The 57025-nt window shown below is 71.5% G+C and carries 54 protein-coding genes and 2 tRNA genes (2 of these 56 running past the window's edge); 39 read left to right on the forward strand and 17 right to left on the reverse strand.

All coding sequences use genetic code 11. The features are described 5' to 3' along the window. The 4 genes from BMY61_RS00735 to BMY61_RS00750 all read left to right on the forward strand — a co-directional run. A protein-coding gene (locus tag BMY61_RS00735; protein WP_042442054.1) for a QcrA and Rieske domain-containing protein crosses the window boundary here: on the forward strand, positions 1-76 show its 3' end. 560 nt of this gene lie to the left of the window's left edge; only the last 76 of its 636 coding nucleotides appear in the window; its start codon lies off the left edge, out of view; the stop codon is at positions 74-76. A gap of 6 nt (positions 77-82) precedes the next feature. Next, the gene (locus BMY61_RS00740; protein WP_236655825.1) at positions 83-487 is read left to right on the forward strand and encodes a hypothetical protein; all 405 of its coding nucleotides are present in this window, start codon (positions 83-85) and stop codon (positions 485-487) included. A 166-nt stretch (positions 488-653) separates the two neighbouring features. Then, a complete protein-coding gene (locus tag BMY61_RS00745) occupies positions 654-2054 on the forward strand; it encodes a NarK family nitrate/nitrite MFS transporter (RefSeq protein ID WP_042442055.1) in 1401 nt (466 codons plus the stop codon). A gap of 27 nt (positions 2055-2081) precedes the next feature. Next, on the forward strand, positions 2082-2294 hold the full coding sequence (locus BMY61_RS00750) for a hypothetical protein (RefSeq protein ID WP_042442056.1): 213 nt from the start codon (positions 2082-2084) through the stop codon (positions 2292-2294). Between the two features lie 27 nt (positions 2295-2321). Here BMY61_RS00750 and mscL read toward each other — a convergent pair whose 3' ends face one another. From mscL to BMY61_RS00770, 4 genes are all read right to left on the reverse strand, one after another. Continuing rightward, a complete protein-coding gene (gene mscL, locus BMY61_RS00755; protein ID WP_042442058.1) occupies positions 2322-2753 on the reverse strand; it encodes a large conductance mechanosensitive channel protein MscL in 432 nt (143 codons plus the stop codon). Positions 2754-3270: 517 nt separating this feature from the next. Then, positions 3271-4137 carry an S-methyl-5'-thioadenosine phosphorylase gene (locus BMY61_RS00760; protein ID WP_042442059.1) on the reverse strand — a complete coding sequence of 289 codons (867 nt, stop codon included), beginning with the start codon at positions 4135-4137 and terminating at the stop codon, positions 3271-3273. 28 nt (positions 4138-4165) lie between these two features. Continuing rightward, on the reverse strand, positions 4166-4489 hold the full coding sequence (locus BMY61_RS00765) for an FmdB family zinc ribbon protein (protein ID WP_042442060.1): 324 nt from the start codon (positions 4487-4489) through the stop codon (positions 4166-4168). 94 nt (positions 4490-4583) lie between these two features. Then, the gene (locus tag BMY61_RS00770) at positions 4584-6083 is read right to left on the reverse strand and encodes a potassium/proton antiporter (RefSeq protein ID WP_042442061.1); all 1500 of its coding nucleotides are present in this window, start codon (positions 6081-6083) and stop codon (positions 4584-4586) included. Between the two features lie 270 nt (positions 6084-6353). Between BMY61_RS00770 and BMY61_RS00775 the strand changes: the two genes are divergently transcribed. Further along, entirely contained in the window at positions 6354-9194 is a 2841-nt protein-coding gene (locus tag BMY61_RS00775; protein WP_042442062.1) for a penicillin acylase family protein, read from the forward strand. Positions 9195-9341: 147 nt separating this feature from the next. Here BMY61_RS00775 and BMY61_RS00780 read toward each other — a convergent pair whose 3' ends face one another. Beyond that, positions 9342-9926 carry a 5-formyltetrahydrofolate cyclo-ligase gene (locus tag BMY61_RS00780; RefSeq protein WP_042442063.1) on the reverse strand — a complete coding sequence of 195 codons (585 nt, stop codon included), beginning with the start codon at positions 9924-9926 and terminating at the stop codon, positions 9342-9344. A gap of 55 nt (positions 9927-9981) precedes the next feature. Between BMY61_RS00780 and BMY61_RS00785 the strand changes: the two genes are divergently transcribed. The 8 genes from BMY61_RS00785 to BMY61_RS00820 all read left to right on the forward strand — a co-directional run bounded on the left by BMY61_RS00785 (position 9982) and on the right by BMY61_RS00820 (position 16352). Next, on the forward strand, positions 9982-10680 hold the full coding sequence (locus tag BMY61_RS00785; RefSeq protein ID WP_052438272.1) for a GGDEF domain-containing protein: 699 nt from the start codon (positions 9982-9984) through the stop codon (positions 10678-10680). Continuing rightward, positions 10677-11630 (forward strand): UTP--glucose-1-phosphate uridylyltransferase GalU, encoded by a 954-nt coding sequence (gene galU / locus BMY61_RS00790; protein WP_042442064.1) that lies wholly within the window; start codon positions 10677-10679, stop codon positions 11628-11630. Before BMY61_RS00785 ends, galU begins: the two co-directional genes overlap by 4 nt. Before the next feature lie 74 nt (positions 11631-11704). Then, a complete protein-coding gene (gene glp / locus BMY61_RS00795; protein WP_075003702.1) occupies positions 11705-13108 on the forward strand; it encodes a molybdotransferase-like divisome protein Glp in 1404 nt (467 codons plus the stop codon). A 213-nt stretch (positions 13109-13321) separates the two neighbouring features. Continuing rightward, on the forward strand, positions 13322-13831 hold the full coding sequence (gene moaC / locus BMY61_RS00800; protein ID WP_082014718.1) for a cyclic pyranopterin monophosphate synthase MoaC: 510 nt from the start codon (positions 13322-13324) through the stop codon (positions 13829-13831). After that, positions 13831-14352: a MogA/MoaB family molybdenum cofactor biosynthesis protein gene (locus BMY61_RS00805; protein WP_042442065.1), complete on the forward strand. Its 522-nt coding sequence runs from the start codon at positions 13831-13833 to the stop codon at positions 14350-14352. The genes moaC and BMY61_RS00805 overlap by 1 nt, the downstream gene beginning before the upstream one ends. Beyond that, entirely contained in the window at positions 14349-14981 is a 633-nt protein-coding gene (locus BMY61_RS00810; RefSeq protein WP_075003703.1) for a GNAT family N-acetyltransferase, read from the forward strand. The genes BMY61_RS00805 and BMY61_RS00810 overlap by 4 nt, the downstream gene beginning before the upstream one ends. 78 nt (positions 14982-15059) lie before the next feature. After that, positions 15060-16232 (forward strand): divisome protein SepX/GlpR, encoded by a 1173-nt coding sequence (sepX, locus tag BMY61_RS00815; protein ID WP_042442067.1) that lies wholly within the window; start codon positions 15060-15062, stop codon positions 16230-16232. 46 nt (positions 16233-16278) lie between these two features. Continuing rightward, positions 16279-16352, forward strand: a tRNA-Ala gene (locus tag BMY61_RS00820). Positions 16353-16625: 273 nt separating this feature from the next. On the opposite strand, the gene BMY61_RS00825 is transcribed toward BMY61_RS00820, so the two are convergent. From BMY61_RS00825 to BMY61_RS00840, 4 genes are all read right to left on the reverse strand, one after another. Beyond that, on the reverse strand, positions 16626-17246 hold the full coding sequence (locus BMY61_RS00825; RefSeq protein ID WP_042442068.1) for a hypothetical protein: 621 nt from the start codon (positions 17244-17246) through the stop codon (positions 16626-16628). Continuing rightward, positions 17243-18127 carry a sulfurtransferase gene (locus BMY61_RS00830; RefSeq protein ID WP_042442069.1) on the reverse strand — a complete coding sequence of 295 codons (885 nt, stop codon included), beginning with the start codon at positions 18125-18127 and terminating at the stop codon, positions 17243-17245. The genes BMY61_RS00825 and BMY61_RS00830 overlap by 4 nt, the downstream gene beginning before the upstream one ends. 88 nt (positions 18128-18215) lie before the next feature. Continuing rightward, positions 18216-18635 carry a RidA family protein gene (locus BMY61_RS00835; protein ID WP_042442070.1) on the reverse strand — a complete coding sequence of 140 codons (420 nt, stop codon included), beginning with the start codon at positions 18633-18635 and terminating at the stop codon, positions 18216-18218. Between the two features lie 85 nt (positions 18636-18720). Continuing rightward, positions 18721-19608, reverse strand: a complete 888-nt coding sequence (locus tag BMY61_RS00840; protein ID WP_042442071.1) for a maleylpyruvate isomerase family mycothiol-dependent enzyme — start codon at positions 19606-19608, stop codon at positions 18721-18723. 165 nt (positions 19609-19773) lie between these two features. Here BMY61_RS00840 and BMY61_RS00845 point away from each other — a divergent pair, with 165 nt between their 5' ends. From BMY61_RS00845 to BMY61_RS00875, 7 genes are all read left to right on the forward strand, one after another. Next, complete coding sequence (locus BMY61_RS00845; protein WP_042442072.1) at positions 19774-20499, forward strand: response regulator transcription factor; 726 nt, start codon at positions 19774-19776, stop codon at positions 20497-20499. Beyond that, on the forward strand, positions 20496-22013 hold the full coding sequence (locus BMY61_RS00850; RefSeq protein WP_063773160.1) for a sensor histidine kinase: 1518 nt from the start codon (positions 20496-20498) through the stop codon (positions 22011-22013). Before BMY61_RS00845 ends, BMY61_RS00850 begins: the two co-directional genes overlap by 4 nt. A gap of 45 nt (positions 22014-22058) precedes the next feature. Beyond that, a complete protein-coding gene (locus tag BMY61_RS00855; protein WP_042442074.1) occupies positions 22059-22568 on the forward strand; it encodes a DUF1269 domain-containing protein in 510 nt (169 codons plus the stop codon). A 214-nt stretch (positions 22569-22782) separates the two neighbouring features. Further along, positions 22783-24171: an FtsW/RodA/SpoVE family cell cycle protein gene (locus BMY61_RS00860; RefSeq protein WP_425314663.1), complete on the forward strand. Its 1389-nt coding sequence runs from the start codon at positions 22783-22785 to the stop codon at positions 24169-24171. A gap of 80 nt (positions 24172-24251) precedes the next feature. After that, positions 24252-25718, forward strand: a complete 1467-nt coding sequence (locus BMY61_RS00865; RefSeq protein ID WP_042442423.1) for a penicillin-binding transpeptidase domain-containing protein — start codon at positions 24252-24254, stop codon at positions 25716-25718. 99 nt (positions 25719-25817) lie between these two features. Then, positions 25818-26720, forward strand: a complete 903-nt coding sequence (gene rbsK / locus BMY61_RS00870) for a ribokinase (protein WP_042442076.1) — start codon at positions 25818-25820, stop codon at positions 26718-26720. 57 nt (positions 26721-26777) lie between these two features. Then, the gene (locus BMY61_RS00875) at positions 26778-28241 is read left to right on the forward strand and encodes an APC family permease (protein WP_042442077.1); all 1464 of its coding nucleotides are present in this window, start codon (positions 26778-26780) and stop codon (positions 28239-28241) included. Between the two features lie 34 nt (positions 28242-28275). Here the strand turns inward: BMY61_RS00875 and BMY61_RS00880 are convergent, their stop codons facing one another. Continuing rightward, the gene (locus BMY61_RS00880; protein ID WP_042442078.1) at positions 28276-29607 is read right to left on the reverse strand and encodes a glycoside hydrolase family 18 protein; all 1332 of its coding nucleotides are present in this window, start codon (positions 29605-29607) and stop codon (positions 28276-28278) included. Between the two features lie 321 nt (positions 29608-29928). On the opposite strand from BMY61_RS00880, the gene BMY61_RS00885 reads away from it, so the two are divergent. The 4 genes from BMY61_RS00885 to BMY61_RS00900 all read left to right on the forward strand — a co-directional run bounded on the left by BMY61_RS00885 (position 29929) and on the right by BMY61_RS00900 (position 35446). Then, positions 29929-31374, forward strand: a complete 1446-nt coding sequence (locus BMY61_RS00885) for a sensor histidine kinase (RefSeq protein WP_161791191.1) — start codon at positions 29929-29931, stop codon at positions 31372-31374. Next, positions 31371-32078, forward strand: a complete 708-nt coding sequence (locus BMY61_RS00890; RefSeq protein WP_169791827.1) for a response regulator — start codon at positions 31371-31373, stop codon at positions 32076-32078. Before BMY61_RS00885 ends, BMY61_RS00890 begins: the two co-directional genes overlap by 4 nt. 126 nt (positions 32079-32204) lie before the next feature. Further along, positions 32205-33728 carry a glycosyltransferase 87 family protein gene (locus BMY61_RS00895; RefSeq protein WP_075003704.1) on the forward strand — a complete coding sequence of 508 codons (1524 nt, stop codon included), beginning with the start codon at positions 32205-32207 and terminating at the stop codon, positions 33726-33728. Between the two features lie 77 nt (positions 33729-33805). Beyond that, the gene (locus tag BMY61_RS00900; protein ID WP_143094115.1) at positions 33806-35446 is read left to right on the forward strand and encodes a N,N-dimethylformamidase beta subunit family domain-containing protein; all 1641 of its coding nucleotides are present in this window, start codon (positions 33806-33808) and stop codon (positions 35444-35446) included. Between the two features lie 64 nt (positions 35447-35510). On the opposite strand, the gene BMY61_RS00905 is transcribed toward BMY61_RS00900, so the two are convergent. Then, positions 35511-37160: a penicillin-binding transpeptidase domain-containing protein gene (locus BMY61_RS00905; RefSeq protein ID WP_042442079.1), complete on the reverse strand. Its 1650-nt coding sequence runs from the start codon at positions 37158-37160 to the stop codon at positions 35511-35513. Between the two features lie 102 nt (positions 37161-37262). Then, a complete protein-coding gene (locus BMY61_RS00910; protein ID WP_236655826.1) occupies positions 37263-39074 on the reverse strand; it encodes a dolichyl-phosphate-mannose--protein mannosyltransferase in 1812 nt (603 codons plus the stop codon). Positions 39075-39199: 125 nt separating this feature from the next. Here BMY61_RS00910 and rsmI point away from each other — a divergent pair, with 125 nt between their 5' ends. From rsmI to BMY61_RS00955, 9 genes are all read left to right on the forward strand, one after another. Next, on the forward strand, positions 39200-40045 hold the full coding sequence (gene rsmI / locus BMY61_RS00915; protein WP_042442080.1) for a 16S rRNA (cytidine(1402)-2'-O)-methyltransferase: 846 nt from the start codon (positions 39200-39202) through the stop codon (positions 40043-40045). 387 nt (positions 40046-40432) lie between these two features. Further along, positions 40433-40858: a hypothetical protein gene (locus BMY61_RS00920; RefSeq protein WP_042442081.1), complete on the forward strand. Its 426-nt coding sequence runs from the start codon at positions 40433-40435 to the stop codon at positions 40856-40858. Between the two features lie 90 nt (positions 40859-40948). Then, a complete protein-coding gene (gene metG, locus BMY61_RS00925; RefSeq protein ID WP_042442082.1) occupies positions 40949-42550 on the forward strand; it encodes a methionine--tRNA ligase in 1602 nt (533 codons plus the stop codon). Between the two features lie 138 nt (positions 42551-42688). Next, the gene (locus tag BMY61_RS00930) at positions 42689-43567 is read left to right on the forward strand and encodes a TatD family hydrolase (protein ID WP_042442083.1); all 879 of its coding nucleotides are present in this window, start codon (positions 42689-42691) and stop codon (positions 43565-43567) included. A 116-nt stretch (positions 43568-43683) separates the two neighbouring features. Continuing rightward, entirely contained in the window at positions 43684-44337 is a 654-nt protein-coding gene (locus tag BMY61_RS48710) for a transglycosylase family protein (protein WP_042442084.1), read from the forward strand. Between the two features lie 103 nt (positions 44338-44440). Then, the gene (gene rsmA / locus BMY61_RS00940) at positions 44441-45370 is read left to right on the forward strand and encodes a 16S rRNA (adenine(1518)-N(6)/adenine(1519)-N(6))-dimethyltransferase RsmA (RefSeq protein WP_075003705.1); all 930 of its coding nucleotides are present in this window, start codon (positions 44441-44443) and stop codon (positions 45368-45370) included. 144 nt (positions 45371-45514) lie between these two features. Next, positions 45515-46483 (forward strand): 4-(cytidine 5'-diphospho)-2-C-methyl-D-erythritol kinase, encoded by a 969-nt coding sequence (locus BMY61_RS00945; protein WP_042442085.1) that lies wholly within the window; start codon positions 45515-45517, stop codon positions 46481-46483. A gap of 24 nt (positions 46484-46507) precedes the next feature. Then, positions 46508-46705, forward strand: coding sequence for a hypothetical protein (locus BMY61_RS00950; RefSeq protein ID WP_042442086.1), 198 nt, complete (start codon positions 46508-46510; stop codon positions 46703-46705). Between the two features lie 40 nt (positions 46706-46745). Further along, positions 46746-48530: an ABC-F family ATP-binding cassette domain-containing protein gene (locus BMY61_RS00955; RefSeq protein WP_042442087.1), complete on the forward strand. Its 1785-nt coding sequence runs from the start codon at positions 46746-46748 to the stop codon at positions 48528-48530. A gap of 85 nt (positions 48531-48615) precedes the next feature. On the opposite strand, the gene BMY61_RS00960 is transcribed toward BMY61_RS00955, so the two are convergent. Genes BMY61_RS00960 through BMY61_RS00980 form a run of 5 tightly spaced genes read right to left on the reverse strand, consistent with a single transcriptional unit; the run spans position 48616 to position 51562 of the window. Continuing rightward, positions 48616-49137, reverse strand: a complete 522-nt coding sequence (locus BMY61_RS00960; RefSeq protein WP_042442088.1) for a hypothetical protein — start codon at positions 49135-49137, stop codon at positions 48616-48618. Further along, on the reverse strand, positions 49137-49652 hold the full coding sequence (locus BMY61_RS00965) for a hypothetical protein (RefSeq protein WP_042442089.1): 516 nt from the start codon (positions 49650-49652) through the stop codon (positions 49137-49139). Before BMY61_RS00965 ends, BMY61_RS00960 begins: the two co-directional genes overlap by 1 nt. 56 nt (positions 49653-49708) lie before the next feature. Then, positions 49709-50440: a hypothetical protein gene (locus BMY61_RS00970; RefSeq protein ID WP_042442090.1), complete on the reverse strand. Its 732-nt coding sequence runs from the start codon at positions 50438-50440 to the stop codon at positions 49709-49711. 24 nt (positions 50441-50464) lie between these two features. Then, positions 50465-50773: a type VII secretion target gene (locus BMY61_RS00975; RefSeq protein WP_042442092.1), complete on the reverse strand. Its 309-nt coding sequence runs from the start codon at positions 50771-50773 to the stop codon at positions 50465-50467. 39 nt (positions 50774-50812) lie between these two features. Further along, complete coding sequence (locus tag BMY61_RS00980; protein ID WP_143094116.1) at positions 50813-51562, reverse strand: hypothetical protein; 750 nt, start codon at positions 51560-51562, stop codon at positions 50813-50815. Between the two features lie 269 nt (positions 51563-51831). Between BMY61_RS00980 and BMY61_RS00985 the strand changes: the two genes are divergently transcribed. The 6 genes from BMY61_RS00985 to BMY61_RS01010 all read left to right on the forward strand — a co-directional run. Beyond that, a tRNA-Thr gene (locus BMY61_RS00985) sits at positions 51832-51904 on the forward strand. A 160-nt stretch (positions 51905-52064) separates the two neighbouring features. Beyond that, on the forward strand, positions 52065-52739 hold the full coding sequence (locus BMY61_RS00990) for a LuxR C-terminal-related transcriptional regulator (RefSeq protein ID WP_042442094.1): 675 nt from the start codon (positions 52065-52067) through the stop codon (positions 52737-52739). Positions 52740-52935: 196 nt separating this feature from the next. After that, positions 52936-54057 carry a galactose-1-phosphate uridylyltransferase gene (galT, locus tag BMY61_RS00995; protein WP_042442095.1) on the forward strand — a complete coding sequence of 374 codons (1122 nt, stop codon included), beginning with the start codon at positions 52936-52938 and terminating at the stop codon, positions 54055-54057. After that, the gene (gene galE / locus BMY61_RS01000) at positions 54054-55055 is read left to right on the forward strand and encodes a UDP-glucose 4-epimerase GalE (RefSeq protein WP_042442096.1); all 1002 of its coding nucleotides are present in this window, start codon (positions 54054-54056) and stop codon (positions 55053-55055) included. The genes galT and galE overlap by 4 nt, the downstream gene beginning before the upstream one ends. Positions 55056-55144: 89 nt before the next feature. Beyond that, positions 55145-56323 carry a galactokinase gene (galK, locus tag BMY61_RS01005; RefSeq protein WP_042442097.1) on the forward strand — a complete coding sequence of 393 codons (1179 nt, stop codon included), beginning with the start codon at positions 55145-55147 and terminating at the stop codon, positions 56321-56323. Positions 56324-56520: 197 nt separating this feature from the next. After that, positions 56521-57025: the 5' portion of an FAD-dependent oxidoreductase gene (locus BMY61_RS01010; protein ID WP_042442098.1), read on the forward strand. The gene runs 839 nt beyond the window's last position; 505 of the gene's 1344 nt are visible here — the first part of the coding sequence; its start codon is at positions 56521-56523; its stop codon lies off the right edge, out of view.

Genomic DNA, 57025 nt, shown 5'->3' on the forward strand with positions numbered 1-57025 from the left:
CTGCCGCGAGCTGAACGCCAAGGACCTGGGCATCCGCCTCGGCCACGTGGCCTGCCCCAATTCCGCGAGGAGCTGAGCTGCCATGGCACATCCGGCCGACCGTCCCGACGAGTTCAGGACCGAACCCGGCTCCGGAACCGCAGCCGCCTGGAGCTCCCCGGGCAGCGCCGAGCCCCGGCTCAACCGCCCGGTGGCGGAGCGGTATCCGCAGATCCGTCCGACCAGCGGCTACGGCGACTTCCGCATCCGGCACAGCGGCCCGGGCCCCGGGGCGGGCACCGACCACGACCCCGAACGCTCGGCGATGCTCACCGGCCGGCTCGTCGTGGTGCTCAGTGTCGTCGCCGGTCAGCTCTGGGCGCTGGGCGTCGGTGTCGACGCCTGGATGCAGGGCCACACCTCGACCGCCTGGTGGTGCACGGGCTTCGAGGGACTGTCCTTCCTCGTCGCCTTGGCCGCCTGGCGTTTCGGCCCCAGCGACCACTGACCCTGGCACCGCTGCGCCGGCACCACGACCCCGAGGCACCGACTCCGAGGCACTGCCCCCGAGGCACTGACCCCGGGGCAACGACCTCGACACCGCGGGCCTGACACCGCTGACTCCGACGAGACCCGACCGCACCACTACCTGACGAAACCAGGAGCCGACCGAGATGACGGTGACCCAGGACCGAGGCCGGGCCGACACCTACAGACCCGGGACGACCATCAACGAATGGCATCCGGAGGACCCGTCCTTCTGGCGAACCACCGGTTCCAAGGTGGCCTCGCGGAATCTGTGGGTCTCGGTGCCGGCGCTGATGCTGGCCTTCGTGGTCTGGCAGGTCTGGTCGGTGACGGTGGTGCAGCTGAGCAAGGTGGGTTTCACCTTCTCGGAGTCGCAGAAGTTCTGGCTCACCGCCATCCCCGGGCTCACCGGCGGGCTCGGACGCCTCTTCTACACCTTCATCGGCCCGGTCGTCGGCGAGCGGCGCTTCACCGCGTTCAGCACGATCATCCTGGTGGGCCCGCTGCTCTGGCTCGGCTTCGCGGTGCAGCACCCGTCCACGCCCTACGGCGTGATGGTCGTCATCGCGGCCCTGTGCGGTATCGGCGGGGCCAACTTCTCGTCCTCGATGGCCAACATCGGATTCTTCTACCCCAAGCAGAAGAAGGGCAACGCGAACGGCATCAACGGCGGCCTGGGCAATATGGGCGTCAGCGTGGTGCAGTTGCTGGCCCCGTTGGTGATCACGGCGGGCATCCTCGGCGCGCCGGCCGGCAGCCCTCAGCACAAGAAGGGTGGGGGCGACGTCTGGCTGCAGAACAGCGCCTTCCTCTGGATCCCACTCCTGGTGATCATGGCGCTGCTTGCCTGGTTCCTCATGAACGACCTCAAGGTCGCGGCCGCCCCGTTCAGCCAGCAGAAGATCATCTTCAAGCGCAAGCACAACTGGCTGATGACTTTGCTCTACGTGGGCACGTTCGGGTCGTTCATCGGCTTCGCCTCGGCCCTGCCCAACCTGATCAACAACACGTTCACCAGTTACTCGGCCACCACCTACGCCTGGATCGGTCCATTCCTGGGCGCGCTGTTCCGGTGGGTGGGCGGCTGGATCTCCGACAAGGTCGGCGGTGCGCGCTGCACGATCATCTCGTTCGTCGGCATGGCCGCCTCACTGATCGTGGTTGTCAACGCGGTGCCCTCGGGAAGCGACAAGGGCAATTTCTGGGTCTTCTACATCGGCTTCCTGTGCGCGTTCGTCTTCTCGGGAATCGGCAACGGGTCGACGTTCCGGCAGATTCCGGTGATCTTCCTCAATCACCACCGGGCCGCTGCGGCCGGAAAGGGTGAGGCGGCGCTGGCGGAAGCCCAGAAGCAGGCGGAGATGGAATCCGGTGCGGTGATCGGCTTCAGCGCCGCCATCGCGGCTTTCGGGTTCTTCTTCATCCCCGCAATGTTCGCGATCTTCGAGGTCACTGCCTCGCTGTGGGTGTTCGTCGCGTACTACGCCCTCTGTCTGGGCGTGTGCTGGTGGTACTACGCCCGGTCCGGGGCCGAGGCCCCGAGCTGACCGGTCCGGTTCGCCTACCCTGGACGTGTGAGTGGTGGCGAGCAGCGGAGCACGGGGCAGGACGGCGTGCCGGACGAGAAGAGCGACGAGAAGGCCAGGCGCAGGATCGTCTTCGACGATCCGACGAGCGGCCGAAGCCGGGACGATTCAGACGCCGGCTGGGGCCGGGAGCGCGGCGAGGGCTCGCGGGACCGCGACTGGTACCTGAGCGAGACCCCGCCGCACCACGGGGAGAAGTGACGGGGGAGTGGTGCGGTCGAGCCGGCGTCAGCCGCGCTGGGAGACGAGCAGGTCGCGAATCTCGCCGAGGATCTGCACCTCGCTGACCTCGGGCGACTTGGCCTCCTGAGCCGGCACCTCCTTCTTGGCCATGTAGCGCTTCATGAAAGCGTTCATGGGCAGAACGAGGCAGAAGTAGACGACGGCCGCCGTGATCAGGAAGCTGAGTACGGCGCCGAGGACCGAACCCCACTGGATCAGGATGCCGTCGACCTTGCCGGTCGCCTTGTCCACCAGGCAGGTGCCCTTGAGACAGGTCGAGTACGCGTTGAGGTCCTGAGTGCCGAATGCGCCGACCACCGGGTTGATGACGCCGTCGACGATCGAGTTGATGACCTTGGTGAACGCGGCGCCGATGACCACGGCCACCGCCAGGTCCACGACGTTGCCGCGGAGCAGGAATGCCTTGAAGCCCTTCATGGGCACCGGAAACTACGGCAGTTCCGGGGGTTCCTCGGTCCACGGGGAATTCACCCGTGCGGAGCCGTGGCCGCGGGGGCGTGGGGCGCCACCTGAGGAAACGTTCCGGAAGCGGGGTGGGAGCGCGCACCCGCGGCCGCAACCTTTTCACCCGAACCGGGGAACTGTCGCAAGGACCCGACGGCCAGGGTCGTCGCCGCGACGATGAATCCGGCCGTGATCGGACCGGGGCGCCGTCGCACCGGCGTGGGCAGCCGATGCCGGCCCCGGCCGGCGAAGATCGGCGGGAACGAGGCGATGCAGTAGGTGGGTGGGATCGAGAGGGACACGGTGACCTCCGGCGCGGGGGACCCCGGAGCGGGATCCGCTGTGACCACCACGCTGCCCCGGCCCTGTCGCACCGCCAAGCAGGGCCTGCCCAGCCTGTGGACAACTCGCCCCTGTGGAAAACCTATCCACGGTCGAGTGAAGCCGGGCGAAAGGGCTTCCGCGCCGGCTTCCAGGCCTCCTAGGCTGCTCAGCGGGAGATCGGTTCCACTCCCAGGCCGGTGGTCATCCCGTCCAGCGCGTGAACGCAGATGCACTCGCGTTCCTCCGCAGCGGGCAGGCCCGCCACCGTGGCCGCCAGGACCGTGCGCAAGCGGTCGATGTTGCGGCCGAACTCGGCCAGGACCTCTGCGTGTGTCACGCCCTGGCCTGTCTCCACACCCGCGTCGAGGTCCGTGACCAGCGCGAGCGAGGTGTAGCACAGCGACAGCTCGCGAGCGAGCACGGCCTCCGGGTGTCCCGTCATCCCCACCACCGACCAGCCCTGGGAGCTGTACCAGCGCGACTCGGCCCGAGTGGAGAAGCGGGGGCCTTCGATCACCACCATGCTGCCGCCGTCGACGGGCGGCCAGCCCGAGGCACGGGCACCGGCGATGGCCGCCGCCCGGCCGCGCGGGCAGTAGGGATCGGCGGCGGAGACATGGACCACCTCAGGGGTGATCCCGTCGGCTCGGGTCCGGCCGTCGTAGTACGTCTGGACCCGGCCGGAGGTCCGGTCCACCATCTGATCGGGGACGAGCAGCGTGCCGGGGCCGTACTGCGGGCGAAGACCGCCCGTCGCGCAGGGGCCGAGCACCTGCCGTACCCCGAGCGAGCGCAGGGCCCAGAGGTTCGCCCGATAGTTGATCGCGTGCGGCGGGATCCTGTGGGCCCGGCCGTGGCGCGGGAGAAACGCCACACGGCGCCCCGCGAACTCACCTACCAGGAGGGAGTCGCTCGGAGCGCCGTAGGGGGTGTCGACGTCGACCTCGTCGAGGTCGTCCACGAGGGCGTAGAGCCCCGTGCCGCCGATGATGCCGATCTCGGCCGTGGCCGCGGCTGCTGACTGGTCTGCCATGCGCCGCAGCGTAGCCCGGCGGATCGGGTCAGGCGGCGGAACCGGACGAACCGGACGAGGACGTCGAGGAGCTCGAGGACGAGCTCGACGAGCCGGTGGAGCCGGAGGTCGACGGGGTCGTCGACGAGGACGAGCCGCTCGAGGTGGAGTTCGAGGAGATGCTGCTGCTCGACGAGGAGCGGCTGTCGGTCCGGTAGAAGCCGGAGCCCTTGAAGACCACGCCCACGGCGGAGAAGATCTTGCGCAGCTTGCCGCCGCACTCGGGGCACTCGGTCAGCGCGGCGTCCGTGAACTTCTGGACGGCCTCGAGGCCGTTGCCGCACGCGGTGCACTGGTACTGGTACGTCGGCACTTGTTTCCTCCTGGCACTCTAAGGCTGTGAGTGCTAACGATCCTCAATGATGCGGTATTCCTGGTCGATAAGTCCACTGATCCGGATGTGAGGCTCAGTACTCTCCGCGGGTCCCGCTCAGCCAGCCTGCCAGCTTGCCGCCCCGGTCCACGGCCCGCAGCCGCCGTTCGGCCCGGTCGCGGACCTGGTCGGTGGCGACCACGAGAAGGTCGTCGCCGTGCCGCAGCGCGGTCGTCGGGCCGGGCACGAAACTGGACCCCTCCCGCACGACGAGCGTCACCGCCGCGCCCTTCGGCAGACGCAGCTCGCTCGCCTCGACGCCGGCCAGCCGCGACTCCGGGCCGACCGTGACCGAGAGCAGGTGCCCGTGGAGCCGCTCCAGAGGAGCGGACTCGACCGCCAGGTCGTCGGCGTGCGCGGCATCCGAGATCCGCAGGACCTTCGCCACCAGGGGCAGCGTCGGCCCCTGGATCAGGGTGAACACCACGACCAGCAGGAACACGGTGTTGAACAGCTGGCCCGCACCGGGGACCGCGTGCACGACCGGGATGGTCGCCAGCACGATGGGAACCGCCCCGCGCAGCCCCGCCCAGCTCAGCAGGGCCTGCTCACGCCACGCCACCCGGAACGGGGAGAGCGTCAGCAGTACCGAGAGCGGCCGGGCGACCAGCACCAGCACCAGGCCGACGACCAGGGCCGGGACGACGGCGTCCGCCATCGTGTGCGGGTCCACCAGCAGGCCCAGCATCACGAACATGCTGATCTGCGCGATCCACGCGAGCCCCTCGGCGAAGCCCCGGGTGGCCGGGCCGTGCGGCAGCCTGGCGTTGCCCAGGACCAGGGCGCTGATGTACACGGCCAGGAAGCCGGAGCCGTGCAGCAGCGACCCGCCCGCATAGGCGAGGAGGGTGAGCGCGACGACCGCGATCGGATAGAGGCCGGAGGAGGGCAGCGCCACGTGGCGCAGGGCCAAGGCGCCCAGCCTTCCGACCGTGAGCCCTACTGCCGACCCGATGGCCAGCTCCAGCAGCACGGTGCCGACCAGAACCCACCACGAGTCGATCGGGCCGGCCGTCGCGAAGGCCACGGCGAGGATCACCACCGGGGCGTCGTTGAAGCCGGACTCGGCCTCCAGCAGCCCGCTCAGCCGGGCGGGCAGGGGCACGCGGCGCAGCACCGAGAACACCGCGGCGGCGTCCGTCGAGGAGACGACCGCGCCCATCAGCAGCGCGATCCGCCAGTCGCTGCCGGTCAGCAGGTGCGCACCGATGGCCACGACGCCGACGCTGATCGCCGTGCCGACGGTCGCCAGCACGGCCGCTGCGGGGACGGCGGGTCGGATGTCGTGCCAGCGGGTGCCGAGCCCACCCTCGGCCAGGATCACGACCAGCGCCGCATAGCCGAGTACCTGGGCGAGTTGGGCGTCGTTGAAGGTGATGTCGGCGATGCCGTCCTGGCCGAGCAGGACGCCGATCCCCAGGTAGACGAGCAGGCTGGGCAGCCCGCTGCGGGAGGAGAGCCGGACTGCCGCCACGGCCACCAGCAGTACCAGCGAGAACAGCAGGAGCAGCAGGTCGAGCCGGTGGACGGACACGCAGGGGCACCTCGCGCTGCAGAATCGATGCTTCCACTTGTTTGGAGCAAGATTTTACCGTTCCGGCTCTTGGAGCTCCTGGCTCGTCCAAGGGCTGGGCACCCGGGGAGCGGTCCCACGGGCCCCACGGAGTCCCGTCGGCACGGTGCGTCCCGGGCGCCCCGGCCAACGCCCGCGCGCCATGGGTTCCGCTTCGGGTGTTAGCGTCAGCACCGCCGCCTTGCCCGGTGGCCCCTCGCGGTACAGTCACTGCCCCTCACAAGGACCCTGATGCCCCGCTCCAAGAAGTTCCGCCGCCTGCGCCTCATGGTGGTGCTGGTCGTGCTGCTGTTGGTGGCCGGTGTCGCGCTCGGCGGCTGGTACGGCGTGCACCAGGTGCACGCCTCCGAGCCGCAGACCACCGGCAGCATCCACCTCCAGGGCCTCTCCGGCCCGGTCGACGTCGTCCGGGACGACAAGGGCATCCCCCAGGTCTATGCCTCGAGCGCCCAGGACCTGTTCATGGCCCAGGGGTACGTGCAGGCGCAGGACCGGTTCTGGCAGATGGACGTGAACCGCCACATCACCTCCGGCACGCTCGCCTCGATGTTCGGCTCCGGCCAGGTGCAGACGGACGCGTTCATCCGCACCATGAACTGGCGCGGCGTGGCTCAGAAGGAGTGGGACCAACAGCTCTCGGCGTCCACGAAGGCGTATCTGCAGGCCTACAGCGACGGCGTCAACGCCTGGCTGAAGGACCACCCGGGCGGCGCCGGCGCGTCGCTGGAGTACGCCCTGCTCGGCACCGTCTACGGCGGCTACAAGCCCGCGCAGTGGACGCCGGTCGACTCGATCTCCTGGCTCAAGGCGATGGCCTGGGACCTGAGCGGCAACATGCAGCAGGAGATCGACCGCTCCCTGCTGGCGGGGACCCTCTCCACCCAGCAGATCGCCGAGTTGTACCCCGAGTACCCCCTGTCCAACGGCACGATCATCGCCAAGGCCGGGACGGTCAACAAGGCCGGCAACAAGTACACGCCCGGTGACGGGCTGAAGACGCCCACCGGCGGCTCCGCGGGGACCGGCACGACCGGGGCGAACACCGGCTCCGCCACCGTTCCGGCCTCCTACCGGACGGCCGGCGGCAAGCCCGCCGCAGAGGGTGCGCAACAGGCGGCGCAGGCGCTCGCCGACAACGTCGCCGTCCTGCCGACCATGCTCGGCAGGCCCGGCGCGGCCGGCATCGGCTCGAACTCCTGGGTCGTCGACGGCAGCCACACCACCACGGGCAAGCCCCTGCTGGCGAACGACCCGCACCTGGCCCCGGGCATCCCGTCCATCTGGTACCAGATGGGTCTGCACTGCAACACCGTCAGCGCGCAGTGCCCCTTCGACGTCACCGGCTTCACCTTCCCGGGCATGCCGGGCGTGATCATCGGTCACAACCAGAACATCGCCTGGGGCTTCACCAACCTCGGCGCCGACGTCCAGGACCTGTACCTGGAGCAGGTCAACAGCGACGGCACCTACCTGCTCGACGGCAAGAACCAGCCCTTCATCACCCGCCAGGAGACCATCAAGGTGGCGGGCGGCTCGGACCAGACGATCACGGTCCGCAGTACCAAGGACGGCATGCCGATCATCTCCGACCACAGCACGCAGGAGCAGAGCGTCGGGGCTGACGCCCCTGTCGACGGCTCGGCCCCGCCGCGCGGCGGCGGCTACGCCATCGCGCTCAAGTGGACGGCGCTGATTCCGAACAAGACCATGGACGCGGTCTTCGAGCTGGACAAGGCGAGCAATTTCGGTGAGTTCCGCGGTGCGGCCAAGGACTTCTCCGTCCCCGCGCAGAACCTGATCTACGCCGACACCCAGGGGCACATCGGATACCAGATGCCCGGTGACATCCCGATCCGGCCCACGGTCGCCGGGAGCACGTCCGACGGCAGCTACCCGCAGCCCGGTTGGGACTCCCACTACGCGTGGGAGAAGGAATCGCCGACGTCCGACCAGCCGAAGTTCGTCGACTTCGGCGCCCTGCCCTGGGAAGAGGACCCGAGCTCGGGCTACATCGTGACGGCCAACCAGGCGGCCGTGGATCCCGGGAAGTACCCCTACCTGATCACCAAGGACTGGGACTACGGGACCCGCGCCAAGCAGATCAGCACGCTGATCCAGGGCAAGCTGGCCGGCGGCGGCAAGATCTCGCCGGAGGACATGGCGTCGATCCAGCTCGACGACACCAGCGTCTTCGCCAAGACCCTCGTGCCCTACCTGCTCAACATCCCGATGACCGAGCCGTACTACAAGCAGGCGCAGGACCTGCTGCGCGGCTGGAACGACGAGCAGGACTCCGGCTCGGCCGCCGCCGCTTACTACAACGCGGTCTGGTCGAATCTGCTCCACCTGGCCTTCGACCAGAAGTTCCCCGCCGAGGTCCGCAGCACCACCGACTGCATCATGGTGATCCCCGCCGACAAGGCCGGCATCCCGCAGGACGACGTCAACGGCAAGGCCCAGCGTGTGCGCACCTGCGGTCTGCGCGACGACGCGACGGCGCAGCCGGACGGCAGCGACCAGTGGACCACCGTGGTCGGTTCGCTGCTGACCCACCCCACCGACCAGTGGTGGAACTGGACGGACAGCAACGGCAACCAGATGCAGGGCCGCGACAGCCTCCTCAAGGAGGCCATGATCGACGCTCGTAAGCAGCTGACCTCGCTGATGGGCAAGGACATCAGCGGCTGGAGCTGGGGCCGGATCCACACCCTGGAGCTCCAGGAGCGCACGCTGGGCACGGACAACTCCTCGATCGCCTCGGGAGTCGTGCACTGGCTGCTCAACCGCGGCCCGTACCAGCTGAACGGAGGCAGCGCCGCCGTCGACGCGGCCAGCTGGAACGCGGCCAACGGCTACACCGTCGACGAGGCGCCGTCCATGCGGATGGTGGTCGACCTGTCCGACTTCGACTCCTCGCACTGGATCAACATCGGTGGGTCCTCGGGGCACGCGTTCGATGCGCACTACGACGACCAGATGCAGATGTGGGTCGACGGAGAGCTGCTGACCTGGTCGTACACGCGCCAGGCGGTTGCGGCGACGTCCAAGGACAAGCTGACCCTGACGCCGTAGCGACGGTGCCCGGGCGCTTGGGCCCGGCACGACCCCGGCACGCTCCGTGGCGCGGGAACCCGATCGGGTTCCCGCGCCACGGGCGTTCCCGGACACGAACTGGAGGCCTCCCACGGTGGCGGCGGGCCGGCGGCCCGCGCGGCCGTCTCAGTCGAACCGGAGTGTGCGTTGCGGGGTCACCACGGCGTCGACGGGCCGGTCGTGGGGCTCCGCGGGGAGGCCCTCCACCAGCTCACCGTCGAAGAGGAGCGTCACGAGCAGGGCCGGTGAGCCCGCCGCCGCCAACCGGGCCAGGACGCGGTCGTAGCTGCCGCCGCCCCGACCGAGACGCACGCCCGTGGCCGGGTCGACCGCCAGGCCGGGCAGCAGGACGAGATCCGCCGCAGCGACGGCCGCCGGCCCCAGACGCGGACCGGTCGGCTCCAGCAGGCCGAGTCGGGCGGGTGCCAGGAGTTCGGAGCCCTCGTAGGCAGCCCAGTCGAGGTCGTTGTCGGGGAGCAGGACCGGCAGCAGCACGTGCATGCCGGCCGCACGCAGGGCGTCGAGAAGGGGCCGGGTGCCCGGCTCGGACCCCATCGAGACGTAGCAGGCGACCGTCCGTACGTTCCCCGCGGAGGCCAGGGCGAGGGCCTCGCTCGCGAGAGCGTTCGAGGCGGCCTGCCGCTCCTCGGGTGACATCGCCGCTCGTTCGGCGAGCAACCGTGACCGCAGAGCCTTCTTCTCGTTCAGCATCGGATGGGACGGCCTTCCGTCTCGTTAACCGGCCAGCACTGTGCGGAGGGACGACATGCCGCCCGTCCTCGCGGACATCCTCGCTGCTCTCTGTCTGCCCGCGCTGCTCGCCACCGGGGTCCTCGCCCGTGGCCGGGCACGGGTGCGGGTGCGGCTGGCCGCCCAGGCGGCGGAGCTGGCGGAGCTGCGCACGGGGCGGACCGAGCTGGAGCGGACGTCCTGCACGGACGCCCTGACCGGCGTCTGGAACTACCGCTACCTCCAGCTGGCCCTGGACCGGGAGATCGCTCGCTGCAAGCGGCGCCCGGCGGAGCGGGTGCTCGCGGTGCTGCTGCTGGAGATCGAGGGCTTCGCCGAGATTCGTCGCGAGCACGGCTACCAGCGGGCCGGTGCGGTGCTGCGTGACCTGGCCCAGCGGCTGGCGATGGAGGTCCGGGAGGAGGACGTCTTCGGCCGCTACGGCGGCGAGGAGTTCCTGGTGCTGCTGCCGGACACCGACGAGGCGGGCGCCCGGACCGTCGCCGACCGGCTGGCCTGGACGGTCCGCAGGCACCCTCTCGCCCTGCCCTCGGTGCCGGTGCTCCCGGACGAGAGCGGCTCGCTTCCCGGCAACGGACTGACGGCCAAGGTCGGCCTGGGTTTGCTGCCGAAGGACGGTTCGCATGCTGCTCTCCTGCTTCGTGCGGCTGACAAGTCGTTGACAGCAGAGAGACATCCGGTGGACACGCAGGGGAAGCTACAGTCATCGGTATGACCAACGCTCGTTCCCGCCAGATCTCCAAGGCGGTCATTCCCGCTGCCGGACTCGGCACCCGCTTCCTGCCGGCCACCAAGGCGACTCCCAAGGAGATGTTGCCGGTCGTCGACAAGCCGGCCATTCAGTACGTGGTGGAGGAGGCGGCGTCGGCCGGGCTGACCGACGTGCTGATGATCACTGGGCGGAACAAGCGGCCCCTCGAGGACCACTTCGACCGCGCCTACGAGCTCGAGGAGCAGCTCGCCCGTAAGGGCGACCAGGCCAAGCTCGACCGGGTCCGCGAGTCCAGCGAGCTGGCGACGATGCACTACGTCCGGCAGGGCGACCCCAAGGGCCTCGGTCACGCCGTCCTGTGCGCCGAGCCGCACGTCGCCGACCAGCCCTTCGCGGTGCTGCTCGGTGACGACCTGATCGACCCGCGCGACCCGCTGCTGGCCAAGATGATCGAGATCCAGAGCGAGCTCGGCGGCAGCGTTGTCGCGCTGATCGAGGTCGACCCGGCGCTGGCCCATCTCTACGGCTGCGCGTCGGTCCGCCCGGCCGAGTACCACGGTCCGCACGGGGTCGACCAGGACGTGGTCCGGATCACCGACCTGGTCGAGAAGCCCGCCCCCGGCGAGGCCCCGAGCAACTTCGCCGTCATCGGCCGCTACGTCCTCGACCCGAGCGTGTTCGACGTGCTCCGGGAGACGGAACCCGGCAAGAACGGCGAGATCCAGCTGACCGACGCGCTGCGGGTGCTCGCCCAGCGCACCCCGGGCCGCGGTGGCCCCGTCCACGGCGTGATTTTCCGTGGCCGTCGCTACGACACCGGCGACAAGGGCGACTACCTGCGCGCGATCGTCCGTCTCGCGTGCGAGCGTGAGGACCTGGGCCCGGAGTTCCGGGCCTGGCTGAAGGAGTTCGTGGGCAGCGGCGAACTGGACGGTCCGATCGAGCCCTTCTGACCGGCAGGCCACCGGCACCGGGGACTGCGGCGCCTGAGCGGCGTCCGCACCGCACGACCATGGGGGAAGGCACCATGACCGACCTGCAGCAGCACCACGGGCACGACAACGGGCACGACCACGGCGGCAGCCAGGGCCAGGGATCCGGCCACGACCACGGTCACGCCGCGGGGCTCGCGGATCCGTGCGCCGCCCCGACCGGAGCCCAGCGTCAGTGGAGCGTCGACGAGCACCGCGCCGACGTGCTGGCCGCCGTCTCCCCGCTGCCGCCCCTGGAGCTCCAGCTGCTGGAGGCGCAGGGCTGCCTCACCGTGGAGGACATCGTCTCCGCGGTCGCCCTGCCGCCCTTCGACAACAGCTCGATGGACGGCTACGCGGTGCGGGTCGCCGACCTCGCGGGTGCCACCAAGGACTACCCGTCCGTGCTGACGATGGTCGGCGACGTGGCCGCCGGCGCTGCCGCGCTGCCCGTCATCGGCCCCGGCCAGTGCGCCCGGATCATGACGGGGGCCCCGCTGCCGCCCGGCGCCGAGGCCGTCGTCCCCGTCGAGTGGACCGACGCCGGGACCGGAACGGGCGAGGCCGCGACGACCATGGCGCCGCAGGGCGCGGCGCCGGTCGAGTCCGGCGAGGTCCGCATCTTCCAGCCGGTCGAGTCCGGCGCCTTCGTACGGCGTCGCGGCGAGGACATCTCGGTCGGGCAGGCGCTGCTGCCGGCGGGTACCAGGCTCGGGCCGACCCAGATCGGGCTGCTGGCCGCCACCGGCCACGACATGGTGCGGGTGCGCCCGCGTCCCCGGGTGGTCGTGCTGTCCACGGGCAGTGAACTCGTTCCGCCCGGCACTCCCGTCGGTCCCGGCCAGATCTCCGACTCGAACAGCTTCGCGCTCACCGCAGCGGCACGCGACGCCGGTGCGCTGGCCTACCGGGTCGGCGGCGTTCCGGACGAGGCGGACCGTCTGCGCGAGGTCATCGACGACCAGCTGATCCGCGCCGATCTGATCGTCACCAGCGGCGGGGTCAGCGTCGGCGCGTACGACGTGGTCAAGGAGGCGCTCGGCGAGCAGATCTCCTTCCGGAAGCTGCGCATGCAGCCTGGCAAGCCGCAGGGCTTCGGGGTTCTGGAGGGTTCGGACGGGCCGGTGCCGCTGCTGGCCCTGCCCGGGAACCCGGTGAGCGCCTACATCTCCTTCGAGCTCTTCGTCCGCCCCGTGATCCGGGCCATGCTGGGCGCGACCGAGGTCCACCGACGCGAGGTGAGGGGCAGCCTCACCGAGCCGGTCACCTCCTCTCCGGCCGGTCGCCGCCAGTTCCTGCGGGCCGCCTACGACGCCGAGGCCGGCACGGTGACGCCGGTCGGCGGCGCCGGGTCACACCTGCTCGGGGCGCTGGCCCAGGCGAACGCGCTGCTCGTGGTCGAGGAGGACGCCGTCTCGGTGGAGGCCGGCACCGAGGTGCGGGCGATCCTGCTGGACTGACGGTCACCTGCCGCGCCCGGCCCTGATCCGTGGCGCGGCACCGTCGATTCGTGGCGCGGCACCGTCCGGGCCGTCGATGGGACGCTTCGGCCAGGCAGCGATACCCTGGCGCCGCACCCCGCCGTCACGATCGCAGGAGCGCCAGTGCACAGCACCAGCCCCGTTCCGTCCGGGTCCGGGTTGACCCACGTCGACGCCTCGGGCGCCGCCCGGATGGTCGACGTCTCCGAGAAAGCGACGACGACGCGCACCGCCCGCGCGACCGGTCGCGTGCTGGTGTCGCCGCGCGTGGTGGAGTTGCTGCGGGGAGAAGGCGTGCCGAAGGGCGACGCCCTGTCGGTGGCGCGGATCGCCGGGATCATGGGTGCCAAGCGCACGCCGGATCTCATCCCGCTCTGCCACCCGATCGCCGTCTCCGGTGTGACGGTCGACCTCGTCGTGGCCGACGACGCCGTCGAGATCGCCGCGACCGTCCGGACCGCCGACCGTACCGGCGTCGAGATGGAGGCGCTCACCGCCGTCGCGGTCGCCGGCCTCACCGTGATCGACATGGTCAAGGCCGTCGACAAGGGCGCCAGGATCGACGCGGTACAGGTCGAGGAGAAGACCGGCGGCAAGAGCGGCGACTGGCACCGCGCCGACCTCGCCGACCAGGTGCGGGAGCCTGCGGCGGGGCCGGAGCAGGGGCAGCAGGCGAAGCCGGAGCCGGGAGCGCTGCGATGATGCGCGCGTTCGTGCTCACCGTCTCGAACCGGGCCCATGCGGGTGTCTACGAGGACCGCGGCGGTCCGATCCTGGCCGCCGGGCTCGCCCAGCTCGGTTGCATGGTGGTCGGTCCCGTCGTGGTGCCGGACGGGGATCCGGTGCTGGTGGCGCTCCGCAAGGCCGTGGCGGACGGCTACGACGTGGTGGTCACCACCGGCGGTACGGGCCTCACGCCGCTCGACCTCACGCCCGAGATGACCGCGCAGGTCATCACCCGGCCAGTACCCGGTATCGCGGAGGCGATCCGCGCCTACGGGCGGGAGCACGGCGTGCCGACGGCCGCGCTCTCCCGCGGCCTGTCCGGGCTGGCCGGACGCACGCTGGTCGTCAACCTCCCCGGCTCGCCCGGCGGGGTCAAGGACGGCCTCGCGGTCCTCGGCCCGCTGCTGGCTCACGCGGTCGACCAGGTGGGCGGCGGTGACCACGTTCCTCAGACGTCCCATGCGCCCGAGGCCAACGGGGAAGGGGGCCCGCACTGAACGCATTCTGGCCGGCCGAGCTGCGGGAGGGGTCGGTCGAGCTGCGCCCGATCCGGATCCGGGACCAGCGGGTCTGGCAGGAGGTCAGCCGCCGTAACCGGGACTGGTTGCGTCGGTGGGAGGCCACCGTGCCGCCGCCTCCGCCCGGTCACCCGCACAACCCGCGTCCGACCTACCGTCAGATGGTGAGGTTCCTGCGCCGGGAGGCGAACGCGGGCCGCATGCTGCCGTTCGTCGTGACCTACGAGGGAAACCTGGTCGGTCAGCTGACTGTCGGCGGCGTCACCTGGGGTTCCATGTGTTCCGCGAATATCGGTTACTGGGTCGATGAGGGGCATGCGGGCCGCGGAATCATTCCGACCGCGGTGGCTCTGGCAACCGACTACTGCTTCCGCACGATGGGGCTGCACCGGATCGAGATCTGCATCCGCCCCGAGAACCTTCCGAGTCGCCGAGTGGTCGAGAAACTCGGATTCCGGGAGGAAGGCCTTCGTCCACGTTATCTTCACATCGACGGCGGCTGGCGGGACCATCTCGTCTACGCGCTGACGGCGGACGAGGTGCCCGAAGGATTGCTCGCGCGCTGGCGCGGAAACAGTGGAATCGAGAGTCACCATCACCACAAATAGGTCGATATGAAGATGATTCAGCGACACACCGGTCGAAATAGCCGCCGGGCCGTCCTTCACGCCCGTACGGTGTGAAGCGTGAGCAGTAGCGGCCTCATTTACGCGGTCATCGTCGGGGCCTGGGCTGCGTATCTGGTCCCCATGTGGCTCCGCCGTCAGGACGAGCTCAACGAGGCCCGTCCCACCGAGCGATTCAGCACGGCGATCCGATTGCTGTCCGGGCGCGCCGCGATGGAGCGCAGGATCTCACGGCAACTGGACGAGACGCAGCCGTTGGGCCTGCCGACTCCGCTGCCGAAGCCTTCGACGGACACCCACGGCGTCAGCGCCTCCCGTGCATTCGACCCGGATGAGCCCGAGTCCGTCGGGCACCCCGAGGGCGGCGAGGACCTGGGTGGGAATTTCGCTCCCCCGGCCCAGGCCGCTCGCAGCCAGCACCGGGCCGCTGCGGCGGCCCACTCGGCCCACCCGGTCCAGGGCGGGCCCTCGCCGGACGCGGCGTCCCGCCGTCGTGCGGCGCTGCTCGCGCGTCGTCGGCGCATGGTGGTGGTGCTGTTCGCGGCCTTCACCGTCGGGATGGTGGTCGCGGCCGTGGGCGGGGTCGACCTGCTCTGGATCCCGGCCGTCCCCGCAGTGCTGTTCTCCCTCTACATCGGGCAGATGCGTCGTCAGGAGCACCGTCGCTACGAGGTCAGGCTCGACCGCCGGCGGGCCGTCGAGGCCGCTCAGCGCGTCCGCCAGCAGGCGGCCGCGCGCCGCGAGGCGGAGACTGCCGCAGCGGCGCCGGTGCCGCGGGAGGCCGCAGCGCCCCACCTGGCCGCTCGGACTCCACGTGCGACCGAGGAGACGGACCACGGCGTCGGGGCGACCACCTCCGGCACCGGCAGCCTGGGCGCGGGCCGCGGCGAGCCGTGGGCGGACCACGACCGTCCTGAGCACGCAGCTGCCGCGTCCGCGGCCCGGGACGACGGCGGCTGGGATCCCGTGCCGGTCCCGCTCCCGACCTACGTCACGGCTCCGGTCGCGCCGCGGGCGACGCTCGGCCTGGATCTGTCCGCCCCGGACACGTACTCGTCGGCGCGCGGCCGCAAGGCCCCGGCAGCCGGGCAGGCCCCCGCGGCCGCCCCGGCGGCGAAGCCCGCCCAGACCGCACCGGGTCCGGCCACACCTCCCCGTCGTCCGGCGCCGAAGCCGGCCACGCCACTCTTCGACCAGTTCGCCGACGACACCCCTCGGGCCGCCAACGAGTAACCCGTGCGCAAGCACCCCTCCGGACCTGCTAGAGTTTCTTCTCGTTGGGGCTGTGGCGCAGTCCGGTAGCGCACCTCGTTCGCATCGAGGGGGTCAGGGGTTCGAATCCCCTCAGCTCCACCCAACACAGAGGCCCTGTCCGAGAGATCGGACAGGGCCTCTGGCGTTCTCGGCCGACTCCCTGGGCGGACGGGGGGAACCTTCCCCGGTCCGTGACATGGATCACAGGGCCTCGTGCGGTCTTCTTGGGCCCCGAACGCCCGACCGGGCGTCTGCCGCCCGGCCCGGCCGATGGCGGTGCATCAGAGTCCTCGTGATCGAGAACGACTCCGGCGGCACGGGTCGCCGCGGTGGCCGCCCGGGCCGGAGCCCGGACCGCCACCAGGGCGGGCCTCAGGCGATGGCGGCCGCCCAGGCGGACAGGGCAGCGAAGTCGTCCTCCGTCAGTCCGCTGCGTGCGTCGACCCGGTGGAGCATGGCGCGCGCAGGATGGGTTCGGGCGACCTCGTCCTGGTCGGTGTCGGTGATCTCGTCGTCGACCCAGGCGAACGGCCGCCCCGCGGCCCAGGCGACGACCTCCGGGGTCTTCCAGCAGCCGCCGCCACGGGTGACCGGGCGCGGACGCTGCCAGGAGATGAAGGGCAGGTCCGGGAGGCCGATCAGGGGCGCGATGTAGTCGTTCGCCTCGGCCTCCCAGGTGGTGGCCCACACCAGGTCGAAGGGCAGGGCCATGAGCTGCCGTCCGTGGTCGGGATTGACCCAGACCAGGAGGGGGGCCGGCTCGCGTGGGCGGGCGGCGGCCGCGATCCTGAGCTCTTCGAGCGCGGCCCAGGTCGGCGGCATCAGGAAATGCTCGGTGAACCCGGCCGGTCTGGTGTCGGGCATCCCGCCGAAGGGGTTGAGTGGCCCGTCGACGTCGACGTCGACGTCGACGTCGAGCAGCAGCAGCGGGCGGCCGGGCTCCCGGGACGGGCCCGGGACCCGGTCGGACGGCTGCAGCGGCGCCGGGCTCATACGACCGGGAGTGCGGAGGGCAGACCCCACTCGCTCCAGGAGCCGTCGTAGACCGCCAGGTCGCGGTAGCCGGCGATGGTGGCGCCGAGGGCCAGGACGCAGGCGGTGACGCCCGAGCCGCAGCTGAACAGCAGCCGGGGCGCGTCGGCCGCCGCTGCGTGCGCACCCGAGCCTTCCTCCTCGGCCGCCAGGGCCTTGTCGAAAAGCTCCCGCAGGGCCCCCGGGGCGAGCAGCAGACCCTTCTCGTCCTGGAGAGCGGTGAAGGGCAGGTTGACGGCGCCGGGCATGTGGCCGCCGCGCAGCCCCGGGCGCGGCTCCGGGGCGAGGCCGTGGAAGCGTTCGGCCGCGCGGGCGTCGAGGACCGCCGCCTCCGGGTCGGCCAGGGCGTCGAGCACCGCCGCGCTGTCGACGATCATTCCGGGGCGTGGGCGGGCGGTGAAGTCCCCCGGGGCGGCCGGTCCGGGGGCGGAGTCCTGTTCCGGCAGACCGGCCGCCACCCAGGCGGTCAGCCCGCCGTCCAGGACGGCCACCCGGTCGAAGCCCATCGCCCGCAGCATCCACCACCCGCGCGCGGCCGAGTAGAGGCCGGCGTTGTCGTAGAACACGACGGTGTCGGACTGGTTCAGGCCGAGCCCGCGCAGCTCGTACTCGACCTGCCCGGCAGTCGGCATGGTGTGGGGCAGCGGACTGTCCGGCGCGGACAGCGGGCCGTCGAGGTCGAAGAGCCTGGCGCCGGGTATCCGCGCCACCTCGCGTCGGTGTGCGCCCACGCTGGCGTCGAACACCACCAGACCCGGCTGCCCCAACCGTCGGGCCAGCCAGGCCGTGTCGACGAGGGGCCCCGGCAGGGGGACAGGGAGGAGCGGTTCGCTGACGATCACGAGGGCACACGCCTTTCCGGGGCCGCTTGTTGCGGTCGCTGCGGTCGTGGGAACACCTGGCCCGCCCGGCACGGGCGGTGATCAACGATCAACCGGACACTATCGCCAGGGCGTCCACCTCCACCCGGAAATCCGGGTGGACCAGTGCCGAGATCTGCACCAGGGAGCAGGCCGGCGGGCGGGCGGTGTCGACGAACTCGTCCCGGACGGTGCGGAACAGCGGCAGGTCGGCCAGGTCGGTGAGGTAGACCGTCAGCTTGGCGACGTCGGCCCAACCGGCCCCGGCTGCGGCCAGGGCGGCGCCGACGTTGGTGAAGACCTGCCGGAGCTGCGCCTCGGGGTTCGCCGGGGCGCCGTCCGGGCCGGGGCCGCCGATCAGGGTGCCGTCCGCGTCGAGCGGGACCTGGCCGGAGACTGCGACGATCGCGCCGGTGCCGGCCACGGCGTGGCTGTAGCCGTTGACCGGCGGCAGGCCGACGGGCCGGAGGTGGTGTTGGAGGCTCGTCATGGTGGTCGTCCTGTTCTCTCGCGTGGGCAGCCGATCGGCGTCCAACGGCTCCCGGGCGGTCCCGGTCGGGACGGCCGGTCAGTGATCATTCCGAAGGCTGCCACAGTAGTAGCCGGGTCAGGACCTCCCGGTCGCCCGTCAGCTCGAGCCGCTCCGGCGGGATGCGTCCGTACAGCGCCAGGACCAGGTCACTCGCGGTGCCGTGCGCCGTCAGCGCAGCGACGCCGGGCGCGGTCAACGCCGCGACGTCGGAGCCCGGGGCGGGAAGAGCTGACGGGAGCCGGTGGGTGCGGGCGCCCTCGGCCGTGAGCTCCAGCTGCCATGCCGGGCCCTCCGCAGCCCGCAGCACGAGCGTGGCCGGCTCGTGGGGCCATGGCCCCACGGCACCGCATCCCACGTGGAGGAACTCGTCGACCGCGTCGAGGGCTTCGGGGACGGGCAGGGACTGCTCCCGCCCACCGGCGAGCTGTGCGTCGTAGGTGTGGACGAGGGCCTCGGCGACCTGGTGCCGGGCGACGGCCTCGGCGGTCCGCGGTGCGTCGGACGCGCCCCACCACGTCCAGGAGCCGCCCTCGGGGCCGGCTGCGCGCAGGGCGGCCAGGAGTTCCTCGGTCGCGGCGAGGGACCAGGCGGCGAGGGACTGCGGATTCATCCCCTCCGTGCCGTCGGCCTGCGGGCCGACGGCAGGCTCGGTGAACGCCACGTCCGAGGGAGCGGTCGCGGCCGGACCGGCGGCGACGGTGGCCGCCCAGAAGCCGTGCACCTCGCCGAGGTGCACGACCAGGTCGCCCAGGGTCCACTCCGGACAACTCGGCACCTTGGTGTCGAGCCGCACCGGACCGCTGGGGACAGCGTTGCCGTCGGCGTGATCGTCCGCGGTGACGTCGGCCACGCCCACGACGGCGGAGCGGAACGCGGCGGAACGCTCCTCGACGCGGCGCAGAAGCTGTTCGAATGTCGGGATCATCTGCATGCCGAGTGTCTATCAGCAGCAACAGACAGAATCCCCGTGAATTCGAACAGTGCACCCGCCGCCGAGGGCAGCGTAGTGCGGCCGGGTGGGCCCTGAGCTGCGAAGCCCCGGAACGTGCAGGAGGTCTCTTACCGGTTCCTCATCCAGTCGTGGACAATCGGTGTCGTGACGCCGACTGTGCTGCTGGCCGAGGACGATCGAGCCATCCGTGATTCCCTGGACCGCCTGCTGACCCTGGAGGGTTACCAGGTGACCCCGGTGTCCGACGGTATCGAGGCACTGGCCTCGGTCCACAAGCAACGTCCGGACGTGGTGGTTCTGGATGTGATGATGCCCGGGATCGACGGGCTCGCGGTCTGCCGCGTGCTGCGGGCCGAGGGCGACAACGTGCCCATCCTGATGCTGACGGCGCGCGTGGAGACCTCGGACCGGGTGGCCGGGCTGGACGCCGGCGCGGACGACTACATGCTCAAGCCTTTCGAGGCGGAGGAACTTCTGGCCCGGCTGCGGGCGCTGCTGCGACGCGCCGCGGTGCCGGCGGTGTCGTCCGCGGAGGCCGCGGTGGAGCCGGACTCCGTCACGGCCGGGCACGACCTGATCGAGGTCGACGACCTGCGGATCGACTCGACGGCCCGGCGGGTCTGGCGTGGCGGCGAGGAGATCCAGCTCTCCCGCACCGAGTACGACCTGCTCGAGCTGCTCGCGCGCAACGCGGGCATCGTGCTGGACCACAGCACGGTCTACGACCGGATCTGGGGCTACGACTTCGGCCCGGGCTCGAAGAACCTGGCGGTCTACATCGGGTACCTGCGTCGCAAGCTGGACACGCCGGGCCGCACGCCGCTGATCCACACCGTCCGGGGCGTGGGTTACACGCTGCGTGAGCCGTGAGCTGGCTCCGGGCCAACATAGGCCTGCGGCTCCGCTTCGCGATCGCCTTCGCCGGGCTGGCCGCGCTGGTCACGGTGCTGGTCGGCGCGCTGGGTTACACCTCGGCGGCCTCGCTGATCCGACAGGACCGGGCCAAGGACTTCCAGACCTCGCTCAGCACCCTGGTCGGTGACGCGCAGACGTCGGAGCTCGACGCCCGCGACTTCCTCTCCACCCCGGAGAGCCAGGACCACCTGGTCGACCAGTTGACGCACTCCGGCGACATCGGGGTCCAGGTGCTCGGTCCGGACGGCAGGGTGCTGCAGTACGCGGACAAGCAGAACAGCCAGATGGATCCGCTGCCGACCTATCCGGGAGACCGGCAGCTCGCCCGCAGCCAGGACGCCGGACACACCCGGACCGTCAACGTCGACACCGGCGGGGACCGCTACCGGGTGGTCACGGTCTCCCTCGGCGGCGGACGCGGCGCAGTGATGATCTCGGAGCGGCTGAGCGCCACCGACGAGCTGCTCGGCTCGCTGATGGCGCGGATCGCGCTGACCGCGGGCCTGGTGATGATCGCCGCGGGTGCGGCGGGTTGGTGGGTGGCCGGGCGGATCACCCGTCGCCTGGTCCGGCTGACCGCGACGGCGGAGCAGGTCGCGGCGACCGGTGAGCTCACCCTGGACGTGCCGCAGCGTGGCCGGGACGAGATCGGCCGTCTCGCGCGGGCGTTCGACGACATGCTCGGACGGTTGGCCCGCTCCAAGGAGGACCAGCGCCGACTCGTCCAGGACGCGGGGCACGAGCTGCGCACGCCGCTCACCTCGTTGCGGACCAACATCGCCGCACTGCGCCGGATGGACCGACTGTCCCCGCAGTCGCGCAGCGCCCTCCTCGACGACCTGGAGACCGAGACGCGCGAGCTGACGGTGCTCGTCAACGAGCTGGTCGAGCTGGCGAACGACCGGCGCAGCACCGAGCTGCCGGCTTCGTCGGAGCTCGACGAGCTCGCCGAGCGGGTCGCGGATCTGACCCGGCGACGCACGGGGCGGGAGATCGTGGTCGACGCGGACCCGGTCGTGGCGATGGTCCGGCCGCAGGCGCTGCAGCGCGCGCTGACGAACCTGGTGGAGAACGCCGCCAAGTTCTCGTCGGGTCCGGAGGAGATCCTGGTGCTGGTGCGCTCCGACCGGATCACGGTGCTGGACCGAGGTCCCGGCATCGAGCCGGGGGACCTGGACCGCATCTTCGACCGCTTCTACCGGGCCACCGCGGCGCGCAGCCTGCCGGGGTCGGGCCTGGGGTTGTCGATCGTGCGTGAGGTCGCGGAGGAGCACGGTGGCGAGGTCTTCGCCCGCAACCGGGTGGGTGGCGGCGCCGAGATCGGCTTCACTCTGAAGGCCGAAGCGGAGCCCGCCGTCACGGAGCTGCGCACGGAGGGCCTTGCGCCGCAGCAGCGGGCGCTCGGCAAGGCGGCACCGTGGCCGCGACACGCGGAGAACAAATCGGACAAATCTGGAGTATCTCGGTAGATTCCCGAATGACCGACGTCTCGAAGAGACTCGAAGGGAATCTCCATGAGCAACCTCATCGCCGTCGCCTACCCCGACGTGGCCACCGCTGAGCAGGTCCGGGCCAAGCTCGTCGAGCTGCAGAAGCAGAAGCTGATCAACATCGAGGACGCTGTCGTCGTCGAGCGCCGTCCCGACGGCAAGGTCAAGCTGCACCAGGCCATGAACACGGTGGGCGCCGGTGCGGCCGGCGGCGCGCTGTGGGGAGGCCTCATCGGGCTCCTCTTCTTCATGCCGTTCCTCGGCATGGCGGTCGGCGGCGCCACCGGTGCGGCGGTCGGTTCCGCCCAGGACTTCGGTGTCGACAACGACTTCATGCGCAAGGTCGGCGAAGGCCTGACGCCCGGTGCGGCGGCGGTCTTCGCCCTGGTCAGCGACGCGGTCACCGAGAAGGTGCTGCCGCAGCTGGCCCCGTACGGCGGCCAGATCATCCAGACCTCGCTGAGCGAGGCCGACGAGGAGCACCTCCGCGAGGCGGTCGCCACTGTGCGCGCGGGTGCCGCCCACGCCGCCTGACCCCGACCGGTCCCGGAGCGTGCGCCCCTGGCGCGCGGTCCGGCGATCGCGGGGGAGCGGCGGAACGACGGCCCCGGCCGCCGACAGCGTGGCCGGGGCCGCCCCCGTGCCGGGCGACTCGTTCGCAGACGGGCCGTTCGCGGGCGAGCCGGCCTCGGCCTCGGCGGCCGGGGCGGCCACGCCGGCGCCGCCGACCCGGCGCGGGGTCGAACTGGTGCTGGTGGTCCTCGCCGTGGCGATCGCCGCCTACGGCTACGCGGACGTCGGCTCCAACATGGACGGCAAGGTGCCGTCCGACACGCTGCGCTACGGCCTCGGTCTCGGCGCCCTCGCACTGCTCGGCCATCTGAGCATCCGGTGGCGGGCCCGCTACGCCGACCCGCTGCTGCTGCCGATCGCGGTGCTGCTCAACGGCCTCGGGCTGGTGGTCATCTACCGGTTGGACCGGTCCACCCCGAACGACAGCACGGCACCGACCCAGCTGCTCTGGTCGACGATCGGGGTCGGGCTCTTCATCGCCGTCGTCCTGCTGCTGCGGGACTACCGTGTGCTCCAGCGCTACGCCTATGTGCTGGCCCTGGTCACGCTGCTGCTGATGATCGTGCCGATCTTCCTGCCGGCGGTCTACGGTGCGAAGATCTGGATCAAGATCGGCTCGCTCTCGTTCCAGCCCGGCGAGATCGCCAAGATCGCCCTCGCGATCTTCTTCGCCTCGTACCTCGCGCGGCACCGTGACGCCTTGGCGCTGACCGGCCGTCGGGTTTGGCGGCTGGAGCTGCCCCGCGGTCGCAACCTTGGTCCCATCGTGCTGATCTGGCTGGTCAGCGCGGCGATCCTGTTCCTGGAGCAGGACCTGGGCACGCTGCTGATCTTCTTCGGCCTCTTCCTGGTCATGCTGTACGTGGCCACCGGGCGCATCGGCTGGATCGCGGTGGGCCTGGTCCTGGTCGGCCTGGCGGTGGTGCCGGTCGCGCTCTGGGAGCCGCACGTCCACGTCCGCTTCGTCGACTGGCTGGACCCGATGCGGACCATCCGGCTCGGGCAGGGCCCGAGCCAGCTCGCCCAGTCGATGTTCGCCTTCGCGGCGGGCGGCCTGCTCGGCACGGGCCTCGGGCTCGGCCACTCGTACCTGATCGGCTTCGCCATGAAGTCCGACTGGATCCTGGCCACCTTCGGCGAGGAGATCGGCCTGGTCGGTCTCGCGGCGCTCTTCCTGCTCTACGCGATCGTGGTGGTGCGGGGCTTCCGGACCGGTCGCCTTCTCCGCGACCCCTTCGGGCGCCTGCTCGCCATCGGCCTCTCCGTCCTGCTGGCGTTGCAGGTCTTCGTGGTCGCCGGCGGTGTCACCGACCTGATCCCGTTGACCGGGATGACCATGCCGTTCCTGGCCCAGGGCGGCTCCTCGCTGGTGACCAACTGGATCCTGATCGCGCTGCTGGTGAAGCTGAGCGACGCCGCGCGTCGCCCCGATCCGCCGGTGCCTCAGCTCATCACCCCGCCACCCGGTACGGACGCGGCCGGCCTCGCCACGAGCAGGGGCGCGGGCGGCGGCGGTGGTGACGGCGATCCGGAGGAGGAGACGCAGGGGGTGCCGAGGGTATGACGCGCGACGGAGCGAAACGCAGGGCGAGGAGCGGCGGACCCGAACGCTCCGGCCCGCCGCCGGGCGCGGTGCGCCTGTCCTTGAGCCGGACCGGCCGCCGGGCGGGTCTGTTCTGTCTGGTGCTGATCCTGCTCCTGCTCGCCAACGCGACCCGCCTCCAGGTCTTCCAGGCCAAGTCGCTCGACGACAACGCGGCCAACCGGCGCAACGTCATCGCCCGGTACAGCCAGCCGCGCGGCGACATCCTGGTGGCCGGCCAACCCGTCACCGGCTCCAAGAAGACCGGCGGCACGCTCGCCTACCAGCGGACCTACACCGACGGCGCGCTCTATGCGCCGGTGACCGGATTCTCCTCGCAGACCTACGGCAACACGCTGCTCGAAGGCGTCGAGGACGCGATCCTGTCCGGACAGGACAGCCGCCTGTCGACGCACGCGGTCTGGGACGAGATCTCCCGCGCCCAGGTGCCGGGCGGGAACGTCTTCACGACCATCAACCCCAAGGCGCAACGCGCCGCCTTCCAGGGGCTCGGTGGCAAGCGCGGCGCGGTCGCGGCGATCGAACCCGCCACCGGGCGGATCCTCGCCCTGGCCAGCACCCCCTCGTACGACCCGAACGGCATCACCGGCGTCGGACAGGCCACTGTGGCGGACTGGACCCGGCTCAATGCGGACACCACCCAGCCGATGCTGAACCGCGCGTTGCGTCAGACCTACCCGCCCGGCTCGACGTTCAAGGTCGTCACTCTCGCTGCCGCGCTGCAGAACGGGCTCTACAGCGGCATCGACGTGCCGACGAACTCGCCGGACCCGTACACACCGAAGGACACCGACCATGCGCTGACCAACGAGTCGGCGAGCGACGCGTGCACCAACGCGACCCTGAACTACGCCCTGCAGGTCTCCTGCAACACCGTCTTCGGCAAGGCCGGCGTGGACGTGGGCGCGCAGAACATGGTCAAGATGGCGGAGGCCTTCGGCTTCAACCAGTCGAACCAGACCATCCCGGTCGGTGTGGCCAGGAGCAACTTCGACACCGACCTGACCAGCGAGGCCTTCCTGGCGCTCTCCTCGATCGGCCAGTACGACACCGCCGCGACGCCGCTGGAGATGGCCCAGGTCGCGGCGGCCGTGGCCGACAACGGCACGCTGATGCGTCCGCGCCTGCTCGACAAGGTGACCCGCAGCGACGGCACGACGGTGCAGAGCTTCGGGAACTCGAGGTTCGGTCAACCGGTGTCGGCGGATGTGGCCGCGCAGATCCAGCAGGCGATGGTGAACGTGGTCAACAGCGGTACGGGCACGAACGCGCAGATTCCCGGCGCGATCGTGGGCGGCAAGACCGGTACCGCCCAGAACGGCGTGGGCAACAGCGGCACGCCCTACGCCTGGTTCATCTCCTATGCCAAGCCCAGCGCCTCGGCGGCCTCGCCGGTGGCGGTCGCGGTCGTGATCGAGGACAGCAATGCCAACCGGGCCGACATCAGCGGTGGGGGCCTCGCGGCTCCGATCGCGAAGGCGGTCATGCAGGCGGTCCTCTCGGGCTGAGCCGCACCGCGTACGGCGATCCCTTGTCTGACGGAACGCGGTCAGAAGACTCGTCGGCGAACCGGTTCCAAGGCCGGACCAGGGCCTAGGGTGGACCGCATGCCGAAGATCGCAGTCGTCGGGAGCATCAACCTCGACCTGGTCGTGCCGGTGCCGAAGCATCCGCGTCCGGGGGAGACCGTGCTGGGCGGGGACCTCGCCGAGCATCCCGGTGGCAAGGGGGCCAACCAGGCGGTGGCCGCCGCCCGGATGGGTGCCTCGGTGGCGATGCTGGGGCGGGTCGGCGCGGACGACGCGGGGGCCCGGCTGCGGCGGGTGCTCGACCTGGAGGGCGTGGACACCACGCGGGTCCTGCCGGTGGACGGCCTGCCGACCGGGCGCGCGCTGATCGCCGTGGACCACACGACCGGCGAGAACTCGATCATCGTGAGTCCCGGCGCGAACACGGCGCTCTCCCCGGAGCACTGCGCCTCGGAGGGGGCGCTGCTGCGCGATGCGACCGTCACCCTGCTGCAGCACGAGGTGCCGCCGGAGACCGTCGCGGCGGCGGCCCGGCTGGCCGGCGGGACCGTCCTGCTCAATCCGGCGCCGGCCCGCGAGCTCGCCCTCGACCTGCTCCACATGGTCGATCTGCTGGTGCCGAACCGCGGGGAGCTCGCGAGCCTCGTCGGTCACCCGCTGCCCGACCTGCACGCCGTGGCGGACGCGGCGCGACAGCTGCGCGGCCCCGCGGCCGTGGTCGTCACCCTGGGGGCGGAGGGCGCGCTCCTCTGCGAGGACGGCGCGGTCGCGTTCGTCCCGCCGCACCCGGTCGCGCCGCTGGACACGACCGCCGCGGGTGACGCCTTCTGCGGCGCGCTGGCCTCCGGGCTGGTGGACGGCCGCAGCCTGCACGAGGCGGTGCGCCGGGCCAATGTCGCCGCCGCGCTCAGTACGACGCTGGCCGGGGCGCAGCCCTCGCTCCCGACGCGTGAGGAGGTGGCCCGCGCCCTCGGGGAGTGACGGACCAGGTCGGGCAAATAGTCTGATATGTCCGATCTGCATGCGACGATACGTCACATGACCGCCCCCGATGCCCCGCTCGTGCAGCAGTTGCTGCGCCGCAAGCCCGTGGCCCGACTCATCGCCGAGAGCAGCGGGGACATCGAGCAGCCGCCGCCCGGCACGCCGGTGGCGACCGGTCTGCACCTGAAGCGCACCATCGGCCTGGTCCAGCTCTCCGCCATCGGTATCGGCGCCACCGTCGGCACCGGCATCTTCTTCGTGCTCAACACCTCCGTGCCGGAGGCCGGTCCGGCGGTCGTCGTCTCCTTCGTGATCGCGGCGGTCACGGCCGGCCTCACTGCGCTGTGCTACGCCGAACTGGCCTCCGCCATCCCGGTCTCCGGCTCCTCGTACTCCTACGCGTACGCCACGCTGGGCGAGGTCGTCGCGTTCGGGGTGGGCGCGTGTCTGCTGCTGGAGTACGGCGTCTCCGCCTCGGCCGTGTCCGTCGGCTGGGGGCAGTACCTCAACGAGTTCTTCAGCGACGCCTTCGGCTTCACCCTCCCGAACGCGATCGCCCAGCCGCCCGGCGACGGCGGCTACGTGAACGTCCCGGCCATGGTCCTGGTGACGCTCTGCTGCCTGCTGCTGGTGCGTGGCACGAAGGAGTCCGCGACGCTCAACGCCGTCATGGTGGGCGTGAAAATCGTCGTGCTCCTGCTCTTCGTGTGTATCGCGTTCACAGGCTTCCGGGCCGACAACCTGAAGCCGTTCGCGCCGCTCGGTTTCTCCGGTATCAGCACGGCCGCGTCCAGCATCTTCTTCTCGTTCATCGGACTCGACGCCGTCTCGACGGCGGGCGAGGAGGTGCGCGATCCGCACCGGACGCTGCCGCGGGCCATCATGGTGGCGCTGGTCGTGGTGACGGGCCTCTACATCGCGGTGGCACTCGCAGCGGTCGGCGCGCAGCCGTGGACGCAGTTCGCCGGGCAGCAGGCCGGGCTCGCGCAGATCCTGCGCAACGTGACCGGGCAGACCTGGCCCTCCATCATGTTCGCCCTGGGAGCGATCGCCTCGATCTTCAGCGTGACCCTGGTCGTCATCTACGGCCAGACCCGCATCCTCTACACGATGGGCCGGGACGGCATGCTGCCACCCGCCTTCGCCTCGGTCTCGGCGCGGACCGGGACGCCGATCTGGAACACGGTCGTCGTCAGCGTCGGGGTGGCGCTCCTGGCCGGGTTCGTGCCGCTCGACGTGCTGGCGGACCTGACCAGTCTGGGCACCCTCGTCGCGTTCTCGGTGGTGTCGGTGGGTGTCATGGTGCTGCGGCGCACCCACCCCGACATGCCGCGCGGCTTCCGGGTGCCGGGCTATCCGGTCACACCGCTGCTGTCGATCGCCGCCTGCGGGTACGTCATCTTCGGTCTGCACCCGATGACGTTCGGCTTCTTCGCCGCGTGGTTGACCGGTGCGGCGCTCATCTACTTCGGCTACAGCATCAGGCACTCACGCCTGCGCGGCGCGGAGCGGCTGTGAGCCGATCCGCGCCGCGCGCGCCGAGACGAGTGGGTCAGTCGTGCTGGCCGGTGCCCAGCGCGTCGCCGAGGGCGGCGGTCAGGCTGCCGTCGGCGGTGTCGCCGTCCATCGACCAGACGAAGGTGCCGCGCAGCCCCTGCTCCTTGATGTACTGGCCCTTGTACCAGAGCGAGAGCGGGTTGTCGTAGGTGTAGAAGGTGCCGCTGGCCGCGTCGTACTTGTAGGGCTCCTTAGCGATCGGGTCCCAGTACGTCTGGCCGGGTGCGGTGACGACCTGGTTGTAGTTCGGCGTGCCGCCGCCTGCCGTCGCGGGCTGGAACAGGCCGTCGCCGCGCGGGCCGGGGGCCACGCCGGTCCAGGTGTGCGCGTAGTACGGGACCGCGAGGCCGATCTTGTCCGGCCGCACACCGTGCTGCTCGTAGTACTGCACGGCCTGGTCGATGCTGAACTGGTTGTTCGCGGGGTTGGGGTCGCGCGGGTCCTGGTGCAGCGCGGAGGAGAGGTCGGTCGGGCCCGCCGCCTCCCAGCTGCCGTGGTAGTCGAAGGTCATGACGTTGAACCAGTCCACGACCTTGGCCAGCTGCGGGAGCTGCAGCTTGGCGGCGGCGACCGGGCTGGCGGAGGTGTTGGCGGTGAGCAGGTAGCGCTCGCCGCCCGCGTCGCCCGCGGCGTTGAGCTGCTTGCGGAACTCCTGCATCAGGGACGTGAAGTTGGGTGTGTCCTGCGGGCCGTAGGGGTTGCCGTTGCCGGGCATGCCCGGGTACTCCCAGTCGATGGCGAAGCCGTCGAAGATGCCGGCTGCGGCGCCCGCCGGGAGGCCGGGGATGTTGCCCTTCAGGTACTGGTCGACGCAGGAGGCGACGAACTTCTGCCGGGACGCGTCGGTGGAGGCGACCGCGGAGAACTGGCCGGACCAGGACCAGCCGCCGATGGACATCACGATCTTCAGGTGCGGGTACTGCGCCTTGAGCTCGCGCAGCTGGTTGAAGTTGCCCATCAGGGCCTGGCCGGCGGCGTCCGCCTGGCCGGTCACCGACTCGGTCGCGGCGAAGGGGCGCTGGTAGTCGGCCCAGCTGTCGCCGCTGGCGCACAGGCCGTCGGCGGAGATGTTGCTGAACGCGTAGTCCAGCTCGGTGAGGTGGCTGATCTCTCCGGAGCTGATGAGGTTCTTCTCGAAGTTGCCGGAGTAGATGCCCCACTGGGTGAAGTAGCCGATCAGCTGCTTCTGGTTGTGACCGTGGTCGCCGCCGTCGAAGGCGGGGGCGGCGGCGTGGGCGGGCGTGATGCCGACCAGTGCGGCGGCGCAGGCCGCCGTCGCGGCGGCCACGGCGGCGCGGCGAAGGGCGGCGCGGCGGAACGCTGGCATGGACTCTCCTCGACGGAATGCCTCGGGCGGAGCCGGGACGCCCGCCGCGGTGTTGCGTGGGCGTCTCGCGGGCGCCGGGCAGGGGCGCGGGGCGGTGTCGATCTGCGGCTCCGCCGCGTGGGGCGACGGAGGGCTGGAGCATTGGTCCGATGCATTGGCATAGACCAATCAGAGGGAAGGTATAGGCCAATCTGTCGGGGGGTCAATGGCCCTGCGGCACTGATGGACGGCCCGGCTGCTGTGAACAGGGTTCACAGGCGGACCGGATCCCGGACAGTCGCGGATGTCCACAGGCTGTGGGCGCACTACGCTGGCCCCGTCATGGGGAGCGCACTGCGAAACGCCGTGAGCCGCGCGTGGGGCCGGGCCTGCCGCGTCGCGCGGCTGCTGTGGGATGCCGCGTGGGCGGCCCCCGACCGGCACGTGCCTTTCGCGCCGAGGCTCGGGCGGTCGGCGCGGGTGGCGTTGGGCGGCATCGGGTTCGTCGCGGTGCTGGTGCTCGCCGCCAGTGCGGACCAGCAGCTCGTGCAGCTGGTGCCGAGCAGCCTGGCCTGGGCGCTGGCCGCACTCCAGACGCTGCCGCTGCTGCTGGTGGTCTCGCGTCCGCTGGCCGCCTGGCGGCTGACCGCGCTCGGTCTGACCCTGGCCACCTTCGCCGAGGTCGGGCACGCGCCGACGCCGTTCTGGCCCTGGCCGGTCAGTTCCTGCATCGCCTTCGTCCTGCTGGTCTTCGTCACTGCCCAGCGCTACGGGCGGGACATCGCCATCGGCGTCGACCTGCTCACCGCGGGCGCGGTGCTGATGCCCGCGCTGCTGCTGGTGGGGCTGCCCCCGGTGGTCCTCGGCGTCGCGGTCGTCGCGGTGACGCTGGTGCTGGTCCTCGGCGAGTCGATCCACTCCCGGCTGGAGGCCGAGCGGCATCTGGAGGAGGCCGAGCAGCAGCGCAGGGCCGGGCTCGCCCGGCAGGCGGTGCTGGAGGAGCGCAGCCGGATCGCCCGTGAGCTGCACGACGTCGTGGCCCACCACATGTCGATGATCGCCATCCAGGCCGAGGCCGCCCCCTACAAGGAGCCGGGTCTGCCGGAGCAGACCCGTCGCACGTTCACGGCGATCCGGGAGGCGTCCACCACCGCCCTCACTGAGATGCGCCGCGTGATCGGGCTGCTGCGCGAGGAGGACGAGGGGGCCGAGCGGGCGCCGCAGCCCGGCATCGACGGGATCCCCGACATGGTGCGCGCCGCGCGCGGCGCCGGCATGCAGGTGGACCTCACGATGACCGGTGGACCTGACCGCGTTCCCTCGGTCGTCGACGTGTCCGTGTACCGGATCGTCCAGGAGGCGCTGAGCAACGCGGGCCGTCACGCGCCGGGCGCGCACGTCGCCATCGAGGTGGAGCGCTCCGCGGGCGGCGTGCGGGTGGACGTCGTCGACGACGGCAGCCCCGGAAGCCGCCGCGCACCACTGCCCCCCGGTGGCAACGGCGGCCACGGGCTGACCGGCATGCGGGAACGCGCCGCCCTGCTCGGCGGCACCCTGCGGGCCGGACAGCGCCCCGGCGGCGGCTTCACGGTGACGGCTTGGCTGCCCACGGACGGGCCTCGCGTGCGGACGCGCAGCGGGAGTGGAGAATCGACCACGAACGGCACCGGCGGAAGGAACGGCCCGGGCACCGGTGGCGCTCCGGCCGCGCAGTCGGACGGTCGGTCCGACCACCGGCAGCCGAACGGGCAGGTCGGCGAGCAGTCGAAAGGACAGGGGGAAGGGTGACACAGGCGGCGGAGCCCACGGGAACGGCCGAACCCACGCAGGAGACGATCCGGGTCCTGCTCGTCGACGACCAGGAGATGGTCCGCGACGGACTCGGTGCGCTGCTGTCCAGCGCCCCCGACATCGAGCTCGTCGGCGAGGCGGGTGACGGGGTCAAGGCCATCCAGCTGGCCCGGGAGCTCTCGCCCGACGTGGTCGTGATGGACGTGCGGATGCCGGGCATGGACGGGCTGACCGCCACGGGCGCGATCGTGGACGCCGGCGGCGAACAGGGGCCGCGTGTCCTCATCCTGACCACCTTCGACCTCGACGAATACGTGTACGAGGCGCTCGCCCGCGGCGCCAGCGGCTTCCTGCTCAAGGACGCTCCGGCGCGTGACCTCATCAACGCGGTGCGCGTCATCGCCGCGGGTCAGGCGCTGCTCGCGCCGTCGGTGACCCGGCGTCTCATCGCGGACGTGGCACGCCGTCGGCGGGCCGGCAATCTGCGGCCCGAGGCGGTGTCGAGCCTGACCGCGCGGGAGCTGGACGTGCTGCGGCAGGTGGCTCGAGGGTTGTCGAACTCCGAGATCGCGGACGAGCTGGTGCTGTCGGAGCAGACCATCAAGACCCACGTCGGCCGCATCCTGGCCAAGCTGGAGCTGCGCGACCGCACCCAGGCCGTGGTCTTCGCCTACGAACACGGGCTCGCCGGGGGCGAGTGAGGCGCGTGTCCGGCGGTCCGGTCACGCAGGGTGTCCGGCCATGCGTGTGCCCCCTACCGGGGGAGGATGGGTGAACAACCCTGGAGTGTGACGACAGGCCGGGGTGGCTGTTCCTAATGTGGCAGCGTGACGACGACTCATGCCCGTTCGGGGGAGGCACGGCGAGCCGCCGCGCGTCTGCTGCTGCCGCGCCAGCGTGTCGAGCAGTTCGGTGCAGGGCTGCGCGGGGCGGGTGCGGCCGGTGACCATCGGCGGGCGCCCTGGGTGCTCGGCGCGCTCGGCTGTGCCGGGTGGGCCTTCGGCTTCCCCCTGATCTCGAATCTCGCCTCGCAGCGCGCCTGGGGCTGGTCGGCGGGCGCCGGCTACGTGCTGGCCGCGCTCGTGCTGGCCCTGTGGCCGCGCGGGGGCGCCGGGGACGCACGCGGCGCGGCGCGCCCGATCCGGCTGGCGGTGGCGACGGCGCTGCTCGGTGCCGTGATCGTGCCGCTGGTGCTGCTGCTGGTGCAGGGGCAGGCCCAGTCCGAGGTCTTCGTGGTGCAGCAGTCCGCGGTCCGCCTCGTCCACACGGGCAGCCCCTATGTGCCGCATCCGGTCAACTGGACCGGGTACACCCCCTATCTGCCGGGCATGACGCTCTTCGGCTTCCCGCACCTGGTGCTGCCGGCCGTCCTCGGTGACGCGCGCATCTGGTTCCTGTTGGCCTTCCTGGTCTGCCTCGTCGTCTCCTGGCGGTTGCTGCGCGGTGGCCCACTGGCCGTTCCGCTGGCGGCCGTCGTGGCGTCGCCGCTGGTCGCGCTGCCCGCCGCGGTGAGCGGCGTGGACCTGCCGATGATCGGCGGCTGCATCCTGGCGCTGGCCCTGGCCGGGCGCGGGAACGCCGCGCGGGCCGGGATCGTGCTGGGCCTGGTCTGTGCGCTGAAGTGGACCGCCTGGCCGGCCGTGCCGGTCGCGCTGCTGCTGCTCCTCCAGGTCGGCGGCCGTCGGGCCGCCCTGCGCGGGCTGCTGTGGACAGGGCTGGTCGGCGGCGCGCTCGTGGTGCCGTTCGCCGTGGCGTTCCCGCAGGCGATGGTCGAGCAGGTGGTGCGCTTCCCGCTCGGGCTCTCGACGGTGCGCACCCCGGCCGGCAGCCCGCTGCCGGGGCACATCCTCGCCGAGCTGGGCCCGGCCGGGCGGACCGCCTCGCTGGTCCTGTTCGGGCTGAGCGGCCTGGCTGTCTGCGTGTGGCTGCTGGTCCGGCCTCCGCGCGACGCCCGCTCGGCCTGCGACCGGCTGGCGCTCGGCGTCGCGCTCGCCTTCCTGCTGGCCCCGGCCGGGCGCTTCGGCTACCTGCAGCTCCCGGTGCTGCTGGTGCTGTGGCCGAGGCTGGCCCTGAGGGCCGAGCGTTCGTCCTCCCCGCCGGTACTGGTCGCCTCCGGTGAGGACGACGTCGAGGAGGGGAGTGGGCAGGGCGCCGGGGTGTTCCCGCCCGTTCACCACGCAGAGCCGGACGGGTCGGTTCACAACGAGAGCGTTGACGTCCCGCCTGCCCCGGACGCCCTGCCCGCCCCGGACGCTCCGGACGTCGCGGCCATCGCGGACGAGGTGCGCGACCTCGCGGACCTGGACCTGGCGGACCAGGCCGGCCGAGCGCCCAGCGCCGCCGCCCGCTGACCCACCACCCTCCCTCCGCCTCACCAGCCGTCACCCGGAGCGTCAGCCCCGGGTGGCCGCGTCGTTCCCTGCGCGTAATGTCGTTCGGTGACGACCGACGCGGGGGCGCCGGACGGCTGAGGAGGGCGGTACGGGTGGAGCGCAGCACGGGACGCGGTGTGACGCGCCGGGGGGTCCTCGGTGCGGCAGCGGCGGCCGGGGCGGTGGTAGGCGTGGGCGCGGGCCTGGCCGGCTGTGAGCCGGGCAGGTCGGGTGGCTCGGCCGAGCCGACCCACGGCACCGGAGCCGGTGCATCCGCTTCCCCCGTCGCGACCGGTGTCCAGTCGGCCGCCACCCTCGCCGAGAACGCCAAGCCCGGGGCGTCCGACTGGCGGATCACCAAGCTCGGCGCGCCGGACGAGATCGAGGGCTACACCGACCGCGCCTCCGCACGGCCGGGCGAGCCGCTCGCCCTCCACGTGTCGACGACGGCGCCGGGCTTCACGGTCTCCGCCTACCGCGTCGGCTGGTACGGCGGTGCGCAGGCCCGCCTGGTCTGGCGGTCGGACCGGATCGCCGGCAAGCGACAACCGGCGCCCGTCATCCAGTCGCCCACCCGGACGGTCCGGGCCGGCTGGCAACCGTCGCTGTCGCTGGACACCCGCGACTGGCCGGAGGGTGCCTACCTGCTGCGCCTCGACGCTGTGAACGGAAGCCAGCGCTGGGTGCCGCTGATCCTGCGTTCACAGGACGCGCGCGGGCGCGTGCTGGTCATGCACGGCACGGCGACCTGGCAGGCCTACAACACCTGGGGCGGCACCAGCCTCTACCAGGGGGAGAACGGCAGCTACGGCAGCCGGGCGCTGAAGGTGTCGTTCGACCGGCCCTACGCGGACGAGGGCGCGGAGAAGTTCCTCGTCTACGAGCGGGCGCTGGTGGTCCTGGCCGAGCGGCTCGGCCTGCCGCTGGCCTACACGAGCGGGATCGACGTGCACACCGACCCGTCCGTGCTGAGCGGCGCGACAGCGGTGCTCTCGCTCGGGCACGACGAGTACTGGACGCCGCAGCAGCGTCAGTCGGTCACCAAGGCCCGCGACGCGGGCACCAACATCGCCTTCCTCGGTGCGAACACCTGCTTCCGGCGGATTCGGGTCGAGGACGACGGGCGCACGGTGGTCTGCTACAAGACGGACTACCGCGACGACCCGGCGTACCTGCAGGACCGCGCCCTCACCACCACGGACTTCCGCTCCGGCCCGGCGGCCGACCCGGAGTCGTCGATGACGGGCGTCCTCTACGAGGGCTACCCGACCGACGCGCCCTACGTCGTGCACCTGCCGGACCACTGGCTCTTCGAGGGCACGGGCGTGCGCGCGGGGGACTCGTTCGCGCACCTGGTGGGCGTCGAGTACGACCGGGTCACCCCCAGCGCGCCGACGCCGCGGCCGATCGAGATCCTGGCCCACTCGCCGCTGGTCTGCAACGGCAACCACAGCCACTCCGACACGGCCTACTACACCGCCCGCAGCGGCGCCGGGGTCTTCGCCTCGGGCACGATGCGCTGGGTCGAGGGCCTCATGGCCGGAGGCCACGACGACGGCGGCGACCACGGCATGGACGCGCGCACGGCCGTCTTCGTCACCAGGACGACGGAGAACCTGCTGAACGCCTTCGCCCTCGGACCGGCGGCGAACCACCGGCCGGCGCCCAAGGACAACCTGCAGAACGTCTACGGCTGACCCGGCCCCGCACGGCGAGGTCGGTCGGCCCGCACGGCGGAGCCGGGTGCCTTCCGTGCCGCACTCAGTGGTCGGCCTTCAGCAGATCCGCGACGACGTAGCCGGCCGAGTCGACACCCCTGGCGCCGCCGGCGACCTCGGCGGCGACGGAGATGTTGTCGTCGAAGGCGACGAACCAGCCGTTGGTGCCGCCGGCCACCTCGGCGGTGCCGGTCTTCGCGCCGACACCGCTCATGCCGCCGGTGCGCGGTGCGGCAGTGCCGTTCTGTGCCGTGTAGACCATCATCTGTCGAAGGTTGCGCGCCGTCTGCGGGTTGATGGACTGTGCGGCCGGCTGCTGCGGCAGGCCCGGGACGAGGATCGGCTGCAGGAAGCCGCCGTGGGCGATCGTCGCGCCGACGGATGCCATGACCAGCGGGCTGACCAGCACGTCGCCCTGTCCGATCGCGTCCGCGGCGAGGTGGTTGCGGTCGGCGGCGGCGGGAATCGTCGGGTCCTGGGTGGCGACGCCGATGTGCCAGGAGCCGATACCGAAGACGTTCGCGGCCTCCTGGCTGAGCGAGTCCAGGTGCGGCTGGGTCTGCGTGCCCCAGGCGTTGTCGAGCAGGCGGATGAAGGCGGTGTTGCAGGACATCGCGAAGGCGCCCTGCATGTCCGAGCCGGAGGCCTGCTCGCCGTCCACGTTGTGGAAGAGCTGCCCGTACACCTGAACGGTGGGGGTGCAGTTCGCCGGGCTGCTCGGGCCGAGTCCGGCCTGGTCCATCAGCGTCGCGGCGGTGATCATCTTCATGGTGGAGCCGGGCGGCGAGTAGCCGTTGACGGCGAGGTCGGTGGGCCCGTTGAAGGCGATCGCCCGGATCTGCCCGGTGTGGTGGTCGATGGCCACGACGCCGGACGCGCTGAGGGCGTGGGGGTCGTGCACGGCCTTCTCGGCCGCCGCCTGCAACGTCGCGTCGAGAGTGGTCTTGAGCGTGGTCGGGGTTCCCGTGGTGAACACCTTGGCCGCACTGACCGCCATGCCGGAGGAGTCGAGCACCGCGACACCGGTGCCGGACGATCCGGTCGACTGGCCCGCGCCCTTCGTCCGCAACTGGCTCAGGATGTCCGCGAGCGAGGGGAACTGGGCGGCCGTCAGCGGCCTGCCCTTGTCGTCGACCACCTGGACGCTCGTGGCGTCGGCCGGAACCGGGCCCGCCTGCAGGGACTGGCCGTCCTGGAGGGTCGGGTAGAGGACCGTCGGCGCCCAGCGGACGGCCGTCTTGCCGTTGGTGCTCTGCACCACCGTCAGTGAGCCCTTGTAGGTCCAGGTCCCGCCCTTGACCTGCGCGGTCGCGTTGTAGCTGACCAACTCCGCCGCCGTGTCCTCGGTGGACGCGCCGGTGGCGGTGATGCCCGAGAAGGTGATGCCCGTCAGGCCCAGCCCGTCGTGGTACTTCTGCAGCGCGGCCTGCGTCGTCAGCGGGGAGTCGGAGGCCTTGCCCGCGTCGGCGTAGTGGGTCGGCCCGGCCTGCCAGGCCTGCAGGAAGGTCGTCGCCTGCTGCTGGGCCGCGGTGGCGCTCGGCGGGGTGGGCGAGAGCGCAGTGGCGTTGAACGTGGGTGGGGCGCTCGGGCCACCGCCGAGCACCGCGCTGCCGATGTTGAAGGCGGCGTACCCGCCGCCCGCCACCATCGCCGTCGCCACCACGGCGACGGCGATCTTCGCGCCCTTGTTCATGATTCTCCGGCCCCCGAGTTGCTCAGTTCCCCTGTGTGTCCGCACGGATGGTATGTGTGCGTCCACTGGGCCGGAAGCGGTTTCAGGGATCCGTTATCGGAATCAGATCCAGGTGGGCCACCACATGCGGGCCCGCCAGTCGTCGATCGGAATGACCTGGGCGTCGTACAACGGCAGGAAGTAGAGGAAATTCGCCATGATTGCGAGAACCAGCACACCGGCCCCGATCGCGCCGAGCAGGCGGCGGTCGCCGCGGGCCCGGGCGTGCCCCAGGATCGCTCCGATCATGAGCGCGACCGCGAGGGCCAGGTAGGGCTCGAAGTCGATCGTGTAGAAGAGGAAGATCGTCCGCTGCTGCCACTGGAACCAGGGCAGGTACCCGGCCGCGACACCGACGCAGATCGCCGCAGCGCGCCAGTCACGGCGGAAGAACCAGCGGTACAGGCAGTACAGCAGCGCGAACGTCGCCGTCCACCACAGCAGCGGCGTGCCGATGCCGAGCACCTCGCTGGAGCACTGCGCCACGGTGCAGCCGCTCTTCCCGAGGGTCGGCGACTCGTAGTAGAAGGACACCGGCCGCGCGTTGAGCAGCCAGCTCCACGGGTTGGACATGTAGGTGTGCGGGGTGTGCAGGTTGGTGTTGAAGTCCCAGATCTCCGAGTGGTAGTGCCACAGGCTGCGCAGCGCCTCGGGAACCCAGGTCATGTCGAACTGCGGAAGGTGGTGCAGCGGCCCGATCGAGTCGGGGGAGAGACCCTTGCGGCCGGCGGCCCAGTTGCGGTCGTAGCCGCCGGAGGTGGCCAGCCAGCCGGACCAGGAGGCGACGTAGGTCAGCAGCGCCACGACGACCATGGAGAAGACGGCCCAGGGCGCGTCGTGCAGCAGGGCCGTCAGGTAGGGGCGCCGCGCACCGGCGGTCTTGCGGGCGCTCGCGTCCCAGACCACCGTCATGATGCCGAAGAAGGCGACGAACCACAGGCCGTTCCACTTGGTCGCGCAGTCCAGGCCGAGGCAGACGCCGGCGAGCAGCCGGAACGGCCGCCAGCCGAGGCGGGCCGCGGTGGCCAGGGCGTCGTTCGGCGGTGCGTCCGGGTTGTCGACGGTCGCGCCGATCAGGTCGGCGAGGCGGGCCCGGCTGCGGTCCCGGTCGATCAGCAGCAGGCCGAACGCGCACAGGGCCCAGAACATGACCATCTGGTCGAGCAGCCCGGTGCGGCTCATCACGTAGTGCAGGCCGTCCATGCTGAGCAGCAGGCCCGCCACACAGCCGAGCAGCGTGGAGCGGAACAGGCGGCGGCCGATCCGGCAGACGATCAGCACCGCGAGGGTGCCGAGCACCGCGACCATGAAGCGCCAGCCGAAGGGGTTCAGGCCGAAGATCTGCTCACCGAGCCCGAGCACCCACTTGCCGGCCGGCGGGTGGGCGATGAACTCCGGGCCGCTCGGCGTGGGGATGTGCTGCGGCGTCTGCATGATGAGCGTGTTGGCGTTGTCCGCCCAGTTGCGCTCGTAGCCGTAGTGCCAGATCGACCAGGCGTCCTTGGCGTAGTACGTCTCGTCGAAGATGATCGCGTTCGGTGTGCCGAGCTTCCAGAACGTCAGCACGCCCGCGAACAGGGTGAGGAACAGCGGGCCGATCCACCCCGCCCAGCGGCAGGCGAAGTGCCACAGGGCGTCCGGGAGGCGCACGCCGAGCCGTGCCAGCACGGGCGAGGGCGCGCCGGTCGGCACGCCGCGCCCGTCGGGCATCGGCGGCACCAGCCGCTCCCGCAGCGGCGCGCGCTCGCTCGGCCGGTACCCGTACCGGCCGAGTCTGCGGGCCCACGCCGAAACCGGCTCCCGGCTCGTCCGGCTCGCGCCGGACCCGGGCCCGGTGGCGTCGACGGTCAGCGTCTCGGTCCTGTGTTCATGCACGAGGGCATCGTAGGGGCCGATCCTGTTCACACCAGAGGATCCACCAGATCTTCGGCACGGTGATTCGGTCGCCGCTCCGGATCGCCCTGGATCGTGGGACCGCCGAGGTGCGAAACAATGGGCGGGTGACAGGTCTACTCGTGCTGGCTGGAACACCCATCGGTGACGTCGAGGACGCGCCGCCGAGGCTGGCGAAGGAGCTCGCCGAGGCGGACGTCGTCGCCGCCGAGGACACGCGGCGCCTGCGCCGGCTCGCCCAGGCGCTGGACGTGGCGCCCACCGGGCGGATCGTCTCCTACTTCGAGGGCAACGAGGTCGGTCGCACGCCCGAGCTGGTCGAGGCGCTGCTCGGCGGGGCCCGGGTACTGCTGGTCACGGACGCCGGCATGCCCTCCGTCTCCGACCCCGGATACCGACTGGTCGCCGCCGCCGTCGAGGCGGGCGTGCGGATCACCGCCGTGCCGGGGCCGTCCGCCGTGCTGACCGCGCTCGCCCTCTCGGGCCTGCCCGTGGACCGTTTCTGCTTCGAGGGCTTTCTGCCGCGCAAGGGCGGTGAGCGCGGCGCCCGCCTGCGGGAGCTGGTCGCCGAGCCGCGGACCATGGTCTTCTTCGAGTCCCCGCACCGGATCGAGGACTCGTTGGCGGCCATGGCCGAGGCCTTCGGCCCGGAGCGGGAGGCGGCCGTCTGCCGGGAGCTGACCAAGACCTACGAGGAGGTCAAGCGCGGGGGGCTGGGCGAGCTCGCGGCCTGGGCCGCAGACGGCGTGCGTGGTGAGATCACGGTCGTGGTCGCCGGGGCTCCGCCCGCCGCACCGACCGCGGTGGACGCGGCCGAGCTGGCCCGGCGCGTGGCGCTTCGGGTGGACGCGGGGGAGCACCGCAAGGAGGCGATCGCGGCGGTCGCCGTCGAGGCCGGCCTGCCCAAGCGCGAGGTCTTCGACGCGGTGGTCGCCGCCAAGTCGGCGCCCTGACCGGCGCCCTGACCGGCGCCCTGACCGGCGCCCTGACCGGCGCCCTGACCGGCGCCCGGTCGGCGCTCCGACCAGCCCCTGGCCGGCGCTCCGACCGGTCCTTGACCGGAGCTCGGACCGGCCCCTGACCTGCGCCGTCGCCCGTCCGAAAGGCCGCTGTGCCGTGCTTACCTTTCTCCCGAATCGGGCGTACGGTGACGGGACAGGTAAACAGGGGACAAAGACGCGCCCTCGTGATTCCCATGTCACCTCTCGGGGACGCCAAGAAGAGCCAACTCTCGCCAAAGAAATCCCGTCACGGCGCTGACCTGGGCGGCAGTCGGGAAAACATTGGGGACGAGAAAGTCCCGCTCCGGGCGGACGCCCGCCGGGCACTGGGAGCACGTCATGAGCGAAACCTCCGCGCCCGCGCGTCGGCCGGGTCGACCGAAGCTGGAGCCGGCCCACGAGGCCTACTCCTTCGCCTGCCTGAACTGCGGATTCGTCTGGGAGCAGGCGTACGAGATCGAGCACGTCGTCGACTACAACGGACAGATGGTCTACCGCTACAGGGCCAACGGTGTCCCCGTCGCGTCGCCGCTGACGCACCCGGCCTGTCCGGGCTGTGGTGGTCCGCACGTCCGGATCATGGCGTCGGGGCAGGTGGCCCACGCGAATGCAGGCCAGTTCTACGACCCGGACACGCGCGAGGCGCGCCTGCTGGCGGAGCACATGGCCGAGAGCACCGGTGGGCGCCCGGAGGACCAGGGGGCGCCGCGACCCCCCGCGCCGCAGACGGAGCGGCACCACTGGTGGAGCCGTCGCCCCCACTGAATTACCGGCGATCACCGGTGACGGCAGGGCCGCCGACCGAGGGCCGGTCACCCGGACGGGTCCACTCTCGGCGGCCGATACCATTGCGGCATGACCGCCGTCCAGAACCCCGGCAAGAGCTACTACGTCTCGACGCCGATCTACTACGTCAACGACCGCCCGCACCTGGGTCACGCGTACACCACCGTCGCAGGCGACGTGCTGACCCGCTGGCACCGCCAGCGCGGCGAGCGGGTGTGGTACCTGACCGGGACGGACGAGCACGGCCAGAAGATCATGCGCACCGCGGAGGCCAACGGGGTCTCGCCGCAGGAGTGGTGCGACAAGCTCGTCGAGGAGGCATGGAAGCCCCTCTGGGAGCACCTGGAGATCGCCAACGACGACTTCATCCGCACCACCGAGGACCGGCACACGGCCCGGGTGCAGGAGTTCGTCCAGGACCTTTACGACAAGGGTGAGATCTACCAGGGCGGCTACGAGGGCCCCTACTGCGTGGGCTGCGAGGAGTACAAGGCCCCGGGCGAGCTGCTCGACGGCGAGGGTGAGTTCGCGGGTCAGAAGATCTGCGCCATCCACAAGAAGCCGGTCGAGATGCTCAAGGAGGAGAACTACTTCTTCAAGCTCTCCGAGTACGGCCCCAAGCTGCTGGAGCTCTACGCGGCCAACCCCGACTTCATCCAGCCTGAGTCCGCTCGCAACGAGGTGGTCCGCTTCGTCGAGCAGGGCCTGCAGGACCTCTCCATCTCCCGCTCCACCTTCGACTGGGGCGTGCAGATCCCCTGGGACCCGAAGCACGTCATCTACGTGTGGGTCGACGCCCTGCTCAACTACGCCACCGCGGTCGGCTACGGCTCCGACCAGGAGAAGTTCGAGTCGACCTTCCCGGCCGACGTGCACCTGGTGGGCAAGGACATCCTCCGCTTCCACGCGGTGATCTGGCCGGCCATGCTGATGGCCAACGGTCTGCCGCTGCCCAAGCGCGTGGTCGCCAACGGCTGGCTGATGGTCGGCGGCGAGAAGATGTCCAAGTCCAACCTGACGGGCATCGCCCCGCAGGACCTGACCGAGCACTTCGGTGTGGACGCCTACCGCTACTACTTCCTGCGTGCGATCCCGTTCGGTACGGACGGCTCGTTCTCGTGGGAGGACTTCTCCGCCCGCTACACCTCCGAGCTCGCCAACGACTTCGGCAACCTCGCCTCCCGTGTGGCGGCGATGGTCGGCAAGTACTTCGACGGCGTCCTGCCCGAGGCGAAGGCCTCGGGTCCGGCCGAGGAGGCGCTGGCGGCCGGTCTGGCCAAGGCCGTCGCCGAGTCCGACGACAAGATCGGCGAGAAGCTCGACTTCGCCGGCGGCATCGCGGCGATCTTCGAGTTCGTGAAGCAGGTCAACGGCTACCTGACCGAGCAGGAGCCGTGGAAGGTCGCCAAGGACGAGTCGCCGGAGGGCCAGGCGCGCCTGGCGACCATCCTCTACGCGGCGGCGGAGTCGCTGCGCGGCGTGGCGGTCCTGCTGAACGCGGTCATGCCGCGGGTGTCGGGGCTGCTGTGGGACTCGCTCGGTGCGGAGCCCGTGCTGGGTGCGCTGGCCGACCAGCGGATCGGCGAGGCCGGCACCTGGGGCACGCTTCCGGCGGGCGTGACGGTCACCAAGGGTGAGATCCTCTTCCCGCGCCTGGAAGAGAAGAAGTAGCACCTTCAGGGGCGCGAGGAACTGCGCGAGCAACCACCCGGTGCGGATGGCCCTGTTCAGTGGGGACCAACTGCATGTCGGTGGCTTGTCGCGCAGTTCCTCGCGCCCCTGGGTGGTGCATCAGGGAAGGACTCGAACGTGGCCCGCTCCAAGGGTGACAACAGCACGCCGCCGCCCGTGCCCGAGCCGCTGCGAGTGCCCGTCGCGGACTCGCACACGCACCTGGACATGCAGGACGCGACCCCCGAGGAGATCCTCGCCAAGGCGGCCTCCGTCGGTGTGAACACGGTCGTCCAGGTCGGTTGCGACATTCCGGGTTCACGCTGGGCCGCGGAGATCGCGGCGAAGCACGCGAACGTCCACGCCACGGTGTCCCTGCACCCGAACGAGGCGCCGCGGATCGTGCTCGGCGACCCGGACGGCTGGAGCGGCCAGAAGCGCGGCCCCGGCGGCATGGCCGCGCTCGACGCGGCGATCGAGGAGATCGACGCGCTGGCCGCGCTCCCGCAGGTGCGGGGCGTGGGGGAGACGGGTCTGGACTACTTCCGCACCGGCCCGGAAGGCGTCGCCGTCCAGCAGGAGTCGTTCCGTCGGCACATCGCCCTGGCCAAGAAGCACGCCAAGGCGCTGGTGATCCACGACCGGGACGCGCACGAGGACGTGCTGCGTATCCTGACCGAGAAGGGCGCGCCGGAGCGGACCGTCTTCCACTGCTACTCGGGTGACGAGGAGATGGCCAAGGTCTGCGCGGAGGCGGGTTACTACCTCTCCTTCGCGGGGCCCGTCACCTTCCCGGCCAACCACCACCTGCGGGCGGCCCTCGCCGTCACCCCGATGGACCGCATCCTCGTGGAGACCGACGCGCCGTTCCTCACCCCCGCGCCGTTCCGCGGCCGACCCAACGCGCCGTACCTGATCCCCGTCACCCTGCGGGCGATGGCGCAGGTCAAGGGTGTCGAGGAGGACGAGATGGCGGCTGCGGTCGCGGCGAACACGGCGCGCGCGTTCGACTACTGAGGCCGGACCGGGGACGGGAAGTCCCCTCCGGGTGACGTGACGGCCGCCCGCGCGGGTCGTTGGACAGTCCGCGGTCGAGGTGACCGAGAGCGGACGAAGGCCATGTGGGAGCCCGAGTGAACGTTTCTTCCGGCACGGCGCAGCGAACGCTGCCGCAGGCGCTGATCCTCGCCCTGCTGGTCGGCGGCACCGGCGCCTTCCTCGCCGAGGAGTCACGGGGCGCGGAGGCCGACCGCGCCACCGAGGCCGCGGACGTGCTGCCGGACGGCACGGTCGCCGTTGCCGCGGCGGCGGGCTCGGCCGCCGCGGAGGCCGCGAGTGCGAGGGCCGCGTCCGTGCCCCGCACCGTCGAGACGCTGGTCCTGCCGCACACGCCCGGCTCGCCCGCCGCGCCGCAGTTGCCCGCGCGGCCGCGGCATGCCCGGCCGCGCCACCGGGCGGCGGAGGAGGTCCGCCCGGCCGGACTCCCCGACCAGGCCGCGAACCGCGGCCGACACCGGGCGACCTCGCCGCTGGTGCACTTCGGCACCGGTGCGCTCGACTGGGCCGCCCTGGCCCGCTGCGAGTCCGGAGGCAACCCCCACATCACCGACCCGAGCGGTCGCTACGGCGGGCTCTACCAGTTCGACGCCCACACCTGGCACAGCCTCGGCGGCCACGGGCTCCCTCAGAACGCGTCCGCCACGGAGCAGACCTCCCGTGCCGTGGCGCTCTTCCACGAGCGCGGCACCTCTCCCTGGCCCGTCTGCGGCCACCGCGCCGAGCACTGAGCGCGACCCGCCGGGCGCGGGACGGCGGGCGGCGGTGGGGCGGTCCGGGATCGGGGGCAAGTGGCGGCGCGTTGCGCGCGGGCCTGCCCCGTATCCTTGGCGGGTGAGCACCACCGATCCCGACGCCGCCCCGTCCGCCGCGGCGCAGCCGGCCGACGCCCAGCCGTCCGAGTCCGCACTGCTGGGGCCGGCCGACGTACGTGAGCTGGCCGGAAAGCTGGGCGTACGGCCCACCAAGCAGCGCGGCCAGAACTTCGTCATCGACGCGAACACCGTGCGCCGGATCGTGCGCGCGGCTGAGGTGCTACCCGACGACGTGGTCGTCGAGGTCGGGCCGGGGCTCGGCTCGTTGACACTCGGCCTGCTGGAGGCCGTGGACCGGGTCACCGCGATCGAGATCGACCCGCTGCTCGCGCAGCACCTGCCGACCACCGTCGCCGCCCGGATGCCCGGGAAGGCGGACCGTTTCGCCCTCGTCCACGCCGACGCGATGACGGTGACCGAGCTGCCCGGGCCCGCCCCCACGGCACTGGTGGCCAACCTCCCCTACAACGTCGCCGTTCCGGTGCTGCTGCACATGCTGGAGATGTTCCCCAGCATCGAGCGCACGCTGGTCATGGTGCAGTCCGAGGTGGCCGACCGACTGGCCGCCCAGCCGGGCAACAAGGTCTACGGCGTGCCGTCGGTCAAGGCCCAGTGGTACGCGCAGGTCAAGCGTGCCGGGGCGATCGGACGCAACGTGTTCTGGCCCGCGCCGAACGTCGACTCCGGGCTGGTCTCGCTGGTCCGGCGTGAGGAGCCGGTCAGGACGACCGCCCCGCGCCGCGAGGTGTTCGCCGTGGTGGACGCGGCGTTCGCGCAGCGCCGCAAGACCCTGCGGGCCGCGCTCGCCGGCTGGGCCGGCAGCCCGGCTGCGGCGGAGGCGGCGCTGAACGCGGCGGGGATCGACCACCGGCTGCGTGGCGAGGCGTTGACGGTGGAGCAGTTCGCCGCGATCGCCGAGCACAAGCCGCAGCAGCCGCAGCCGCTGTGAGCACGCGTCCGCGGTAGCGGCATTCGCAGCTGCAGCCGCGGCCGTGGTCGCGGGCCCGCGCAGAGGAGCAGCGGCAGCGGCCCTGAAGCGCCGTCACAGACCCATCCGTCAGGCCCACGTCCGTCACCCAGGAGCCTCCCGCCGATGAACGCGTCCGAGTCCGTGCTCGAACCGGCTTCCGCGTCCCTGCCCGACAGTGTCACCGTCCGCGTTCCGGCCAAGGTCAACGTCCAGTTGGCCGTCGGCGGCCGCCGCGCCGACGGCTTCCACGCGCTGGCCACGGTCTTCTTCGCGGTCGGGCTCTGGGACACGGTCACCGCGCGTCCGGCTCCGGGCGTGACGCTGACCGTGTCCGGGCGCGACGCGGACGTGGTGCCGACGGACGAGAGCAACCTGGCCGCGCGGGCGGCGCGGGCGCTGGCCGCGCACCACGGCGTCGAGGCGAACGTCGCGCTGCACATCGACAAGGACATCCCCGTCGCGGGCGGCATGGCCGGCGGCAGCGCGGACGCGGCCGCGGCCCTGCTGGCCTGCGACGCGCTGTGGGGTCTGGGCACCGACCGGGAGACGCTCTTCGCGCTCGCCGCGGACCTCGGCAGCGACGTGCCGTTCTCCCTGCACGGCGGGGTCGCGCTCGGCGAGGGGCGCGGCGAGCGGCTGACCCCGGTGCCGGTGGGCGGCGCCTTCCACTGGGTCTTCGCGGTCGCCGACGGCGGTCTGTCGACGCCCGCCGTCTACGGGGAGTGCGACCGTCTGCGGGAGCAGGCGGACGGCCCGGGCGGCGCGGACGAGAACCGGGTCCCGGCGCCCGCCGCGGACGCCGCGCTGCTGGAGGCCCTCGCCTCCGGCGATGCCGCCGCACTGGGCACCGCCCTCGGCAACGATCTGCAGCCGGCCGCGCTCTCCCTGCGCCCGGCCCTGGCCGAGACGCTCCGCGCGGGCACCGAGGCCGGCGCGATCGGCGCGCTGGTCTCCGGCTCCGGGCCGACCTGCGCCTTCCTGACCAAGGATGCGGCCGCGTCCGCGGCGGTCGCCGCGGCGCTGGCCCAGTCCGGCACCTGCCGCGAGGTCCGCCGCGCGGAGGGCCCGGTCCCGGGCGCGACCCTGGTCTGACCCCTGCCCGCAGGAGCTTCCAGCGTGCGGAGCGCGCTGCCGGGGTCGGAGTACACCCTGCAGGCCGCCCGGCGCCCGCGGCCCGCCGCCCGACGAGTTCGCGCCTTCGGCGCACCCGGCGCACTCCCGAACGTCCTGTCCGGGCTGTCCGAACTGCTGCTCGTGGACGTCCCGACCCGGATCGGCGAGCCGAGCCGAACCCGCGGCCCACTAGGCTGGTAGGTCGGCACCTCTTTCGAGCCCCCGCAGGAGCGCAGCACCCGTGGCAGTCAACCTCGTCACCGTCGAAGACGTCAGCAAGATCTTCGGCACCCGAGCCGTGCTCGACGGCGTGTCCGTCGGTGTGAGCGAGGGCGACCGGATCGGCGTCGTCGGCCGCAACGGCGACGGCAAGACCACGCTCACGCAGATCATGGCCAAGCGCGAGGAGCCGGACTCCGGCCGGGTCACGCACGTGACCGGCCTGAACATCGGTGTGCTGCACCAGGGCGACGCGCTGGACCCGAAGGCCACCATCCGGCACGAGGTCGTCGGCGACAAGGCCGACCACGAGTGGGCCGGTGACGCCCGGATCCGCGACGTGCTGACCGGTCTCTTCGACGGCCTGGACCTGTCCGGCTTCCCGCAGGGGCTGGACACCGTGATCGGGCCGCTCTCCGGTGGTGAGCGCCGCCGCATCGCGCTGGCGAAGCTGCTGATCGAGGACCACGACCTGCTCGTGCTGGACGAGCCCACCAACCACCTCGACGTCGAGGGCATCGCCTGGCTCGCCGGCCACCTGCAGGCGCGGCGCTCCGCGCTGGTCGTGGTCACCCACGACCGCTGGTTCCTGGACCAGGTCTGCACCCGCATGTGGGACGTGCAGTCCGGCGCCGTCCACGAGTACGAGGGTGGCTACTCCGACTACGTCTTCGCCCGCGCCGAGCGCGCGCGCATCGCGGCGACGGAGGAGACCAAGCGGCAGAACCTGGTCCGCAAGGAGCTGGCCTGGCTGCGCCGCGGCGCGCCCGCGCGCACCTCCAAGCCGCGGTTCCGCGTCGAGGCCGCGAACGAGCTGATCGCCGACGTGCCGCCGCCGCGCGACAAGTCCGAGCTGATGAAGTTCGCCAACTCGCGGCTCGGCAGGACCGTCTTCGACCTGGAGGACGTGACCGTCAAGGCGGGTGACAAGCTGCTGCTGGAGCGTCTCACCTGGCAGCTGGGCCCCGGTGACCGCATCGGCTTGGTCGGTGTGAACGGCGCCGGCAAGACCTCGCTGATGCGCGCCATGCAGCAGGCCTGGGCCAGTGACAGTGAGCAGCAGCCGGTCGGCGGCAAGGTCGTCGTCGGCAAGACGGTCAAGCTCGCCTACCTCTCCCAGGAGGTCGCCGAGCTGCCCGGCACGCTGCGCGTGCTGGAGGCCGTGGAGCAGGTGCGGGGCCGCGTCGACCTGGGCAAGGGCCGTGAACTGTCCGCGAGCCAGCTCTGCGAGACCTTCGGGTTCACAAAGGAGAAGCAGTGGACGCCCGTCGCCGACCTCTCCGGTGGTGAGCGGCGCCGACTGCAGCTGCTGCGTCTGCTCATGGACGAGCCCAACGTGCTGTTCATGGACGAGCCGACCAACGACCTCGACATCGAGACCCTGAACCAGCTGGAGGACCTCCTCGACGGCTGGCCCGGCTCGCTCGTGGTGATCTCCCACGACCGGTTCTTCATCGAGCGCACCACGGACACCGTCTGGGCGCTGCTCGGCGACCGCCGCCTGCGGATGCTGCCGCGCGGCATCGACGAGTACCTGGAGCGCCGCGCCGCGCTGGTCGAGGCGACGGCCCCGGCCCCGGCGGCGAAGAAGACCACCGGTGACACCCGCGCGGCGAAGAAGGAGCTCCAGCGGATCGAGCGTCAGCTCGCCAAGCTGGAGGAGAAGGAGACCAAGCTCCACGCCCAGATGGCCGAGCACGCCGCGGACTTCGGCAAGATCGCCGAGCTGGACACCCAGCTGCGCGCCGTCAAGGACGAGCGCGACGAGCTGGAGATGCAGTGGCTGGAGCTCGCCGAGGACGCGTGAGCGTTTCCGGCTGCACCTGCGCACCCGCCTGCGGCTGGCGCCGACCCCGTGTCGGCCGTGGGCGCCCGGTGACGGCCGAGCAGGGTCACGGGCGCTGCCGGCCGTCCTGGCCGGTGACGTTCGGCGGCGGCGGGGGCGGCGGCAGTGGCGGCAGTGGTCGGGAGGCGAACGCCGGTGGGACCAGCCGGGAGCCGCCGGGCAGTTGTCTCGCGAACTCGGCGTCGTTGTACCGCAGGGACGCCTCCACCTCAGGCGTGATGACGACCCGCACGTCCGGGTGCCACCCGGGCAGGCGGTATCCGGGCCCGCCGTTCACATGCCAGGCCACAGGCGGGGAGTAGGTCGGATCCGCGGCCGGGTTCCGCATCCACTCGGCTCGGCGGCGTGCGCCTGGTTCGTCGTTGCGGACGAAGGTCAGGGTGACGGCGACCGAGGAGGCGAAGGTGTTCGGGAGGTAGCGCTCCATCCCGCTGTACGTGTAGCCGTACAGGCGCCCGAGCCACACCGCTGTCGAACATGGACGCGGTGCGGCGTCGACCACCACGGTGACCGTGGGGGCGAGGCTGAGCATGCGGGTGGCGAAGCCTTCAGCCGCGGCGACGTGCATCACGAGCCTTCCGGGTAGGCGATGGTGTCCGGCGGGGGCGGTGGAGGCGGCCCCGGTGGAAGATCCGGGGCCGACCTGGCGCGCGTCAGGAATCCGGGGACGCCGTAGTGGTCGTGGAGGATGCGGCGGTACTGGTCCCGCTGGTAGCCGAGCGACCGCTCGACCTCCGGTGTGACGACCAGTCGGGCCGCCGGGTGCCAGCGGGGTGGGTGGAAGCCGGGCCCGCCGTCCAGGTGCCACGTGACGGGTGGCTGGTAGGCCGGGTCGGCCGCCGGGTTGCCCATCCAGGCCGCACGGCGCCTTGCACCCGGCTCGTCGATCCGGGTGAAGACGGCCAGCAGATCCAGGTACCGCTCGCCGACGTCATCCGGATCCCGACGGCGGATGACGACGTCGTAGCCGTACAGCCGGCCGATCCACACCGCCATCGCGTAGACGTCGGCGTTGCCGTCCCACCAGCGCGTGATGCTGGGTGGGAGCCACAGCATCTCGGCAGCGACTTCCTGGACGTTCATCGGGGACCTCTGCGGCGTCGGGGCGGGGGATCGTGAGGGCGTCCGGCGCCCGAAGGTCAGATGTTCGTGGCAACGGGCCAGCGGCCCCCGGGAAAGGCGGTGTCGTCCATCGCCTCGCCGTGGAGGCTGTCGAGCTGGGTGGACTGTGCGGCCACCAGGGCCGTCAGTGCAGCGAGGAACGTGAGAATGGTGGAGTAGGTGAATCCCCCCGAAGCCAGGGCCACCAGCAGCCCGGGTGGGGCGCCTGCTCCGGTCGAGGCGGCAGCGCCGGCGGCGATCTGCGCGGAGATGAACGCCACCAACAAGGCTGCGACAGCCACGTAGAAGGTAAGCCCCGCGGCGGCACAGGTGGTGAGCACCCCGGAGGTCTTGTCCGCCAGGGTGGCGAGCCGAGCGGCTGCCGCCGACTGCGGAGTGATCGCCTGGGTGTACGCCGTGGCGCTGGCTCCCTTCCACTCCCCTGTCGATCCCAGGGTCGCGGCGTTGACGTCGGCGGCGACCGAGGAAGCCGTGTCGCGGAGGTTCTCCCACTGGTAGGCGTTCTGCCAGAAGGCGATCGGAGCGGGCGCGCCCTCCAGGATGTCGGCCATCACGGTGAGGACATCCTCCACGAGTTTGATGAACTCGGAGGCTGCCCAGGCGATCAGATCGCTGACCGGAGGAACGATGTACCACTCCTGGAGGAGGTGGTTGATCCGGGTCCGAAGGTCCTCCGCGTGCTGGGAGACCTCCGGGATCTTACTGGTGATCTTGTCCACGGCGTGTTCGTACTGAGCGACGCTGAACATCTGCTGGAACCCCCGAAAAGATGATCACGTGTGGAGTGCGTGGAACGACTGGGCTGTCTGGTGTTCGACGACTTCGTAGTTCTGTGCCGTGGTCCGCAGGGCCTGCGCGATCTGGTGCATTTCCTGGCATCCCTGAAGGGAGCGGGTCACGAAGGTCTGGACGACCTCCTGCACGGCCGGCGTCATCATCTGGAAGATGCCCGAGTGGGCGCGGTCCAGTTCCAGTTGGGCTGCCGCCCGGGCCATCTGCTGCAGCTTCTCTGCCTCGTCGTCCCAGTCGGCTGCTTCCTTGATGAGCGTCTGAGTGGTCAGCACGTATCCGTCGGTGCTCACGTGGTCCCAATCCTTGATCGAATGGTCCGTGGTGCGAGATCAGCCCTTGCCCAGGCGCGACAGCAGCTCCAGCGCGAGGAGTTCCGGACGGCCCTGAGCGCCAGAGGATGCGCGCACGGTCTGCTGGTTTCGAGCCAAGGCGGTCTTCGCCGCGGAGAGTGCGGCGGACAGGGCGGACTGGACCGCCTGGTCCGGCTGCTTCTCCGTCCAGTCCGGGTCGATGCTGCACGAGAGCAGCGCATGTTCGGACAGGGTGATCGTCACCTTGTCCTGGGCCGCCGTTCCCCTCCCTCGAGGTGGGGTGAACGGCTCTGCGCCCGGTCGATCCATTGAGTCGACGAGGGAGAGCACCTCTTCGATGAGGGCTCCGGTGGTGCGCCCCGCCAGGGCGGACGCCGGCTCGGCGGTGGCGAAGGCGGGAGGCGTGGTGGTCCGGGCGCCCGCCGGCGGGGCGGCGGATCGGGTGCGAGGCCCCCGACTTGGATCGAGCGATCGGCCGGACTGCTCGAGGTCCGCATGCCACGCCGCCATGCGCTTGGTCATCGCAAGCTGCGCCGCCTCCTGTACGGCCGAGGCGAGCGCTCCGGCCCGGGCGGACTGTCGCCAGCCCGACTCGAGCCGGATGGAATCCGGCAGCCCGTCGGCGGACAGTCGCACCGTGATCGCCCCCGTGCGATCACCGGCCTCTGCCGGGCGCGCCGGAACGGACAGCGCTTCGGTGGTGATCTGTTGCAGCCGTGCGGCCCGCTGTTGGAGTTCTGCCAGACGTTCGTTGAGTGATGAGGTCAACTGGGTCCCCCGATGTGTGTTCCTGTGACTCTAGTACTGCAGGACGACAACCGTACGGACAAAGGTTCGAGCATGGCGCGAACAAGTCACATTCTCCGTAGGGCAGCTGACGCCCCATGAGCGACGAGACAGGTCCTCGCACGGGACCCGTGGTCCCTGTCGGTCTGCCCGGATCCCCCGGGCGGGCCGTAGGGCCGCCGTGCGAGCCGGCGCGGGGAAGATCGCGGATTTCACATCTGGCCGCCGACCAGGTAATGTCTTCCTCGTTCGCCCCTATAGCTCAGTCGGTAGAGCGTCTCCATGGTAAGGAGAAGGTCTGCGGTTCGATTCCGCATGGGGGCTCAGAACGCCGAAGGCCCGCATCCGTCCCGGATGCGGGCCTTCGGCGTTCTTCGGCGTTCTTCAAATGATCCCCCGAACGGAGCCGCGTGGTGGCGGACCGTAGGCAGAATGCGCTGTGATGGTTCGTCACACATCGTGCCAGGGGAGGGCGGAGGGCGCTGTGGGTGTTCGGCTCGTGGTCGTGGACGACCACCGGTTGCTCGCGGAGGCGCTGGCCGCCGCTCTGCAGTTGCGCGGACATCGGGTGCTCGCGGTGGGGACGCCGACCGGCGTCGCCGCGGATCTCGTCGTGAGTCGGCGGCCGGAGGCGTGCCTGCTCGGGGTGGCGCACCCGCAGGACGGGGCGGCGTTCGACGCGATCCGGCGGATCAGGCGGGAGCGGCCGGAGGTCGCGGTCGTGGTGATGGGCAATGTGGACCATCTCGCGACCGTGGCGGCGGCCTTCGCGGCCGGGGCCGCCGGCTACGTGCGACAGGACGAGCGGATCGAGGTCGTGGAGCGCGCACTCGGGCGGGTCCGCGCCGGGGAGGCCGCGGTCTCGCCGGAACTGCTGCGGGCCTCGTTCGACCACCTGCTGCGCCCGGCCGCGGAGCCGGACGACGAGGCGCTGCGCCTGTTGCGCCTGCTGACCCGGCGCGAGGCCGAGGTGCTCGCCAGGATCGCCGACGGGCAGGACACCCATGAGATCGCCGAGGGCATGCGGATCGCGCCGAGTACCGCGCGCACGCACGTGCAGCGGGTGTTGGTGAAGCTCGGTGCGCGGACGCGGCTGGAGGCCGCGGCCGTGGCGGCGCGGACCGGGCTGCTGGAGCAGGTGGGACGCGTCTCCGACTGAGCGAACGCCCGGAGCACGGCTGCCAAACCGAACAGTTCCGAACAGTTCCTTCCGATTCGCGGAGGGTTCACGATGCCCGCTGCTCGCTTCCGGGAGTTGGTCCACCTCCGACTGTTGACTGCTGCTTGTTTATGTTCGATTATGTTGAACCGAGAGAGCGAGAACGTCTGCGAGGCCGACCTTGGAGAACCCCGTAGTGAAGAAGACCAGCACGCGACTGGCCGACGGCCGTGAGTTGATCTACTACGACTCCCGCGACGACGCCGTCCGCAGCGCCCAGGACCACAGGCCCCTGCCGCACAGCGAGACCCTCTCCGAACTGCGCCACGACCCCGTGCGCGACGAGTGGGTGGTGGTGGCCGCGCACCGCCAGGGCCGCATCTACCACCCGCCTGCGGACGAGTGTCCGCTCTGCCCCTCGCGGGACGGGCGGCTGAGCGAGATCCCCGAATCCGACTACGAGGTCGTGGTCTTCGAGAACCGCTTCCCCTCCCTGGCCGCGCACCCGCACCCCGAGCTGGTCACGGCGGCACCGCCGAACGTCATCGAACCGGCGGCCGGCCGTTGCGAGGTGGTCTGCTTCACCCCCGACCACGACGCCTCCTTTGCCGACCTCACGCCGCAGCAGGTCGGCACCGTGCTGGAGGCGTGGACGGACCGCACCGCGGAGCTGTCCGCGCTGCCCGGTGTCGAGCAGGTCTTCTGCTTCGAGAACCGGGGCGAGGAGATCGGCGTGACGCTCGGGCATCCGCACGGGCAGATCTACGCCTACCCGTTCGTGACCCCGCGCACCGAGCGGATGATCGCGGCGGCCGCCGCGCACCGGCGTCGCACCGGGCGAAACCTCTTCGAGGACCAGGTCGAGGCCGAGCGCGCGTCGGGCGAGCGGGTCGTCGTCGCAGGGGAGCACTGGACGGCGTTCGTGCCCTTCGCCGCGCACTGGCCCTATGAAGTGCATCTGTATCCCAACCGCCGGGTGCGTGACCTCCTCGCCCTGACCGACGACGAGCGCACCGAGTTCACACACGTCTACCTCGACCTGCTCCAGCGCTTCGACCTGCTGTTCACACCGGAGGAGTCGGCCGGCGCGGTCAACAGGACGCCGTACATCGCCGCCTGGCACCAGGCCCCCACCCGGCACGGGGCCGCGGGCCCGCACGGCTCCGACGAGCTCGCGCTGCACATGGAGCTCTTCACCATCCGTCGTACCGTAGGGAAGCTCAAGTTCCTGGCCGGCTCGGAGTCCGGCATGGACGTGTTCATCAACGACGTCGCGCCCGAGAACGCCGCGCGACGCCTGCGGGAGGTCAAGCCATGAGTCAGTACCTGGTCACCGGCGGTGCCGGCTACGTCGGCGGCGTCGTCGCGGCCCACCTGCTGGAGGCGGGGCACCAGGTCGTCGTGCTCGACGACCTGTCGACCGGTTTCCGGGAGTCCGTGCCGGCCGGAGCGACCTTCGTGCAGGGGCGGGTCCAGGACGCGGCCGAGGTGCTCGACGGCTCCTTCGACGGGGTGCTGCACTTCGCTGCCAGCTCCCAGGTGGGCGAGTCGGTGGTGGACCCGGAGAAGTACTGGCGCAACAACGTGGCCGGCTCGCTGGAGCTGCTGACCGCGATGCGCAAGACGGGCGTGCGCCGGCTGGTCTTCTCCTCCACCGCCGCCGTCTACGGTGAGCCCGAGACGACCCCGATCGTCGAGTCCGCACCGACCAGCCCGACCAACCCGTACGGCGCCAGCAAGCTCGCCGTCGACCACATGATCACCAGTGAGGCCAAGGCCCACGGCCTGGCCGCCGTCTCGCTGCGCTACTTCAACGTCGCGGGTGCCTACGGCCGCCAGGGCGAGCGGCACGACCCGGAGACGCACCTGATCCCGCTGGTGTTCCAGGCCGCGCAGGGCCGTCGTCCGCACATCTCCGTCTTCGGGGAGGACTACCCGACGCCGGACGGCACCTGCGTGCGCGACTACATCCACGTCGCCGACCTGGCCGAGGCGCACCTGCTCGCGCTCGACGCCGCCAAGCCCGGCGAGCACCTGATCTGCAACCTCGGCAACGGCAACGGCTTCTCCGTGCGCGAGGTCATCGAGGCCGTGCGCCGGGTGACGGGCCGTGAGATCAAGGCCGTCGTCGCCGAGCGCCGCCCCGGAGACCCCGCCGTACTGGTGGCCTCCGCCGACCGTGCCCGCGAGGCGCTCGGCTGGCGTCCGCGACGGGCCGACCTGGACGGCATCGTCGCCGACGCCTGGGCGTTCGCGCTCTCCCTGGCCGACGGGGCCGACGCGGCCGCGGCCGCGGCCGCACCCCGGCACCCCTGATCCGCACCCGCCTGCACCTGCCTGCACCCGCCTGAGCCGACCCGCACCTGCCTGCACCGACCCACACGCCGACCGAGGAGAGCCCGCCTGTGAACGAGTCGCACGATGCCGCCGTCTCGGTCGCCGAGGAGTTCACCGCCCTGTACGGGCGCGAGCCCGAGGGCGTCTGGCAGGCCCCCGGTCGCATCAACCTGATCGGCGAACACACCGACTACAACGACGGCTTCGTGCTCCCGGTCGCCCTGCCGCACGCCGCCCGGGTCGCCGTGAGCCGACGCGACGACGGACGGGTTCGGGTGCACAGTTCACAGGGGGACGGCACTGTGGTCGAGTTCACGCTCGACTCGCTCGTGCCGGGCTCCGTCGCCGGATGGGCCGCCTATCCGGCGGGCGCACTGTGGGTGCTGCGCGAGGAGGGGCACCCCGTCCCCGGGATCGATCTGCATCTGGACAGCGACGTGCCGTTCGGGGCCGGACTCTCCTCGTCGGCGGCGCTCCAGTGCGCCGTCCTGCTGGCCTGTGACGAACTGCTCGGGCTCGGCATCGAGCGGCCCCGGCTGGCCCGGCTGGCGCAGCGCGCCGAGAACGACTACGTGGGCGCGCCGGTCGGGGTGATGGACCAGACCGCCTCGCTCTGCTGCGCCGAGGGCGCCGCGTTGTTCCTGGACACCCGGGACATGTCGCAGCGCCAGGTCCCGCTGGACCTTGCGGCGGACGGGCTGGTGCTGCTGGTCGTCGACACCCGGGTCGAGCACGGTCACGCGGACGGCGCCTACCGGCACCGCCGGGCCGGCTGCGAGCGCTCCGCCGACCTGCTGGGCGTCAAGGCCCTGCGCGACGTCGAGGCGACCGGCGGCCCCGAGCTCGAGGCGCTGCTGGCACGGTTGCCGGAGGAGGAGCTGCGGAGCCTGACCCGGCACGTCGTCACCGAGAACGCACGCGTCCTGCAGGCCGAGCGGCTCCTCGCGACCGGTGAGCTGCGCGCCCTGGGGCCGGTCCTGACGGCCGGCCACGCCTCGCAGCGGGACGACTTCGCGATCTCCTGCCCGCAGTCCGACACCGCCGTCGACACCGCGATCGCCCACGGCGCTCTCGGCGCGCGACAGACCGGCGGCGGCTTCGGCGGCTGTGTGATCGTGCTCACCGAGCCGGCCCGGGTGCCCGGCATCTCGGCGGCGATCGAGGCCGCCTACGCCGCACAGGACGGCTGGAACGCCCCGGCCTTCTTCACCGCGACGCCGGCCCCGGGCGCGCTGCGGCTGCGCTAGGGGCGGCGGGGCGGCAGCGGCGCAGCGGAGGGCCTGCGGCCCCGCCGAACGGGGTCCCACCCATAAGCATTGCTTATGGGGTCATAAAGCTGGACTGACTACTGTGGCAGGCTGATCCAGGTGAGGGTTGCCTAACCAGGTGCTTCGCCCGCCCCCGCCGCCGTCCGCCCCGACTGTCGCTCCAAGGAGTCCCCGCCATGACACGCCCTCTCCGGATCGCCGTCGTCGGTTCCGGTCCTGCCGGGATCTACGCCGCCGACGCCCTGCTCAAGTCGGACGTCGCACAGGACCCGGGCGTGTCGATCGACGTCCTGGAGCGGATGCCGGCTCCCTTCGGTCTGATCCGTTACGGCGTGGCCCCTGACCACCCGCGGATCAAGGGCATCGTCACGGCGCTGCACCAGGTGATGGACAAGCCGCAGATCCGACTGTTCGGCAACGTCGACTATCCCGCTGATCTCACCCTCGACGAGCTGCGTCGCTTCTACGACGCGGTGGTGTTCGCGACCGGTGCGAACGCGGACCGGGAGCTCGGCATCCCGGGCATCGGGTTGGAGGGCTCCTACGGCGCGGCCGACTTCGTGTTCTGGTACGACGGCCACCCCGACGTGCCGCGTACCTGGCCGCTGACCGCGGAGAAGGTCGCGGTGCTCGGTGTCGGCAACGTGGCGCTGGACGTCGCGCGCATCCTCGCCAAGACCG

The sequence above is a fragment of the Streptacidiphilus jiangxiensis genome (assembly GCF_900109465.1).
In the GTDB taxonomy this organism is placed as follows: Bacteria; Actinomycetota; Actinomycetes; order Streptomycetales; family Streptomycetaceae; genus Streptacidiphilus; species Streptacidiphilus jiangxiensis.

Coding starts and splice junctions, on each gene's coding strand:
- BMY61_RS00745 (WP_042442055.1), top strand. CDS start 654: ATGACGGTGACCCAGGACCGAGGCCGGGCCGACACCTACAGACCCGGG.
- metG (WP_042442082.1), top strand. CDS start 40,949: ATGACCGCCGTCCAGAACCCCGGCAAGAGCTACTACGTCTCGACGCCG.
- BMY61_RS00875 (WP_042442077.1), top strand. CDS start 26,778: ATGACCGCCCCCGATGCCCCGCTCGTGCAGCAGTTGCTGCGCCGCAAG.
- BMY61_RS00740 (WP_236655825.1), top strand. CDS start 83: ATGGCACATCCGGCCGACCGTCCCGACGAGTTCAGGACCGAACCCGGC.
- BMY61_RS00805 (WP_042442065.1), top strand. CDS start 13,831: ATGCGCGCGTTCGTGCTCACCGTCTCGAACCGGGCCCATGCGGGTGTC.
- BMY61_RS00760 (WP_042442059.1), bottom strand. CDS start 4,137: ATGGCAGACCAGTCAGCAGCCGCGGCCACGGCCGAGATCGGCATCATC.
- BMY61_RS00885 (WP_161791191.1), top strand. CDS start 29,929: ATGGGGAGCGCACTGCGAAACGCCGTGAGCCGCGCGTGGGGCCGGGCC.
- BMY61_RS00970 (WP_042442090.1), bottom strand. CDS start 50,440: ATGTTCAGCGTCGCTCAGTACGAACACGCCGTGGACAAGATCACCAGT.
- BMY61_RS00780 (WP_042442063.1), bottom strand. CDS start 9,926: ATGCTGAACGAGAAGAAGGCTCTGCGGTCACGGTTGCTCGCCGAACGA.
- BMY61_RS00965 (WP_042442089.1), bottom strand. CDS start 49,652: ATGAACGTCCAGGAAGTCGCTGCCGAGATGCTGTGGCTCCCACCCAGC.
- BMY61_RS00775 (WP_042442062.1), top strand. CDS start 6,354: ATGCCCCGCTCCAAGAAGTTCCGCCGCCTGCGCCTCATGGTGGTGCTG.
- BMY61_RS00900 (WP_143094115.1), top strand. CDS start 33,806: ATGTCGTTCGGTGACGACCGACGCGGGGGCGCCGGACGGCTGAGGAGG.
- glp (WP_075003702.1), top strand. CDS start 11,705: ATGACCGACCTGCAGCAGCACCACGGGCACGACAACGGGCACGACCAC.
- BMY61_RS00960 (WP_042442088.1), bottom strand. CDS start 49,137: ATGCACGTCGCCGCGGCTGAAGGCTTCGCCACCCGCATGCTCAGCCTC.
- mscL (WP_042442058.1), bottom strand. CDS start 2,753: ATGAAGGGCTTCAAGGCATTCCTGCTCCGCGGCAACGTCGTGGACCTG.
- BMY61_RS00840 (WP_042442071.1), bottom strand. CDS start 19,608: ATGCAGATGATCCCGACATTCGAACAGCTTCTGCGCCGCGTCGAGGAG.
- moaC (WP_082014718.1), top strand. CDS start 13,322: ATGGTCGACGTCTCCGAGAAAGCGACGACGACGCGCACCGCCCGCGCG.
- BMY61_RS00880 (WP_042442078.1), bottom strand. CDS start 29,607: ATGCCAGCGTTCCGCCGCGCCGCCCTTCGCCGCGCCGCCGTGGCCGCC.
- BMY61_RS00825 (WP_042442068.1), bottom strand. CDS start 17,246: ATGAGCCCGGCGCCGCTGCAGCCGTCCGACCGGGTCCCGGGCCCGTCC.
- BMY61_RS00835 (WP_042442070.1), bottom strand. CDS start 18,635: ATGACGAGCCTCCAACACCACCTCCGGCCCGTCGGCCTGCCGCCGGTC.
- BMY61_RS00945 (WP_042442085.1), top strand. CDS start 45,515: ATGAACGCGTCCGAGTCCGTGCTCGAACCGGCTTCCGCGTCCCTGCCC.
- BMY61_RS00855 (WP_042442074.1), top strand. CDS start 22,059: ATGAGCAACCTCATCGCCGTCGCCTACCCCGACGTGGCCACCGCTGAG.
- rbsK (WP_042442076.1), top strand. CDS start 25,818: ATGCCGAAGATCGCAGTCGTCGGGAGCATCAACCTCGACCTGGTCGTG.
- BMY61_RS00905 (WP_042442079.1), bottom strand. CDS start 37,160: ATGAACAAGGGCGCGAAGATCGCCGTCGCCGTGGTGGCGACGGCGATG.
- galE (WP_042442096.1), top strand. CDS start 54,054: ATGAGTCAGTACCTGGTCACCGGCGGTGCCGGCTACGTCGGCGGCGTC.
- galU (WP_042442064.1), top strand. CDS start 10,677: ATGACCAACGCTCGTTCCCGCCAGATCTCCAAGGCGGTCATTCCCGCT.
- BMY61_RS00920 (WP_042442081.1), top strand. CDS start 40,433: ATGAGCGAAACCTCCGCGCCCGCGCGTCGGCCGGGTCGACCGAAGCTG.
- BMY61_RS00785 (WP_052438272.1), top strand. CDS start 9,982: ATGCCGCCCGTCCTCGCGGACATCCTCGCTGCTCTCTGTCTGCCCGCG.